The organism is Carboxylicivirga marina, from assembly GCF_016612505.1.
GTDB lineage: Bacteria > Bacteroidota > Bacteroidia > Bacteroidales > Marinilabiliaceae > Carboxylicivirga > Carboxylicivirga marina.
In genome coordinates this window covers 55,764-113,434 of record NZ_JAENRR010000008.1, presented here as the reverse complement: position 1 = coordinate 113,434, position 57,671 = coordinate 55,764, and the positions used below count along the sequence as shown (strand labels likewise).

44 protein-coding genes (2 of these 44 cut by a window edge) are annotated in these 57,671 nt (G+C 39.1%); 21 read left to right on the top strand and 23 right to left on the bottom strand.

What is annotated here, in order from left to right:
* On the top strand, positions 1-546 hold the end of the coding sequence (hydG, locus tag JIV24_RS05410) for a [FeFe] hydrogenase H-cluster radical SAM maturase HydG (protein WP_200464003.1). 888 nt of this gene lie to the left of the window's left edge; the window shows 546 of its 1,434 coding nt (coding positions 889-1,434); its start codon lies beyond the left edge, outside the window; its stop codon occupies positions 544-546.
* A 91-nt stretch (positions 547-637) separates the two neighbouring features.
* Here hydG and JIV24_RS05405 read toward each other — a convergent pair whose 3' ends face one another.
* Complete coding sequence (locus tag JIV24_RS05405; RefSeq protein WP_200464002.1) at positions 638-2,416, bottom strand: OmpL47-type beta-barrel domain-containing protein; 1,779 nt, start codon at positions 2,414-2,416, stop codon at positions 638-640.
* A gap of 423 nt (positions 2,417-2,839) precedes the next feature.
* Here JIV24_RS05405 and JIV24_RS05400 point away from each other — a divergent pair, with 423 nt between their 5' ends.
* On the top strand, positions 2,840-4,369 hold the full coding sequence (locus tag JIV24_RS05400; RefSeq protein WP_200464001.1) for an acyl-CoA dehydrogenase family protein: 1,530 nt from the start codon (positions 2,840-2,842) through the stop codon (positions 4,367-4,369).
* 47 nt (positions 4,370-4,416) lie between these two features.
* On the opposite strand, the gene JIV24_RS05395 is transcribed toward JIV24_RS05400, so the two are convergent.
* Both JIV24_RS05395 and JIV24_RS05390 read right to left on the bottom strand, forming a co-directional pair.
* Complete coding sequence (locus JIV24_RS05395; RefSeq protein ID WP_200464000.1) at positions 4,417-5,010, bottom strand: hypothetical protein; 594 nt, start codon at positions 5,008-5,010, stop codon at positions 4,417-4,419.
* Positions 5,011-5,117: 107 nt separating this feature from the next.
* Positions 5,118-5,948, bottom strand: coding sequence for a CvfB family protein (locus JIV24_RS05390; RefSeq protein ID WP_200463999.1), 831 nt, complete (start codon positions 5,946-5,948; stop codon positions 5,118-5,120).
* A gap of 561 nt (positions 5,949-6,509) precedes the next feature.
* Between JIV24_RS05390 and JIV24_RS05385 the strand changes: the two genes are divergently transcribed.
* The 5 genes from JIV24_RS05385 to JIV24_RS05365 all read left to right on the top strand — a co-directional run bounded on the left by JIV24_RS05385 (position 6,510) and on the right by JIV24_RS05365 (position 12,844).
* Complete coding sequence (locus JIV24_RS05385) at positions 6,510-7,847, top strand: TolC family protein (RefSeq protein WP_200463998.1); 1,338 nt, start codon at positions 6,510-6,512, stop codon at positions 7,845-7,847.
* Positions 7,848-7,884: 37 nt separating this feature from the next.
* Complete coding sequence (locus JIV24_RS05380) at positions 7,885-8,961, top strand: efflux RND transporter periplasmic adaptor subunit (protein WP_200463997.1); 1,077 nt, start codon at positions 7,885-7,887, stop codon at positions 8,959-8,961.
* Positions 8,962-8,988: 27 nt separating this feature from the next.
* Positions 8,989-12,252, top strand: a complete 3,264-nt coding sequence (locus JIV24_RS05375; RefSeq protein ID WP_200463996.1) for an efflux RND transporter permease subunit — start codon at positions 8,989-8,991, stop codon at positions 12,250-12,252.
* 81 nt (positions 12,253-12,333) lie between these two features.
* Complete coding sequence (locus tag JIV24_RS05370; protein ID WP_200463995.1) at positions 12,334-12,639, top strand: hypothetical protein; 306 nt, start codon at positions 12,334-12,336, stop codon at positions 12,637-12,639.
* 19 nt (positions 12,640-12,658) lie between these two features.
* Positions 12,659-12,844: a YgaP family membrane protein gene (locus JIV24_RS05365; protein ID WP_200463994.1), complete on the top strand. Its 186-nt coding sequence runs from the start codon at positions 12,659-12,661 to the stop codon at positions 12,842-12,844.
* Between the two features lie 109 nt (positions 12,845-12,953).
* Here the strand turns inward: JIV24_RS05365 and JIV24_RS05360 are convergent, their stop codons facing one another.
* Positions 12,954-14,738, bottom strand: coding sequence for a methyl-accepting chemotaxis protein (locus JIV24_RS05360; protein ID WP_200463993.1), 1,785 nt, complete (start codon positions 14,736-14,738; stop codon positions 12,954-12,956).
* Between the two features lie 583 nt (positions 14,739-15,321).
* Here JIV24_RS05360 and JIV24_RS05355 point away from each other — a divergent pair.
* The 9 genes from JIV24_RS05355 to JIV24_RS05315 all read left to right on the top strand — a co-directional run bounded on the left by JIV24_RS05355 (position 15,322) and on the right by JIV24_RS05315 (position 28,430).
* Entirely contained in the window at positions 15,322-16,056 is a 735-nt protein-coding gene (locus JIV24_RS05355) for an NUDIX hydrolase (RefSeq protein ID WP_200463992.1), read from the top strand.
* A gap of 9 nt (positions 16,057-16,065) precedes the next feature.
* Positions 16,066-17,667, top strand: a complete 1,602-nt coding sequence (locus tag JIV24_RS05350; RefSeq protein ID WP_200463991.1) for an MFS transporter — start codon at positions 16,066-16,068, stop codon at positions 17,665-17,667.
* A gap of 24 nt (positions 17,668-17,691) precedes the next feature.
* A complete protein-coding gene (locus tag JIV24_RS05345) occupies positions 17,692-20,127 on the top strand; it encodes a GH36-type glycosyl hydrolase domain-containing protein (RefSeq protein WP_200463990.1) in 2,436 nt (811 codons plus the stop codon).
* A gap of 111 nt (positions 20,128-20,238) precedes the next feature.
* Complete coding sequence (locus JIV24_RS05340) at positions 20,239-20,805, top strand: RNA polymerase sigma factor (RefSeq protein ID WP_200463989.1); 567 nt, start codon at positions 20,239-20,241, stop codon at positions 20,803-20,805.
* 163 nt (positions 20,806-20,968) lie between these two features.
* Positions 20,969-21,982, top strand: coding sequence for a FecR family protein (locus JIV24_RS05335; protein ID WP_200463988.1), 1,014 nt, complete (start codon positions 20,969-20,971; stop codon positions 21,980-21,982).
* 86 nt (positions 21,983-22,068) lie between these two features.
* Positions 22,069-25,395 (top strand): TonB-dependent receptor, encoded by a 3,327-nt coding sequence (locus JIV24_RS05330; RefSeq protein WP_200463987.1) that lies wholly within the window; start codon positions 22,069-22,071, stop codon positions 25,393-25,395.
* 17 nt (positions 25,396-25,412) lie between these two features.
* Entirely contained in the window at positions 25,413-26,966 is a 1,554-nt protein-coding gene (locus JIV24_RS05325; RefSeq protein WP_200463986.1) for a RagB/SusD family nutrient uptake outer membrane protein, read from the top strand.
* Positions 26,967-27,069: 103 nt separating this feature from the next.
* The gene (locus tag JIV24_RS05320; RefSeq protein WP_200463985.1) at positions 27,070-27,456 is read left to right on the top strand and encodes a glycoside hydrolase family 3 N-terminal domain-containing protein; all 387 of its coding nucleotides are present in this window, start codon (positions 27,070-27,072) and stop codon (positions 27,454-27,456) included.
* 95 nt (positions 27,457-27,551) lie between these two features.
* Positions 27,552-28,430, top strand: coding sequence for a PD40 domain-containing protein (locus JIV24_RS05315; RefSeq protein ID WP_200463984.1), 879 nt, complete (start codon positions 27,552-27,554; stop codon positions 28,428-28,430).
* A 104-nt stretch (positions 28,431-28,534) separates the two neighbouring features.
* On the opposite strand, the gene JIV24_RS05310 is transcribed toward JIV24_RS05315, so the two are convergent.
* Both JIV24_RS05310 and JIV24_RS05305 read right to left on the bottom strand, forming a co-directional pair.
* On the bottom strand, positions 28,535-29,899 hold the full coding sequence (locus tag JIV24_RS05310; RefSeq protein WP_200463983.1) for a Na+/H+ antiporter NhaC family protein: 1,365 nt from the start codon (positions 29,897-29,899) through the stop codon (positions 28,535-28,537).
* Positions 29,900-31,338: 1,439 nt separating this feature from the next.
* The gene (locus tag JIV24_RS05305) at positions 31,339-32,622 is read right to left on the bottom strand and encodes an L-cysteine desulfidase family protein (RefSeq protein WP_200463982.1); all 1,284 of its coding nucleotides are present in this window, start codon (positions 32,620-32,622) and stop codon (positions 31,339-31,341) included.
* A gap of 315 nt (positions 32,623-32,937) precedes the next feature.
* On the opposite strand from JIV24_RS05305, the gene JIV24_RS05300 reads away from it, so the two are divergent.
* Complete coding sequence (locus JIV24_RS05300; RefSeq protein WP_200463981.1) at positions 32,938-33,723, top strand: ABC transporter ATP-binding protein; 786 nt, start codon at positions 32,938-32,940, stop codon at positions 33,721-33,723.
* Between the two features lie 3 nt (positions 33,724-33,726).
* Positions 33,727-35,355 (top strand): hypothetical protein, encoded by a 1,629-nt coding sequence (locus JIV24_RS05295; RefSeq protein ID WP_200463980.1) that lies wholly within the window; start codon positions 33,727-33,729, stop codon positions 35,353-35,355.
* A 142-nt stretch (positions 35,356-35,497) separates the two neighbouring features.
* On the opposite strand, the gene JIV24_RS05290 is transcribed toward JIV24_RS05295, so the two are convergent.
* The 4 genes from JIV24_RS05290 to JIV24_RS05275 form a co-directional block, all read right to left on the bottom strand.
* Positions 35,498-36,325 (bottom strand): nitroreductase family protein, encoded by an 828-nt coding sequence (locus tag JIV24_RS05290; protein WP_200463979.1) that lies wholly within the window; start codon positions 36,323-36,325, stop codon positions 35,498-35,500.
* 58 nt (positions 36,326-36,383) lie between these two features.
* Positions 36,384-37,415, bottom strand: coding sequence for an L-dopachrome tautomerase-related protein (locus tag JIV24_RS05285; RefSeq protein WP_200463978.1), 1,032 nt, complete (start codon positions 37,413-37,415; stop codon positions 36,384-36,386).
* A gap of 7 nt (positions 37,416-37,422) precedes the next feature.
* Positions 37,423-38,373, bottom strand: a complete 951-nt coding sequence (locus JIV24_RS05280; RefSeq protein WP_200463977.1) for an aldo/keto reductase — start codon at positions 38,371-38,373, stop codon at positions 37,423-37,425.
* A gap of 194 nt (positions 38,374-38,567) precedes the next feature.
* Positions 38,568-39,332: a hypothetical protein gene (locus tag JIV24_RS05275; RefSeq protein ID WP_200463976.1), complete on the bottom strand. Its 765-nt coding sequence runs from the start codon at positions 39,330-39,332 to the stop codon at positions 38,568-38,570.
* A gap of 414 nt (positions 39,333-39,746) precedes the next feature.
* Between JIV24_RS05275 and JIV24_RS05270 the strand changes: the two genes are divergently transcribed.
* Positions 39,747-40,322 (top strand): DUF4136 domain-containing protein, encoded by a 576-nt coding sequence (locus tag JIV24_RS05270; protein WP_200463975.1) that lies wholly within the window; start codon positions 39,747-39,749, stop codon positions 40,320-40,322.
* A 77-nt stretch (positions 40,323-40,399) separates the two neighbouring features.
* On the opposite strand, the gene JIV24_RS05265 is transcribed toward JIV24_RS05270, so the two are convergent.
* The 13 genes from JIV24_RS05265 to JIV24_RS05205 all read right to left on the bottom strand — a co-directional run bounded on the left by JIV24_RS05265 (position 40,400) and on the right by JIV24_RS05205 (position 56,111).
* Positions 40,400-40,669 (bottom strand): hypothetical protein, encoded by a 270-nt coding sequence (locus JIV24_RS05265; protein WP_200463974.1) that lies wholly within the window; start codon positions 40,667-40,669, stop codon positions 40,400-40,402.
* A 198-nt stretch (positions 40,670-40,867) separates the two neighbouring features.
* Positions 40,868-41,209 (bottom strand): hypothetical protein, encoded by a 342-nt coding sequence (locus JIV24_RS05260; RefSeq protein WP_200463973.1) that lies wholly within the window; start codon positions 41,207-41,209, stop codon positions 40,868-40,870.
* Positions 41,210-41,234: 25 nt separating this feature from the next.
* Positions 41,235-42,557 (bottom strand): ABC transporter permease, encoded by a 1,323-nt coding sequence (locus JIV24_RS05255; protein ID WP_200463972.1) that lies wholly within the window; start codon positions 42,555-42,557, stop codon positions 41,235-41,237.
* A complete protein-coding gene (locus JIV24_RS05250) occupies positions 42,554-43,285 on the bottom strand; it encodes an ABC transporter ATP-binding protein (RefSeq protein WP_200463971.1) in 732 nt (243 codons plus the stop codon). Before JIV24_RS05250 ends, JIV24_RS05255 begins: the two co-directional genes overlap by 4 nt.
* 37 nt (positions 43,286-43,322) lie before the next feature.
* On the bottom strand, positions 43,323-43,988 hold the full coding sequence (locus JIV24_RS05245; RefSeq protein WP_200463970.1) for a DUF3299 domain-containing protein: 666 nt from the start codon (positions 43,986-43,988) through the stop codon (positions 43,323-43,325).
* 81 nt (positions 43,989-44,069) lie between these two features.
* On the bottom strand, positions 44,070-45,068 hold the full coding sequence (locus tag JIV24_RS05240) for a metallophosphoesterase family protein (RefSeq protein ID WP_200463969.1): 999 nt from the start codon (positions 45,066-45,068) through the stop codon (positions 44,070-44,072).
* A 140-nt stretch (positions 45,069-45,208) separates the two neighbouring features.
* Positions 45,209-46,327 carry an acyltransferase family protein gene (locus JIV24_RS05235; protein ID WP_200463968.1) on the bottom strand — a complete coding sequence of 373 codons (1,119 nt, stop codon included), beginning with the start codon at positions 46,325-46,327 and terminating at the stop codon, positions 45,209-45,211.
* Between the two features lie 26 nt (positions 46,328-46,353).
* On the bottom strand, positions 46,354-47,646 hold the full coding sequence (locus tag JIV24_RS05230) for an AmpG family muropeptide MFS transporter (RefSeq protein WP_200463967.1): 1,293 nt from the start codon (positions 47,644-47,646) through the stop codon (positions 46,354-46,356).
* Between the two features lie 92 nt (positions 47,647-47,738).
* Positions 47,739-49,079, bottom strand: a complete 1,341-nt coding sequence (locus JIV24_RS05225) for a SpoIID/LytB domain-containing protein (protein ID WP_200463966.1) — start codon at positions 49,077-49,079, stop codon at positions 47,739-47,741.
* A 384-nt stretch (positions 49,080-49,463) separates the two neighbouring features.
* Complete coding sequence (locus tag JIV24_RS05220; protein ID WP_200463965.1) at positions 49,464-50,378, bottom strand: GNAT family N-acetyltransferase; 915 nt, start codon at positions 50,376-50,378, stop codon at positions 49,464-49,466.
* A 200-nt stretch (positions 50,379-50,578) separates the two neighbouring features.
* Positions 50,579-51,526, bottom strand: a complete 948-nt coding sequence (locus JIV24_RS05215) for a DUF4922 domain-containing protein (RefSeq protein WP_200463964.1) — start codon at positions 51,524-51,526, stop codon at positions 50,579-50,581.
* Between the two features lie 114 nt (positions 51,527-51,640).
* Positions 51,641-53,095, bottom strand: coding sequence for a glycosyltransferase family 2 protein (locus JIV24_RS05210; protein WP_200463963.1), 1,455 nt, complete (start codon positions 53,093-53,095; stop codon positions 51,641-51,643).
* A gap of 103 nt (positions 53,096-53,198) precedes the next feature.
* Positions 53,199-56,111, bottom strand: coding sequence for a golvesin C-terminal-like domain-containing protein (locus tag JIV24_RS05205; protein ID WP_200463962.1), 2,913 nt, complete (start codon positions 56,109-56,111; stop codon positions 53,199-53,201).
* Positions 56,112-56,442: 331 nt separating this feature from the next.
* Here JIV24_RS05205 and JIV24_RS05200 point away from each other — a divergent pair, with 331 nt between their 5' ends.
* Entirely contained in the window at positions 56,443-57,285 is an 843-nt protein-coding gene (locus tag JIV24_RS05200) for an ATPase (protein ID WP_200463961.1), read from the top strand.
* 1 nt (position 57,286) lies between these two features.
* Positions 57,287-57,671 carry the 5' end (the start) of an N-acetylmuramic acid 6-phosphate etherase gene (gene murQ, locus JIV24_RS05195; RefSeq protein ID WP_200463960.1) on the top strand. It continues 443 nt past the right edge of the window, so 385 of the gene's 828 nt are visible here — the first part of the coding sequence; it begins with the start codon at positions 57,287-57,289; its stop codon lies off the right edge, out of view.

The following is a 57,671-nucleotide window of genomic DNA, read 5'->3' as shown; positions in this document are numbered from 1 at the left end:
GAAGTAAGTGATGCTGATTTCACTAAGTTGGTGGCTATTCTTCGTTTGGCTGTGCCATATACAGGCTTGATACTAACTGCACGTGAACCTGGATATATTCGTGACGAAATATTACAATACGGAGTTTCTCAAATAGATGGTGGAACCAATATCGAAATGAAAGGTTATACCAGCCACAAAGAACAGCAGGATTTAGATCATGAGCAGTTTGAAATCTGTGATGATCGTTCGCTTAACGAGGTGATGGAAGAGTTGGTTGAAGATGGTTATATTCCTTCGTTTTGTACCGCCTGCTATCGATTAAATCGTACGGGTGAGCACTTTATGGAATTTTCGGTGCCTGGTTTTATTAAGCGGTTTTGTCAGCCCAATGCCATATTAACATTGGCTGAATACCTTGAGGATTATGCCCCTGCATCTACCAAGGAAAAAGGCTATCAACTTATTGAGGATAGTTTAAAAGACTATGAAGACGAGCGTTTTAAAGGTAAGTTAATTGAGCGCTTAGGGAAGATAAAAGATGGTGAGCGAGATTTGTATTTTTAAATTAAATTGAACCCGATTATTGGTTCAGTAACTAATATAAAAAATGGCGAAGTGTAATTACTTCGCCATTTTTCATGTCTTTTAGCTTAGGTTAATTCCTCGAAATCTTGAATTGTAATGTTTCAGCTTTACCATTCCCTAATTTGTCAGTGGCTTCGACCTTTACACTATAAATACGTTCTTCTTTAAATAGTTCCATGTTTGATGGAGAACCGTTGCCATTATAGTTTTTCATTGTGCCGCCGTCAACACTGTAATAAATATCTTTAGTGCCACAATGTTTGTCAGTTGCACCAATGTAGAGTTTAACAAATGGAGGATAAACATTTATATTCTTACCATCCACTGATTCCTGACGAGTTGGTTTTATGCTGAAATTGATAAAAACATCAGGCCCTTCATTATCGACATACAGTTGACTGGTTTTTGCTGTTTCTTTGTTATTGACATTATCCACCGATGAAAATTTGATTTCATAAAAACCTTCTTCAGGTATTTTAAAACTAGAGGTTTCTTGTTCCTGCTTGCCATTTATCTTGGAAACAATCTTTTGTACACCCGAAGCATTGTCCTCAGAAAATAGATTAATGTTGGTTGACTTGTTAATAAACAAAGTATCACGATTAAAGAATTGAGGGCCACTATAATCGATTCCTGACAAAGGAGCTTCAGTGTCCATAAAAACTGTTAGTTTGCCTGGTTTTGACTTATTTTCGACCATATCATATGATTCAAAGTAGATGGCCTGCAGGTCTTTTTCAGTATCAAATGCAAATGGTCCTTGGTATTGCTTATCAATTTCCACTCGATTGAGGCCATACATGGTTCTGTCAATAACCAGTTGATTGTCTTTGGCATCAAGTATACATTTACTTCGCTCAGATACATATAAGTATTTGCCTTGATATTGGTCACCTTCAATGCTGGCAATAGCTTCTGGTGGATCATAGTCAATTACAAAAGAAAAAGCGGTCATGTCACCACCAGCAATGTCCTGTGTATGACTGCTTCCGTCAGAACGGTTACCAACTTTGTCGCTGGCCCAAAATTTAAAATCATGGTTTCCGTTTTCAATCATACTCAGGTTAATTGCTTGAGTGTATGTTTTAACTGGCTCATTGTTTAGTTGATATTTAATATGGCTAACGCCCGATGATTTGTCTACAGCCATTAATTCAATTTTTGAACGGGCCGATACCGTTTTTCCAGACACATCGCCGACTAATTTCCAATTAACAGCAGGTGGTGTTTTGTCGATTGTAAACTGCTTTTCTTTTAATGCTTCAATATTACCAACATTATCAACGCTGTAATACTTAAGCGAGTAGTGATTTTCTTCAGTAAGCTTTATGATATCGCTGTATTGCTTAAATGCAGTGCCATTGACACTATAATATATAGCTTCAAGGCCTGACGTTTTATCATTAGCACTTAATTCAATCTGAAGTCCGTCACCATAATATAGACTGTCATTCCGAAGGTACTTTTTAGCCTTATTAAAAGTAGCTTTTGTTGTTGGTGCAATACCATCGGCATAAACTTCAAATACCACATCGGCGACCGGATATACCAACTTCTTTGTTTCAGGATCGACTTGGGAAGGGGTACGAATGGTGTTTAAACCTTCTGAGTCGAAATAGAAAGGATTAGCATATTTGGGTGAGCTTTCACTTTCTAAGCGTTGTGAATCACCTTCTGCGCCAGGACTAGTTGAAAGCATTAAGTACATGGGTTGATGCTTATTGGCAAATAGTCTGCCAGCTTCATTTCGATACATTTTTTTGGGATGACTAGCTTGTTCTTGTGCTTGTATTATTCCTGCAAAAAGCAATAATGCCAATAAAGTGTTCAAGATTTTTTTCAATGACATGCGACTATTCAATTTGTAGATTTTTTAATGTGCGTAATTGAAATGAAATACGACGGTAGTACTCTAGGGTTACTAGTTTGATGAAGAAGTAATCAACAATTAGTGTTAGTTTTGACCAGTGACCAAAATCTATAGGTGAATGCATGTAGATGTTGAGTTTCTAATTCGAAATATTCGACCAAATGATTTATTAAATCGGTTTTTTATAACTAATGGTAGTATTTTCTAAACGTTTTTTGCTAAAATTTCATATAAAAAGATAAAAACATCTCAAAATCTACATAATTTCAAAACTATTGAATACATTCGTGCATTAATTTTAAGTTAATTAGGATAGTTGCGAATTTGTGTACCTCGGTTGAATGTGTGTGTGGCTCATTATTAATCTTTCTAAGCAATTCAGACTTCCATAAAACAATATGAATGTTTAAAACGGAAATGATAAAAGAGGAGAGTGGTGATTTGAAGAATCAATTCTCAAACGTGCTCGATGGTTTAAAGAATAAAATGCGAAGCGTATATCACGAAAGAAGTGATATTAATGAATTAGGAATTAAACGAGGGATGCCTCCATTTGTGATGCGTGAAATCATGTCGGTGAATCCATTTTCAGCTATTATTCCAAAAGAGTATGGAGGCTTAGGTGGCGATGTTAAAGAAAGCATTGCATTGATGTCTGCAGCCTCATACGAATCGTTGGCACTATCGTTAACTTTTGGTATCAATATGGCTTTATTTCTGCAGCCAGTAATTAAAGCCGGGCAGCCCGAGGCTAAAGTTGCTGTTCTAAAGCGTTTTATCGAACAGCAAAATATGGGTGGTCTGATGATTACCGAACCTGATTTTGGTAGTGATGCCTTAAGTATGCGGACTTCGTTTGTTGAAAATGACAAGTTCGCACATTTAAAAGGAACGAAACATTGGGCAGGTTTAACAGGATGGGCCGATTTTTGGTTGTTAACCGCCCGTAAAGATACAGGTGAAGGGCGTCTGGCACGAGATTTAGATTTCTTTATTTGTGATGTGACTCAGCCAAATCAGGGAATTGTCGTTGAAGAGTTCTTTGAAAACCTAGGTTTATACCAAATTCCATACGGGCGTAATAGAATAGATGTTCAGATACCGGGCGTGCAGAAATTGGTACCTGAAAAATCGGGTGTTAAGCTAATGCTTGATCTATTGCACCGTAGCCGCATGTCATTTCCAGGAATGGCCATGGGCTTTATTCAAAGGATGATGGATGAAGCCATTGAGCATTGTCAGAAGCGCTTTGTTAGTGGCAAAAGTTTATTGAGCTACGATCAGGTGCAGCAACGCATAAGCCAGTTACAATCATATTTTACCACCGTGTCGGCCTATTGTGTAAATAGTAGCAAAAAAGCAGGATTAATCAACGATTTATCAATGGCGGGAATTGAAGCGAATGCTGTAAAAAGCTTATCTACGGATATGATGCAGTCTGCTTCGCAAACGTTATTGCAACTGGTGGGAGCTAAGGGTTACAAGTTAAATCATATTGCAGGTCGCTCTACCGTCGATAGCCGTCCGTTTCAAATTTTTGAAGGATCAAACGACATGTTGTATTCTCAAATATCGGAAAGTGTTATTAAACTAATGCGTAAGGCAAAACAAGGTAACCTATTGGACTTTATCAAATCCTTTGAGCTAACAGCAAATGCGGCCAGTTTAGTAAAAGACTTGTTTAATTTTGAGCTTGACTTTAATGTACCGCAACGCAAATTAGTTGAGTTGGGGCAAATATTAAGTCGCGTTATTTCATTGGAGCATGTCCTGGTATTAAGTGATAAAGGTTTTTCTGAGAAGCTAATTGATGGAACTGTATCACATCTTCGTCAGGAAATGCAGACGCTACTTTCGTCGTTTAATGTTAATAACGAAACAAAAGTGATTGAAGATTACCAGTCAAATTCTGACTGGTTAATGTATACTTAATAATTATAATTGGTTGAATGGAATGGGGCATTTGATTATCAAATGCCCTATTTATTTTTCTGCCAAAGCGTTTTTTGAAAGATGATGCCGTAATATTTTTCAGATGAATCATTCATAAAGCAATATTCAAAACCTAGTTGCATACCACCATAAACCTTGATATTGTAATAGGCATCTATCCAATGTGAGTTGTTACTATAGCCTAGGTTGTTAAAGTTGCTGGTAGTGCCAAGAGCAAAATCGAAACGGCCTCCATAGGTGTAATACAAGCCGGTTACAAGGGCCCCATTCTTCCATGTTTCCACATCGTGGTTGTAGGTAAAATAGGGTTGAAACGAATGCTGTTTAATCCGTAAATCGTATCCATAGCCTAGGCCAATGCCAAAATATTGACTTTCAAATCGTTCATGAGCAAGCCTAAGGTTAAAGCTGTGCTTAGCCTCGTCAAATGCGGTTAACCAAAAACTTGCTTCTAAATCAGTATAGCCAACTGTATTGAATAACTGAACACTAAAGGCATGAATGTTCGATGGAACCTGTTGGTAGTTTTTGGAAAAATTATTTAAGTCCTGCTGATAATCTTTACCCGATACAAAAGCGAAGGTTAGTAGGCCTAAAGCTGTTAAAATCCCTTTTTTCATTTCAAAAATCACATTACAATATTAACACCACTTCCCGTGATGCATTTATAATTCATTAAATTGATTTGTGTGATTTGGATTTTAGAATCAGCTCTAAACTGATTAATTTATTTCAATAATTTGATGTTGTCTTTATTTATTTCAATTATTCGTTGTTTATAAAGTGTTCCAATGGCTTTTTTAAAGTTCTTTTTACTGGTGCCAAATACTTTATAAATTAACTCCGCAGGACTTTTATCCGAAACATCCATTTGTCCACCCTTTGACTTTAGCATTTCGAGTATTTCACCAGCCAGGCCATCAATTTTTTCGTAACCAGGTTTTTCCAGAGAGATGTCTAGTTTGTCATCTTCTCTGAGTTTTTTGATATAGCCCTTGAATGTGTCACCAATCTTAATAGGTTTAAACAACTCATTATGATATAACATTCCTGAGTGTAAGCTATCTACTGCTACTTTATAACCAAGGTCGGTTTTGGCAATAACCATTAAATCAACTTCCTGACCTTCTTCGTATTCTGGCATTAGATTGTCCAACACCGAGTTTAGTTTTGAGGTAGCAACAATACGTCTGCTTTCATCATCTAAATAGATGTATACAACGTATTTTTCACCTTCCTTCATGCGTTCAGCTTGCTCGCGATAAGGTACTAACAAATCTTTCATCAAGCCCCAATCAAGAAATGCCCCTGTTTTATTGACCGACACGGTTTCCAGATAGGCAAATTCGCCAACAATTGCATATGGTTCTTCAGTGGTTGCAATAACACGATCTTCTGAATCAAGGTAAATAAATACCTCAATTTCATCATCAGGCTTTAATCCAGGTGGAACATAACGAATCGGGAGTAAAATCTCTCCAAAATCTTCTCCGCCATCCAGGTAAAGTCCAAATTCTACTTCTTTAACAACCTTTAAAGTATTGTACTTGCCAATCATAAATGAATAAATAAGAATGCAAAGATAGCTAAATAACTATTAACCCGAGTTCGATTAAAATTACAGAGCTCAAATTTTCTTAAATGATTGATTTACAATATAAATTTTTGAGGCATCCCGAAACACTCGGGATGGTGATAAAATTTAGAGTAGTAAATCGCTTGTTTAAGGAAAAGCTATGAATTTCACTTATAAATATTCATTTTCATCATCATATCTGCTCACCATAGCTCGCTATGCATTCACAAATATTCCTTGAAACTAAATATTTATAAGCGGTTTGAGCCAGAAATTTTATATCGAACTCGGGTTGTTAGAAGCTGATATAAATACTTAAGGTGGAAATTTGTTTTTTAATTTAAGAGCTTTAAATGCTTAAATATTGTCAATTCTCTTTAAAGAGAATAAGATGAAAAAGTATGTATAGTAATTGTCAGTATTTCAAGAGTAAAGATATTGAATGAAATATACAGACATCTAGAAATTTGCATATGTAGAAAATTAGATATATGTTTGCATGCAGATATGTAGATATGTGTATTGAAAAAACAAACAAAAAATATGAACAGTTATTTACTTAAAAAAGGATTGATAGTCTGCATGGCACTCGCAGGCTTTGTATCTCACGCTCAGGAAAAGGAGAGTGATGGGCTGTTTTCTCTTAGTGAGGCTTTGGAGTTAGCTTCGGAGAACAATAGGGAAGTGCTAAAAGCTTTGGCAGAAATAGAAGAGGCTAAAGCTGGAAATCAACAAGCTATGGCTGGTTTCTTACCTTCTGTTGAAGTGTCGACTGGATATAGTGTATCAAATGATCCATTGTACGCATTTGGTTTTAAACTACAACAGCAAGGTGTAACAATGGCCGATTTTGATCCGGCAGTCATCAATTCACCCGGACAAACCAATCATTTTGCAACACAGGTAATGGTGGAGCAACCACTTATTAATGTTGATGCCTGGATGGGGAAAGGTGCTGCCAATAATCGTGTTAAGGCAACTGAAAAGAAAACAGAGTACACCAAAGAGTATGTCGGTTTTATGGTAAAGCAAACTTATTATGGTTTGCAATTGGCGCAAAATCGTGTTGATGTAATGAAAAAAGCCCAGCAGGCGACCGATTCATATTTAAAAATGGCTGAAGATAATCTGGCACAAGGATATATGAAAGACGCCGATGTAATGGCCATAAAAGTGCGCCAGTACGAGCAAATGGCCATGGTGCAAGAGGCCGAAAACCAGGTGAGAAATGTAACGGAGATGCTTAATTTTTTGATGGGGCGCGAAATAAAACTGCCCGTAACGGTTAGTGATTCAATTACACAGGTCTCTTTTTCATTTAATAATGCCACTACTATCCTTAATCGCTCTGATGTGATGGCCATGCAATATGGCTTAGAGGCACATAAGAAAATGTCGAAGAGCGATTTAATGAAATTTGCACCTCGTGTGAATGCTTTTGGAGCTTATAACTTATACGATGCCGATTTTGGTGGATTTGGAGCTGATAGTTACATGGTGGGTATTAAGTTGCAATGGCGTATTTTCAATGGCGGTCGAAATATAGGTAAATACAATCAATCAAAGGCTAAATATAACATGGCCATGGTTTCGTATCAGGATTATGTAGAGAAAGAAAATATGGAATTATCGAAAGCAACTCGCGCCATTGCAGTTGCTGAAAGTCAATTGGTAACCTATAATCTGGCAGCCGAAGAAGCGCTTGAGTCTTTACGTATCAGAACCAATCGATACGATCAGGGCTTAGAGCGAACATCGGACTTGCTAATGTCTGAAACAAAAGCCGAAGAAAGTATTCTTAAGAAACTTAATGCTATTTATAACTACAATATAGCAGTTTTCAAATACCAGATGCTGGCTTCTGAATCAAGCCAGAATTAATTCAAATCATTCGAGAAAAAACAAAAAATAGATAGAAATGAAAGCTTTAAATTTATCAATAGTCGTATTGCTAGTAGCCAGCCTTTTGCAGGCATGTGGCAGCGATTCAACAAAAGATGAAAAGAAATCAGTTGCCATAGCTGCCAATGCTGAAGTGGTGAAGCTAACAAGTGTTCCAAAGAAATTTCATTATACAGGTACGGTATCATCAGTTAATCAATCGACTTTAAGTACGCGCATTATGGGGCAAATCTCAAAAGTGCTAGTGCATGAGGGAGATGCGGTTAATAAAGGTCAGTTATTAGTATCGATCCGAAGTAATGATATTCAGGCCAAGCAAAAGCAAGTGGAAGCCAATATTATTCAGGCAAAAGCATCTTATAAGCATGCGCAGGATGATTATAAGCGTATGCAGAGCTTGAAAAGTAGTAACAGTGCTACGCAAAAAGAATTGGATGATATTACGGTGCACTATGAAATGACCAAGGCGCAACTTGAAGCAGCTCAAAAGGCCAAAGAAGAAGTGGACGAGATGTTATCTTATGCCAATATACGTGCTCCATATAGCGGTGTGATTACACAACGTTTTGTTGATGGAGGAGATATGGCAAATCCAGGTATGCCTTTGTTGGCAATTGAAGCGCCGGGCTTGTTTGAAGTGAATGCTAAGATTCCTGAATCAGATATTTATAAATTAGAAAAAGGGGATGAAGTGGAAGTATTAATTGATGCCTGTCCAGAGCCGATTAAGGGAAGTATTGCACGAATTAGTCCTTCTAGCCGTTTTTCAGGTTCTCAATTTGATGCACGAATTAATTTAAACCCGAGCAGTAAGCAAAAAGCAGTTATTCGAAGTGGTGTATTTGCACATGTTAATCACTTTAAAGGTGAAGAGAATAAATTGCTGGTGGCCTCTGATATGGTCATTAACCGTGGTCAGTTAAAAGGTATCTGGACAGTTAGTCAGTCGAATCAGGCCTTGTTACGTTGGGTTCGATTAGGTAAGACATACGGTGATAAAGTCGAAGTTCTATCCGGGTTGAATGAAGGTAATCAGGTTGTTACGTCATCTAAAGGGCGCTTGTTTGATGGTGCTCAGTTGAATTTAAATTAATGTTCCCATTTTTTAAATCTTAATGTTATGAAAACAGGATTTGCCGGGACATTAGCCCGGATGTTTATAAAATCAAAGCTGACACCGCTTTTAATGGTCGCCTTTATGATCATTGGTGTGTACAGTTCATACTTAACACCTCGCGAAGAGGAACCTCAGATTGATGTACCGATAGCCGATATTTTTATTGCGTACCCAGGTGCTAGCCCTAAAGAAATTGAATCAAAAATAGTTACACCTATTGAGAAGGTCATCTCTAATGTAAAAGGTGTTGAATATGTTTATTCGCAATCGTTGAATGAGCAAGCCATGCTTATTGTTCAGTTTTATGTTGGTGAGGATATTGAACGAAGCCTCGTGAAGTTGTACAATGAGCTAATGAAAAACATGGATCAGATGCCGACTGGTGTGACACTACCTTTGGTTAAAACCAGGTCGATTGATGATGTACCTGTTATGGGACTTACGCTTTGGAGCGAGAACTATGACGATTACCAGTTGAAACGTGTGGCTCAGGAACTAACTTCTGAAATAGAGAAGATTACTGATGTGTCAGAAACGAAGGTGATTGGCGGACGTAATCGCGAGATTCAGGTAGTGTTGCAACGCGATAAAATGGCAGCATTTAAAGTTGATCCATTATTAATCACACAACAATTACAGGCAGCTAATCAACAAGTATCGGCTGGTAGTTTTAATCATGGAAATAACGAATATGCCGTAAGAACCGGCAAGTTTTTCGTCAATGCCGATGAGGTTGCAAACCTTGTGATTGGTGTTCATCAGCAGTCGCCTGTGTATTTGCATCAAGTGGCTAGTGTTGAAGACGGGCCTGAGTTACCTAATTCGTATGTTGCTTTTGGCTATGGAACTGCAAATGATAATCAAGAGACGTTTCAGAGTGAATACCCGGCAGTAACAATTTCGGTTGCCAAGCGTCGTGGAGCCGATGCTATGCGATTAGCTGAACAAATTACAGAGAAAATAGATGTTTTGCGTGAAGAATTATTACCTGCCGATATTCAGGTGGAAGTGACTCGAAATTACGGAGAAACAGCATCTGATAAAGTTGGCGAATTGTTAATGCACTTGCTAGGTGCAATAATCGCTGTAACATTTGTAGTCATGTTGGCCATGGGCTGGCGAGGTGGTTTGGTGGTGTTTATTTCGGTACCTATCACCTTTGCATTAACCATGTTTAGCTATTATTTCCTCGATTACACGCTTAACCGTATTACCTTATTTGCTTTGGTGTTTGTAACGGGTATTGTAGTTGATGATTCGATTATTATTGCTGAAAACATGCACCGACATTTTAAGATGAAGCAGTTACCATTTTGGCAGGCGGCTTTACGTTCGATTGATGAGGTGGGTAACCCTACCATTTTAGCAACATTTACGGTGATTGCAGCTGTTATTCCAATGATTTTTGTATCAGGTATGATGGGACCTTACATGAGTCCGATGCCTATTGGTGCATCTATAGCCATGATATTTTCTTTACTGGTAGCGCTTATGATTACGCCGTGGTTAGCTTATCGCTTATTAAAGCATGACGATGGTAAAGATGATGATAAGGATTATTCATTGGAGAAAACACTTATCTATCGTTTATATGATAAAACCATGCGACCTATGATTGAGAGCCCGATAAAACGTTGGGTATTTATTGGTGGCGTAACAGTGTTGTTGTTCGGTTCGGCCAGTTTGTTCTTATTCAAAGTGGTAACGGTTAAAATTTTGCCTTTCGATAATAAAAATGAGTTTCAGGTGGTGATTGATATGCCCGAAGGAACCACTCTTGAGGAAACAGCTAATGTAACCAAAGAGCTTGCAGCTTATATAAAAAGTCATGAGTTAGTGACGGATTATCAAACCTACGTTGGTACATCAGCACCGATAAACTTTAATGGCTTGGTGCGTCATTACGATTTGCGTCGAGGCTCAAATGTGGCCGATATTCAGGTAAATCTGGTTTCCAAGAAAGAGCGTGATTTGCAATCGCATGATATTGCAAAAGAGTTGCGCCCAGGCCTACAATCCATTGGTGAGAAGCTTAATGCCAATGTAAAGGTGGTTGAAGTACCACCAGGACCTCCAGTGATGTCGACATTGGTAGCTGAGATTTATGGCCCTGATTACGAAGCACAGAAAGCAGTTGCAAGCCAGGTAAAAGATTTATTTGCTGATACCGAAAGTGTGGTAGATGTGGATTGGATGATGGAAGATGATCAGGTAGAATATCACTTTGATGTTGATAAGGAAAAAGCGATGCTGGCAGGTGTGGCACCTCAGCAAATCATTCAGGCTGTGAATATGGCCTTACGTGGAGCTCAGGTTTCTCAGTTATATGCCGAAAATGATCATCAGCAGGTGGGTATTAAACTACGTTTGGATGAGAGTAAGCGCACAAGTATTAAGGACCTTAAAAAGATAAGTCTGAAATCGCAGCGTGGTGAAATGATCATCGTTGGCGATTTGGTAAACATCCGTGAAGAAGTGAAAGAGAAGAGCATCTTTCGTAAAAATCAAAAACAAGTGGTTTATGTCACAGCCGATGTTGCTGGTGATTTAGAAAGTCCGGTATATGCCATTCTTGATATGAGTGAGCGCATGGATGAGATTCAATTGCCAGAAGGTTATAGCATTGAAGAGTTTTACAATGGTCAGCCATTTGTTGAGAATAATTTTGGACTTAAATGGGATGGAGAATGGCAAATAACCTATGAAGTATTTCGTGATTTAGGAACGGCCTTTGCAGTTGTGTTGGTTATCATCTACCTGTTAATTGTTGGTTGGTTTCAAAACCTGAAAGTGCCATTTGTAATGATGGTTGCTATTCCTTTATCATTGGTTGGGATTGTTTTAGGACACTGGATGCTGAACGCATTCTTTACTGCAACATCAATGATTGGTATGATTGCTCTGGCCGGTATAATGGTCCGGAACTCTATACTTCTGATAGATTTTGTGAATATACGACTCAATGAAGGCGTGCCATTGCGTGAGGCAGTTATCGAAGCAGGTGCTGTGCGTACAACACCCATTCTGCTGACTGCAGGTACAGTCGTGATTGGTGCGGTAGTTATCTTGTTTGATCCAATATTCCAGGGCTTAGCCATCTCATTAATGGGGGGTACTATTGCTTCAACAGTGCTAACATTACTAATTGTACCATTGATTTTTTACATGACTGAACGTAAAAAATACGAGTCGCCTGACGAAGAAAGAAAGCAGAATTATTCAACCAACCATGTTGAAGAGTTGGAAGAGTCTGAATTAAATAATTAAAGTGCAAAGTGCGCTGTGCTTAGTGTTAATTTTCAATTTGAGCACTATGCACTGGTCACTATGCATCTAGCACTAGATAATATGAAACTATTAATAGCCATTACAGTGGCCGAATACAGAGAACGTTTGCAGGAGTTTTTTAGCGAGCAGCATGTAAGCTACTATAACGAGATTGAAGCAAAAGGAATGCAAAAGTTGGAGAAACAACATCGATTAGGTAACTGGTTCGGAAAGGGAGATTTTGGTATGGACAACATTATTTTTATTTCCTTTGTAGGCAATGAACAAGCCGATAGTTTACTAGATAAACTACTTCAGTGCAAAGCTGAAATGCCGCAATGTAATATCAATGCCTATATTATTAATGTGGAACAAGGAGTTGGATAATCATTTAAAATAAATAATCATGCAAGAAAGAATTGTTAGAGCAATTGCCGGAACACTAGTACTTATCAGTGTTTTATTGGCCATTTATGTTAATGTTAACTGGTTGTTTTTAGCCGGTTTTGTCGCCGTTAATTTAATTCAATCATCTATTACTAAATGGTGTTTGATGAATGATATTTTAACCAAACTTGGAGTTCCAAAATAGTTTGAGTTTGCACTACGGTGTGAATGTTTCTATATTTTTTGTTTGTGAATGATAAAGGCTCTAATCCACACGAGGATTAGAGCCTTTTGAATAAAAAATTATACTGTGCTTAGTTTTTAAGTTTAAAGTAATTGATTAACTCCCTTAGTTGCGTGGCTTGTGAGTTGAGCTCTTCGGCATTACCAGCAATTTCTTCACTACTCGAAGCATTTAGCTGTGTTGTTTGGTTCATTTGCTGAATAGCCGCGTTTATTTGCTGCACGGCATCGCGCTGTTCCCGGGTGGCCGATGATATTTCTTTCATCAGATTATTTGAGGTGTCAATGGTTGGCAGCATTTTGCTAAGTAGTTCGCTTGAGTTTTCTGATAGAGTATTGCTTTCTTTAGCTACACGAACTATTTCAGATGCAGTATCCTGGCTCCTTTCGGCCAGTTTTCTTACTTCGCCGGCAACAACAGCAAAGCCACGACCATGCTCGCCGGCACGAGCCGCTTCTACTGAAGCATTAAGTGCCAAAATGTTGGTTTGCATCGCAATTTCCTCAATCATGGCAATTTTTTCACTAATCAGTTTGTTGGCCTCGAAGGCTTTTTCTGATTCGTTGGCTGTTATTTTAATCCCTTCCAAAGCTTTATTTGAATGTTTTTCGCTGGTGCCGGCATTCACATTACTTTGCTCAATATTGGCCACCAACTCTTCCATGGTTGTTGAAACTTCTTCGAGCGAGGCTGCTTGTTCGCTGGCTCCTTGAGTCAGTTCCTGCGAACTTTGATTTAATTGCTCACTGGCATGGTTCAGCTGTTCAGCCCCATTAGCAATTTCACTTACTACCTCACGAAGCTTAACATTCATTTGTTTGAGGGCATTCATTAAGCGACTGATTTCATCTTTGCCACTTGTTTCAAACGAATGGTGTAATTCTCCATCGGCCAAAGCTTCGGCTAAGCGCAGACCTCTGTTAACTGGGTTAATAATACTTTGATTAATGATTCGTGTAATAACGACCCCAATCACCATCGCAAAAATGAGTAACGTAGTACTCCAAAATGACGCAGATTGAATAATTCTACTTTCTTCAGTGCTTACAAGTTTAACCATAGAGCTGCTTAAACCAGCCGCTTTAGCTCCCGAATTCTGCATGGAACGCAATTGTTTGCCTTGCTCTATATTATCTGTCAAAAATGCTTCAAATGCATTTTGATAATCGCTATAACCACCTTCTATTTTATCAAGTGTTTTTATCACTTCGCCCGAATAGGTATTTCTTGCTTTGTCGATAATAGTATATAGCTTATCTAGTCTCGAATTTACTTTGTTAATAGCTTTTTGATTGACATTACCTTTTTCATCCATTTGCTGAGCAACAAATTCCCACGCGGCAATTCTTACCTGGCTATGTGCATATGAAATGTCTTTTGATAATTTATTGTAATCATTAAGATGCTTGTCAAATGTTATAAGAGCACCAACTTTATCGCCTGCCTTTGACCAGTCGCGTTTGGTCTTTTGTTTATTTACTTCCGCTAAAGCATATGCTTTTAACCCATCATGGTAGTTAGTGATGGCTTGTTTTAATGAATCATTTTTTTCGGCATTAATTGTTTGAACACTATCGGCTGTATTAATTTCATACAAAGCATTTGTTAATTGAGTCGTTGCCACATCAACCTTTGTGGGATCATTAAAGTTCATGTAGTATAGAACCGATATTCTGGCGTTTAGCAGGTATTCCTGACTTTGTTTTAGGTGGTTGGCTACCGTAACAATTTTTTGCGTGTGATTAATCCCATTTCTACCAATAAAGCCAACGATTGCAACGCATGCAACCATAATGGTAAAGCCTGTTATGAGTCTAAGTCTGATTGATATGTTCCTGATTATATTTATGTTCATTCTCTTTTGATTTGTGTGATTGTTTAAATTAAGCAATGGATACGACATGCAAAAATAATCCTATGCTGCGAGTGTTAAAATTACTGGTTAAATAGGATAAGTGCAGAATATCAATGAGATAATAGTTTTTGGTGTGCGAATGGTTCATAATTGTCCACCAATGATGCTATTTATTTGACGAAATAATTCTGTAATTAATTACCTAATTTACCTTTGCGCTTGATTTGATTCGAGAAGTTGGAATCATTGTTCTTATGGTAATACCGATTTAATATCGAAATGAGCCTTTGGTTCGCTCACTCCCAAAGACTTTTTCGTTTATTATCGGCATTAACGATTGCAATTTTCAAAATTTCACTTAAGGCTCACTTTGAAATGCAATTGGTATAATAATCATTTTTTAAAGTGAGTTTGGTGTCGTTTTTTTTGAATTCGTAACGCTTACGAATAGTAATATTCAAGGGTTTATTGGAATAGGTTGTGCAAGGGATTCTACAAGTAGCACTCTAATTTTTTTTGCTTTAAATAAAAAAACAAATACATTTGTCTCAGAAGTAAAAGTGTAAAAAAAACACTAAGTATAATGAGGCAAATATCTCCATATATTTCTGTTGATTGTGTACTATTCGGTTATAATGGTGCAGAGTTAGAAGTGTTAATTGTTGATAGAACACTAACTGATGAGGAATCAGGTGAACAAGTAATCAATGATCGTACTTTAACTGGTAATCATGTATACGAAGATGAAACAATTGAAGATGCTGCATATCGTGTTCTAAATGACCTTACCGGTTTGGATAATGTCTTTCTTGAACAATTTAAAACTTTTGCGCATCCTGATCGATTAAAAAAGCCCAATGATCAGTTGTGGTTAAAAAACAGCAAGCGTAATCCGGATGCACGTATTGTAACAATTGGTTTTTACTCATTAGTAGCTACCGATAAAGTAAAGCTTATTTGGAAAGGGCGAAACGTACGCTGGGTGCCGATTTCTGAAGTTGGCGAATTGGCCTTTGATCATAATCTAATTTTATCAGAGGCACTTCGAACTTTACGTTTGCGTATTAAGTATGAACCGATCGCATTTGAGTTGCTGCATGATAAATTCACCTTAACACAATTACAAAACGTTTATGAAGCCATTTGGGACGTAGAGCTTGATAAGCGCAATTTCCGAAAGAAAGTGGCGCGTATGAAATACCTGATTCCTTTGGATGAAAAGCAAACAGGTGTGGCTCACAAGCCGGCACGTTTATATGTTTTTAGTCGCGAGGTTTATTCAAAAACGAAAAAAGAACTATTTGATTTCACTATATAAATCAGCATCATGATAAATCAAGAGAAAATATCTATTAAAGAAAAAATCGGTTATGCACTGGGCGACGGAGCTGCAAATATTGCATGGCGGGGAGTTGCTACGTTTTTGTTAATTTTTTATACCGATGTATTTGGTATTGCGCCTGCAGTAGCTGGTGTATTACTATTGGTGGCTCGTTCGAGCGATGGTATCAGTGATGTGGTGATGGGCGTTATTGGCGATCGAACTAAGTCGAAGTATGGCAATTTCCGCCCCTGGATATTATGGACGGCTATTCCTTTAGCAGCTATATTGGCAGCATTGTTTACGACTCCTAATTTGGGTACAACAGGTAAAATTATATATGCTTATGTGACGTATATATTGTTTACCTTAATTTATACGGCTAACAACATTCCTTACGGTGCCCTGATGGCTGTAATGACAGGCGATGACAAAGAGCGTACAAGTTTAGGTTCCTATCGTATGGTAGGAGCTTTTGCCGGAGGTATGCTTGTTCAGGGAGCTTTATTGTATTTAGTGATGTTCTTCGGGAATGTTGAACCACAAATTAAAATATCTCAGCAAGGGGAAGATAAATATGTGGTGACCGTTTCGTCATCGAATGATGTGCCCAATGCCAACATAAAGACAGAGAATGGCATTGCTACCTTTGTTTGGCAGGAGACAATAGAAGGCGACCAGCCAACTAAGGGCAAGAGTTTTGCTATGAAAGCCAACCAAAGCTATTCATTTATTGTTGAGGGAGAGGCAGGATTAGTTGAAGAACAAATTTCGGTTATCGACCAAAAGAAGGGTTATAGTTATTCGATTTATCTCCTATCTGTTTTTCTGGCCGGTTTTATGATACTTACATTCCTGAGTACAAAAGAACGCATTAAAGCATCAGAAGAACAAAAAAATAATCTGTGGAAAGATCTTAAGGATTTGGTTAAAAACAAGCCTTGGTTGGTTCTGTTAATCGTTGGCTTATTATTTAATATTTACAATGCTACCAAGCAGGGTATTACCGTTATTTATTTCAAACACTATTTGCATGACGAATTACTGGCTGCTTCATACTTGGTTGGCTTAATGGTCATCTCCATTCTGGGAGCCATGGCGACCACGCCGTTGGCGCGTATATGGGGAAAACGTAATTTGTTTATTTATGCGCTTATATTCTCAGGGGCGGTCAATGCTTTACTGGTTTTATGTGGGCCGCAAAATACAATCGCTATCTTCTCATTAGGTATAATATCAGAATTTGCCGCAGCCATATTCCCAACCTTGTTTTTTGCCATGTTAGGTGATGCAGCTGATTACTCAGAGTGGAAAAATGGCAGGCGAGCTACGGGACTTGTTTATTCAGCAGGTTCATTTGCAACTAAATTTGGTGGTGGTATAGCTGGTGCAATTATAGGTTTTGTGTTAGCTGTGTTTAATTATAACGGTCAAGATGCAGTGGCCATACAAGGTGCTGTCCCGGGTATTATTATGCTGATGAGCTGGATACCTGCAATCGTTGCTGTTGTGGCTGCGGGTGTTATGTTTGTGTATCCACTTACACAAGCAAAAATGACCGAGATAACAAACGAATTAAATGATAAACGAATTAAAGAACTACAATAAGATTTAAGGTAAAAATATTGAGTTATGAAATACGGACATTTTGATGATGAGAGAAGAGAGTATGTTATCACCAACCCACAAACGCCGTGGCCCTGGATTAACTACTTAGGAAATGAAGACTTTTTTGGATTGGTATCTAATTCTGCCGGTGGATATGCTTTTTATAAGGATGCAAAGTTTCGTCGCTTAAATCGCTACCGATACAATAATGTGCCGATGGATAATGGCGGTCGATATTTTTATATCAAAGATGAAGATACCATTTGGTCGCCGGGGTGGAAACCATGTAAAACTGAGCTGGATAAATACGAATGCCGTCATGGTATGAGCTACACCCAAATTGCCGGAGCCAAAAATGGTATTGAAGCTGAAACACTGTTTTTTATTCCTTTAAAAACATGGGCCGAAATTCATAAGGTGAGGCTAAGCAACACTACTTCTGAAGTAAAGAAGATTAAGCTTTTCTCTTTCATGGAATGGTGTTTGTGGAATGCTGAAGACGACCAAAATAACCTACAGCGTAACCTGTCAACGGGTGAGGTAGAGGTAAAAGGTTCAACCATTTATCACAAAACGGAATACAAAGAACGACGCAATCATTATGCATTTTACAATGTAAATGCACCAATTGATGGTTACGATACCGATCGTGAATCATTCCTTGGTTTATACAACGAATTTTCGGCTCCGCAAGCCGTTCTGGATGGAAAACCAACAAATTCTGAGGCGCATGGTTGGTCGCCAATTGCATCGCATTATATTGAGGTGGAATTACAACCAGGCGAATCGAAGGATTATATTTTCACTTTAGGTTACATTGAAAATCCGGAAGAAGAAAAGTGGGAGTCAAAGAATGTGATTAACAAAAAGCCGGCTGAAGCAATTATGGAGCGCTTCAATACGGTTGAAAAAGTAGAGGCGGCTTTGGCCGATTTACGCTCGTATTGGGATAATCTACTTGGGAAATTTATGCTCGATAGTAATGATGACAAGCTTAACCGCATGGTTAATATTTGGAATCAGTATCAGTGTATGGTGACCTTTAATATGTCGCGTTCGGCCTCTTTCTTTGAAGTAGGTATTGGCCGTGGAATGGGCTTCCGTGATTCAAATCAGGATTTAATTGGTTTTGTGCATCAGGTTCCAGAACGTGCCCGTGAGAGAATCATCGATATCGCATCAACACAGTTCCCAGATGGGGGTTGTTATCACCAGTATCAGCCATTAACCAAGCGAGGAAATGATGCCATTGGTGGCGGCTTTAATGATGACCCAATGTGGTTGATTTTAGGAGTTGTGAGCTACATTAAAGAATCGGGCGATTTCTCCATTTTGGATGAGATGGTGCCGTTTGATAATGACATGAGCCTTGCTAAATCACTTTACGATCACTTAACGATTTCCTTCAATCATGTGGTGAATAATCTGGGGCCAAATGGCCTGCCTTTGATTGGTCGTGCCGATTGGAATGATTGTTTGAACCTGAACTGTTTCTCTACCAATCCTAATGAATCATTTCAGACAACCGAAAACAATACGGAAGGCTCTAAGGCGGAGTCAGTAATGATTGCCGGCTTGTTCGTGGTGTATGGTCAGGAGTATGTGAAGTTGAGTCGTCGCATTGGAAATGATGCAGAAGCTGATAGAGCACAGGCCGAAGTAGATAAAATGGTTGCAGCAGTTAAGGCCAGAGGCTGGGACGGTGAATGGTTCCTTCGTGCCTACGATTTCTATGGTAACAAAGTGGGAAGTGATGAAAATGAAGAGGGTAAGATCTTTATCGAATCTCAGGGCTGGTGTACCATGGCGGGCATTGGTAAAGAAGAAGGGATGTGCGAAAAATCGCTTAACTCGGTAAAAGAACGCCTCGATAGTGATTACGGTATTGTATTGAATAACCCGGCATTTACCAAGTATGTGATTGAGTACGGTGAGATATCAACATACCCTGCCGGTTACAAAGAGAATGCAGGTATTTTCTGTCATAATAATCCATGGATTATGATTGGTGAAACGGAAATAGGTCGTGGCGAAGAGGCTTGGGAGTATTACAAAAAGATCTGTCCGGCTTATTTAGAGGATATCAGTGAATTGCACAAAACAGAACCATATGTATATGCGCAGATGATTGCTGGTAAAGATGCCTATAAACCGGGGGAAGCCAAAAACTCGTGGTTAACAGGTACGGCATCATGGAATTTCTATGCTGTTACGCAATATATTTTGGGTATACAGCCCGATTATGATGGCTTAAAAATTGAGCCGTGTATACCGGCTGACTGGAAGGGTTTTACGGTTAAACGCCAGTTCCGTGGAGCCGAATATACGATCAAAGTAATTAATGAGGCAGGTGTTAATAAGGGTATCGCAAGCCTGACAGTTGATGGAAAAGAAATAGATGGAAATGTTGTGCCAATTTTCGAGAGTGGTACATATGAAATTGTTGTTACAATGGGTTAATATTAAAAGAGTCAGGTGTTTCAGAATTAAGTGCATCTGACTCTTTTTGATAACATAATTTGCGTTTTAAGAAGATAAGTTTTTACCTTTATTCAACTTTATCCATTATTAATGAAAAATCAAAAGCAACTTATTCGGAAGCTTTCTAAAGGCGATATTAAAGCCTTTGATCGTTTGTTTGAGTATTATAGTTCAAAGCTCTACGCTTTTGTCCTAAAGTATTTAAAATCAGAAGTGGAGGCTGAAGGTATGGTGCAAGAGGTTTTCATTAAAATTTGGAACAAACGGGCAAGTCTTGATGCCGAAAAATCTTTTCAATCTTACCTTTTTACCATTACGTTTAATCAGATTAAGAGGCATTTTGAGAAGCGGCAGGTTATTTCGGGCATGGTGGATGTACTGGCGCCTGAGATAGCTGATAACTCTACCGAGAAAAGCATTCTTTACCGCTCTATCCTTCACCAGGTAATCGATTTATTGAATGAGTTACCCGAGAAGAAACGTAAGATTTTTGAAATGAGTCGTTTTGAAGGTTTGCCATCCAAAGAGATTGCACAAAAAATTGGCTTAGCACCTAAAACTATCGATAATCAAATTTCAGAAGTCATTCACTACTTAAAAGATAGGGTTGATATTAGTGAAATAGCCATTGCTCTTTTCTTTTTTCTTGTTATTTAACTAACACTAAATCAGTCATAAAAATAATATTTATAAAAAAATCTCCTTTTTCGAAGGGAGATTTTTCTTTTTTCAGGATATAACTAATAGAGGCTTTTTAAACCTTCAAAATCCTGAGAATATAACATAAGACTCGCGTTGAAATCGCAGAAAGAATAAAAGTATGACCAAAGTGAACAGAGAGATATTAAAACGCTATTTGAATGGCAAGTATAATGCTAACGATGAGCGTTATGTAACCGAGCGTTTTAATGACGAGGAGAGTTTAGGAGGATTAAAAAAGTATGCACAAGAGGATTGGGAGCAAACGAATGCATCAGGTCAGCATGACTTCAACCATATACTTGAAAGTATCCATTCAAAAATAAGGCCGGCAGAAAATTCAGTAAAGGTTTTAAATATCTACAGGTTTTATTCTCGCATTGCGGCTGTCTTGCTTTTACCACTGGCAATATGGTTCATTTATAATAATTTGCATCAAGATCAGCAGAGCCTTAATTTGGCTCAAACGTCCATTCAGGCGATGCATGGGTCAAAGGTTGAGTTTAGATTACCGGATGGTACCAAAGGCTGGTTAAATGGCGGATCACACCTAACATATAGCACGCTTTTTAACGAGCGCCATGTGAAGTTGAATGGCGAAGCCTATTTTGATGTCGTTCACAATGAGGATAAACCCTTTGAGGTGATAGGCGATGAATCAAAAGTTGTGGTGTTGGGAACCCGGTTTAGCGCCAAGATGTCACCTGATAAAAAGATTACCGAAGTTGTACTTGAAAGTGGTAAAGTGAAATTTATACCGCATAACGATACAGCCACTATTTTAAAACCAGGTGAAAGATTGATATATCAGAAGCAGGCTCAAGTGGTGCAACTCGAAAAAGTGCAAACAGAAGAGCATACAGCTTGGGTAAAAGGTATGCTAATCATGAGAGGCGATAACCTTCAGGACGTAGCTGATAAATTAAGTGATTGGTATAATGTTGATGTTGTTCTTGAGGGAGCTTACCCAAAAGATTATCAGTTTAGAGCCACATTTAAAGATGAAAGTATTGAAGAAGTATTGCGTTTGATGAAATTAACCGCTCCAATTAGATATCAGATTAAACAACCAAAAACATTGGAAGACGGCACATATAGTAAGATGCAGGTAACACTTAAAATGAATGAAGAATGATAAATAGTTAATAAAAAAGGAGAGTATGAAGCACCACCTTCGTTTACTCTCCTCAAATAATTTGTTTCACTAAACATTTCAAATTTATGAAAAAAAATCCACTTGAGGTATGGGATACCTATGCCTTGCAAAAAATTTACAGACGTATGAGAATGTTAGCAATTCTTTTACTCGTTGGCGTAACGCAAATATGGGCTACAAGCACGTATTCGCAGGAAGCAACACTTTCGATGAAACGCAGTAATGTCTCAATAGAACAAATTATTGAAGATATTGAGAAGCAGACTGGTTACACTTTCCTTTATAATCAACAGGTTATTGATAATTTAGATGTTTTATCATTAGATGTTGAAGGGGAAGAATTACTTGAGGTACTTGATCAATTATTTGCTTCTACTTCTATTAGTTACCGCGTTATTGATACCCAAATTGTTTTAACCAAGTCGCCTGAAGCCATTTCATTGATTCAGCAGGAACATACACTAAGTGGTGTGGTAACCGATGTGAATGGTGATCCTATTCCAGGTGTAACAATCGTTGAACAAGAGAATCCAAGTAATGGTACCATTACTGCTATTGACGGAACTTATACAATCACACTTTCATCACCCGATGCTACAGTAAATTATTCATTCGTAGGTTTTGAGCCACAAACAATTCAGGTAGCTGGCAAAGCATCTGTTGATATTACCATGGTGGAAGAAGCCATTGATATGGATGAGGTGGTTGTGGTTGGATATGGCGTTCAGCGCAAAAGTGTTGTAACAGCTGCCATTTCATCGGTTAAAGCCGAGGAGTTAGAGAAAGTATCAAATGGTCGCGTTGAGCATGCGATACAAGGTCGCACTGCTGGTGTGGCTGTATTGCCAACTTCTGGTGCTCCTGGTGCGAGTGTGAAAATCCGTATCCGTGGTACTGGTTCAAATGGTAACAGTAATCCGCTTTACATTGTTGATGGTATGAAAACCGGTAGTATTGATGATTTGGATCCGAATGATATTGCCTCAATGGAAATATTGAAGGATGCGGCATCGGCGGCTATTTATGGTACAGAAGGTGCCAATGGTGTGGTATTAATTACCACCAAAAGCGGAACCAAAGGAAAAGCCAAAATTGAGTATAACTTCCAGTATGGTATCCAAAATCTGGCAACCAATGCTGAGATGATGAATGCATCTCAATATAAGCAGTTCATGGAAGAAGCCGGAGAAACAATTACACCTCCAGCTGGCGAAAACTATGATACTGATTGGTTAGATGAAATTTCAGAAGCGGCACCAATGCAACGTCACAGCTTAAGTTTTTCAGGTGGAACTGAGAAATCAACATACCTGTTGTCGGGATCGTATCTCAAACAAGATGGAGCGATTGGCGGTGAGCATGCACGTTTTGAGCGTTACACCTTCCGTATCAATACCAAAAATGAAGTAGCTGATTGGTTAGAAGTTGGTAATAACCTTAACTTCTCGCATTCAAGCAGAAACATTTTACCTGAAGATGATGAGTACCGCTCGATAGTGAACAGTGCTTTATTGATGGATCCTTATACGCCGGTTATTGAGTCGGATATGAGTCGTATTGATGCCATTATTGCTGACGGAAACACGCCACTGCAAAATGCCAATGGCGACTATTACGGTTTGAATCGTTTTGTAACAGGTGAAACAGCCAACCCGGTTGCTTTTATGGAGAATACCCATAATAAGGAAATTCGTGACAAGCTATTAGCTTCATTCTACGGTACTTTAAAACCTCTTGAAGGTCTGAATATCACTTCGCGCCTTGGTTTAGAATTAACCTATGTTACCCGCAAAGAATGGTCGCCTAAGTACTATTTTTCGTCTGAACGCTCTAACAACCTTAATATAGCACAGGATTGGGTCGATAAGTATTACAAAGCTTTGTGGGAGAACTTTGCGTCGTATAATAAGAAGTTTGATAATCACGATTTCACTTTGTTAGGAGGTATGTCATACGAAGAGTATACGCATCCTAATTACTACATGAAATCTGAAATGCCAAAAGAAGGCGAGCAATATGCTTATCACGATTATTATGCCGACCGTGATAATAACATGGTAGGTGGTAATCTGGAGGAAAATACAAAAGTATCTTACTTCGGACGACTGAGCTATAATTATGCTAGTAAATACATGCTTGAGGCTTCTCTTCGCCGTGATGGTGCCAGTGTTTTACCAGAAGATAACCGTTGGGCTTCTTTTGCTGCGGTATCAGCTGGTTGGTTAATTTCGCAAGAAGACTTCTGGAGTGTTGAAGCAATTGATTACTTGAAATTGCGAGGTAGCTGGGGACAGAATGGTAGTATTTTTAATGTAAATCCATTTGCCGATATGGCTTTCTGGACATCACAGAATATTAACTATCCGAATGAAGATGAGGTATTGTCAGGTGGTTCAAGAAGTCCACGTCCGACTAACCCGAATCTGGGATGGGAAACGTCAGAGCAAACTAACTTTGGTGTTGATATGCGTGCTTTTAACAGCAAGCTAAACTTCTCTGTTGATTACTATGTGAAAGAGACAGAAGGTTTGATTAAAGGTAATAGAATGGCTGGTTCAGCAGGTTTTGGTGAAGATGTATCAGCTAACCTGGGAACCGTGAAAAATTCAGGTTTAGAATTTGAATTAGGCTGGCGAAATACGACTTCTTTCGGTCTGAAATATGGTGTGAACTTTAACATTAGTACGCTGAAGAATGAAGTAACTGAAGTGTTGGATGATACACCTCAGCCAGGTGCCAATGTGCGTGGTTTTAACATGACCTGGTTTGAAGAAGGCTACCCAATCTATTATTTCAAAGGCTACAAAACGGCAGGTATTGATCCGGCAACAGGTGAACCGATAGTGGTTGATGTGAATGATGATGGTGAAATTACGGCTTCTGACCAAACAAATATTGGTGACCCACATCCTGATTTGTTATACGGTGCTACTTTCAATATGGAGTACAAAAACTTCGACTTTAACTTATTTATGCAAGGAATGTCGGGTAACGACGTGTTCATGGCCTGGTTCCGTACCGACCGCAAGCTAAGTAATAAACCTTCCTTCTTCTATACCGACCGTTGGACTGGCCCTGGTGATAACGCAAGCATGCCGGCACCTGATAATACAAGTGATTACGTTTATCGTAGCGATTTGGTTGTTCAGGATGCATCATATATGCGTATCAAACAGATTCAGCTTGGTTATACCTTGCCAAAATCTTTAACCGAAAAGATAAAATTACAGCGCGTTCGTGCTTTTGTTTCATTAGATGACTATTTCACATTTACCAAATATGAAGGTATGGATCCTGAGGCTGGTTCTAACGAAGATAACCGCCAGGGAATTGATAAAGGATTATATCCTACTACCAAAAAAGTAATGTTTGGTCTTAATGTTAATTTCTAATCCAAAATCTAAGAACAATGAAAAAAATAAAATATAGCATATTTACTTTACTTCTGATTCTTGCTTTTGGAGCATGCTCAGATAGTGTTTTGGACAAAACTCCAATTGGACAATTCAATAGTGCTGACTATTTAACAACAGAAGAAGAGGCCGAAGCAGCCATTATTGGAGTTTACGATTATTTACAAATCGGTTATAATAACTATGGCGATTGGTCAAGTATCTTCTTTGTGAAAGGTTTACAAGGTGATGATTTAAATACCGGTGGTGGTTCATCGGCTGACCAGCCCAAGTTGCAACAGCTCAATAGTTTTACCTATGAGTACGACAACCCGGCCCTAAAAGATGTGTGGCATTCGTTTTATAAAATAGTGAATGCTTCTAATGCAATCTTAAATACCATTTCACCTGAGTTGGATAATGCAGAACAGATATCGGCCGAGGCTAAATTTTTCAGAGCTTATGCCTACTTTGAATTGGTAACCATGTGGGGCGATGTGCCATTTTATACTGTCAATACCACCGAAATTAGTGTGGATAACCCACGGGCTGATAAAACGACTATTTATAATCAGATTCATAAGGATTTAGCAGAAGCGATAGCCGTTTTACCTGTTAAAGATGATTTAGCCGAAGGTTTAAAATTCAGAATTTCGAAAGGTGCTGCACAGGCTTTAAAAGGTAAAGTGTATTTGTATCAGGAAGATTATGCCAGTGCTCACCCATTATTGCAGGCTGTAATTGATGACGATAGTTATTCATTAACAGAAGATTATAGTACCATTTGGTTAAAAGGCGAGCGCGCCGGTTCAGAGTCCATCTTTGAAGTGTTGTATTCAAGTAAAAATGCACACGACTGGGGTGGCCCATGGGACGGTACTGCCGAGTCTAACTTTATCGTTCAGCTGTGCGGGCCTCGTGGTGATAATTCATTTAACGATCTGGATGTCATTGGTTACACCAATGGATGGGGCTTTAATGTGCCAACAGGTAAGTTTGGTGATTTATTACAAGCCGAAGCAGGGGCAGAGCGTTACACCACATCCACTATTTCAGAGGCTGAATTTGTGGCCGCAGGTGGTGAAGTGAATCGTTCAGGAAATAATAACTGGGATGCATTCGAAGGATATATCCGATTAAAGTATTCAACTATTCCTTCGGAAACATCAGAAGGCGGAGTGAAAGAAGTTAACTGGAATACACCGTTTAAATTAATCCGATTATCGGATGTAATGCTAATGGCTGCCGAAGCCTACAATCGTGATGGTATGGATGCACAGGCTGTTCCTTTAATCAGAGATGTACGTGAGCGTGCTGGTTTTACCGACCATTCGGCCTGGGAAACATTAACAGGTGATCCTTTATTTGATATCATTAAAAAAGAGCGTGCTTTGGAACTGGCCTTTGAAGGTCATCGCTTCTGGGATTTAGTTCGCTGGGGCGACGCCACTACTGAATTAGGTACAAGAGGATTTACGGCTGGGAAAAATGAGATATTCCCTATTCCTCAGGAAGAGATTGACCTGAATGCAGGCATCTCCATTGAAGACCAAAATCCGGGTTATAACTAAAATGTTGCTTAGTGTAGCAATTACTATAGAATGTATATTTAAAGGCTACCAATCGGTAGCCTTTAATTTTTGTATTGATTATTAATGCACACAAACCTAAAAAATGACAAGACTCTATTTGATAATGCTTTTTGCAGCCGTAATTTTGGCTTCGTGTTCAAGTAACGAAAAGCCAATGAGTAAAGAAGAACAGTTTGTTGAAGACCTGTTAGAGAAAATGACACTTGCCGAAAAGGTAGGACAGTTAAATCAATATACCAGTCGTTGGGAAATGACCGGACCGGCACCCAAAGACAATGCTGGTGCACAAGATTTATCAGAGCAGCTTAAAAGTGGAATGGTTGGTTCGATGCTTAATGTGATTGGTGCTGAAGCAACCCGTAATGCTCAAAAAACAGTTGTTGAAAACACACGCCTGGGTATTCCACTAATTTTTGGTTACGATGTGATGAGCATGGCTTATCCTTTGCACCAAATTCACGGGAATTAGCCTTCGGCATATTTAATAAAGCTGACTTTAGTGGTACCATCTATTATTCGAAAAAGCATAGCAACAAGTGGACGGAGCCTACTGTTTTTGAGCCATTGGAAGATGAAAGTGTCTATCTTCCTTACTTTTCACCTGATGGGAAATCATTGCTCTATGCACAAAGCAGGCCTGATACAAGCAATGGCTTTACGGATATTTGGCGCTTGAATAAAATGAATGGCTCTTGGGGGCAAGCTGAAAAAATAGATAATCCGATAAGTACTTTAAGCCGGGAGTCAACTGCTTGTCTGAGCCTGGATGGAACAATTTATTTTTCATCCAACAGAAACGGGAATGGCTTAGCCGACTTATATTGCTCATCGCTTGAAAATGGTGAATATAGAATTGTGGAGCGCTTAGATTCAATTTGTTCGATGCGCGATGAGGAAAGCATCTTTATAGCCCCCGATGAGCAATACATTATATTTAGCCGATATGCCAGCAATGCCAATGGACCGGATTTGTTTATTAGTTATCAGGATTATAGCGGTAACTGGACTCAGCCTGTGTTATTAAATTCTGCTATCAATACAGCAGATTGGGAAAGGCGACCATTTGTGTCTTTCGATAATCGATTTTTGTTTTTTACGAAGCAGATTTTTGATGATAATGGTTATGCAGAGTCGGATATATACTGGGTGAGTACGCAAAAGGTATTTAAACCATTTATTTTTAAGCCCATTCCTTCAAGCACAATAAAGCTTGGTGAGGTATTTCATTTATCGCTTCCGGCTGATTTATTCAGAGATATTGATAATGAGAATCTGGAAATTAGCCTGAAAAGCGAAAAGCCTGATTGGGCCAGGTTTGATAAAGCGAAAATGACCTTAAGTATGAACCCAGGTGAGGCAGGTGAATTTACCTTGGTTTTTGCTGCCATCGATAAGCATTTGAATGAGACAGAATGTGAAGTCAAGATTGTTGTGGAGGAATAATTAGGGCCATACTGTCAAGGGGTATGCATTATTGATAGAGTTCAGGTATGCAAAAAATGATTTAAGGTTTATTGGTTAAAATTGCCGGGAATGAAGTCGTATCATTACATCAGGTTGAAGCCAAATAACAGATAGAGGATTAAACTGACACAAGCAATAATCACGGCATAAGGTAATTGCGTCTTGACATGTTCATAGTGGTCACATCCACTGGCTATAGAGGCTATAACTGTAGTATCAGATATTGGAGAAGCATGATCGCCAAAGATACCACCACCCAATACGGCGGCTAAAACAAATGGTACAGGAAGGCCTGAATCAAGTGCCACAGGTATGGCTATGGGAATTAAGATGGCATAGGTGCCCCACGATGAGCCTGTAGCAAAAGCCATTATTCCGGCTATCAAAAAGAGAATAGGTGCAATAAGGACTGTGGCCACCTGCAGGTTCATGACTTCACTGACAAAGACTCCTGTGCCCAGGGCTTTGATGCCATCGCCAAAGGCAAATGATAAAACTAAGATGGCAACGGCCGGAAACATCTCTTTGATGCCTTTAAAGCTGTTTTTGGTGATTTGCTGTATGGAAAGTGCCCGATGATAACGGATTAATCCGGCACATAGGATGATACTGATTATAACTCCGCAAAAGACAGCGAAAGCACCATCTCCCTGTCGTAAATCACCATCACCAGTGTACCAAAGTATGGTTAAGGTTGTGAGCAAGATTGTGAGTAATGGCAGCCACATTATAATGGGCGGGGAAATCTTAGTCGTTGGTGAGTCTTTAATTTTCAGGGTGTTTGAAGGTTTGGTTTTATTCATGTAGCCAAAAGTACGACAGCTAAAAGCCGTGTAGTAGGCTATTATTAAAGCCATGATGGCATAAAAATTAAAGACGATGGTGCTGACTACAATACTAACCTTATTGTCCAGGGCAAATCCATCCAGTAAACCAAGGATGTATGCTCCCCAGCCGTTGATTAATATCAGAATACTAACCGGTGCACAGGTCGAATCAATTAAATAGGCCAGCTGCGCTCTACTGAGTTTGTATTTGTCAAAGAGTTGTTGACTGGCCATGCCTGCTGTAAACATGCTCAGGTTAGTATCTGTAAAAATGATTGTTCCAATGATTGTCGGTAATAAGGCGGCCCTTCTTTTATTGGTAACTAGTTTAATTCGACTTAGTAGCAGAATAAATCCATTGACAGCACCCGATTGATTCAGCAGCTTCACCAAGGCACCTATTAACAAGCTAAAAACAATAATGTATGTTTGATTGGCCGACTTGAAGATATTCAGCAGCGATAGTGAGCTGGCGCCAAGTCCTTCAATAATATGCCAGTCACTAACCATTATCCAGCATAAGATAACACCCGATAATAAAGCGATTATGGCATTTTTACGCCATAATGCAATTAGAATTGCAACAAGAGGAGGCAGCAGACTTATACTGTTTTCTGGCATTGCAACAAGTTAGCAAATAGCTCTTTAATATGCCACTGCCTTCTTGTGTCAGTTTCAAGAGGTGGCTTTAATGCTTCATTCTAACGAACGTGATTTTCAGTGCGGCCAGAGAACATTTCTTGTCAAACATGGACTTTTTCCATTTTTATGCTCAAACACTTCCTGCCTTAATCGAAACGTAGTTTCGAATGATTGAAAGCCAGTGATAAGAGGGGGATGTTGCGTAATGGCGACTTTGACGAAGGAAAAGGTAAGCCTGAAGCAATAAATCCATCTCTGATCCGGAGCAATCACCTCTTTCAATCAAATTTTGCATCCTTTTTAAAAAGGATGTGCCTGCCCGGCACCGAGGGCTTGGGATAGCAAAGTTGCATGTTGTTTTTTAACAATAAAACGAATGGAGGGTAGTTTATACTTGAGAACAAAAGGAAGTGGCACAACGCAGGTGTGGAGATGGGGATTTTAATAGGTACTCGTTCAATTGCGTTTTATACGAATTCAACACAACCATGTAAGTCTATGTTGTTTAGTTCAATAATTACTAGATTTGTTATGTGGGGTCATTTATTTACGACTTGCAATTTGGCATCTTTTTATAATTGGTTTCGTATTATCGAAAGCATTAGTAAAACCGTGAAGTTGAGAGCTTGCTCGAAAATCACACGGTTGCACTTAAGCTTGAGATGAATAAGAGGACAATTATAAAAGTAGCCTTGAACTTTTTTCCTTAGTTTTTTAGTTCAAGCTAAAAAAGTAAGTTGGGTTTGGGCGAAAAGCCCATTCAGTAATATTTAGGACAAGGTTGGTACTCGTTATGATTTGTATATTCAAATATAAACTAGTTCTGATTTAAGATATCCTTTAACCATCATAACCACCTCCCCACTTCGTGGTACTTTCCGTTAAACGGAACAAGCTATCTTTTTTTCAAGGAGGAGAGTGACGCAATCCCGTCCCCTTCTGAATTTTAGAGCCTGTCTCGATTACTAGTGGGAAAGGGGTAGGGAAATCGCTTTAAACTTTATTCTAGTAAAAGCTGTGAATCAAACGACCTCAGCAACGCAGATTGGGTACCCAGTTTCATAAGTGAAGGAAAGAAAAATTTGGTACCAAGATGCAAATCTTTAAATTTTTCCCGAAATGATGAATTACTGGGTAATCGAGTGCTGTAGTCGCGGCCTTTTTTGTTTCATTTTTGGGGCTGTAGCCAAAAATGAAAAGCCCTTGTGGCTTGAGCAAAGTAAAAGTTATTGGTAAAAGCGAATTCCCTGCGGGAAGGGGTGCCGACAGGCGGGGTGGTATATTTGATTTTATATGCGATTGCCTAGATATCTTCCATTTTAAAAGGTTTCTGTTCATAAATGGCATGGACAAAAAACACCCTGCAATAAATAAGTTACTGCAAGGTGTCTCTATTTTCGTTGATTGGATATGTTCTTTTATTCACCCAGCATCATGCGGATGATTTCTTTGTCGGTTTCGCGCATGCCAACGCTGCCCAGGCGACCAATATTCTTAATCGTATTTTCTACACCTTTCACCACAATGCCATCTCCACCATAAAACTGCTGACCATTTTTATACATGTGGTAGCCCAATATACCTGCTTCAACAGCTGAAGCAATTTTACCTGCGCATGATGGTTTGGCGCCATCGCACACAATGCCCGATACAATAGCCAGGGCATTAACAATGGTGTGAGCTACCTCTTTGTAACGACCACCATGAAGGTAAGTGATGCCGGCTCCGGCACCCACGCCAGCCGACACAGCACCACAAAAGGCTGATAAGCGGCCAATACCCGTTTTTTGGTGGATAGTTATCAGGTTTGACACCAATAATGCACGAAGCATCGTGTCTTCATCTACTTTTAATTCTTTGGCATATTCAATAACAGGTACTGAGGTGGCTAAGCCCTGATTACCACTACCCGATACAATCATAACCGGCAATTCACAACCGCTCATACGAGCATCAGAACCTGCTGCTGCAAAAGCTTTCGCACGTACTTTAACATCGTTTTCGCCCCAGGTTTTTAGTAGCACCGAGCCAACATTAGCTCCCCATTTGCCTTGAATACCTTCCTGAGCAATGGCTGAGTTATATTCTATTTGCTTTTTGAGTGCTACACGTACATCGCTTAAGTCTACCGAGTCGGCAAATTCAACAATAGCTTCCACACTCATTATGGTACGATCGGTTTTGTGCTTTGTATTTAAGTCATCACAATGATGATTGAATAAAGTTGTCTCACCATTTTTGGTGATACGTACAATGTTAGTGTGGTAATGTGATATTTGTACCGAAGCACAATCATCGCCATTAAAGACATGAACAATAAGGTCAAAAATAACATTGGTATTAGCAGGCTTAACCTTCACTTCTTTTGTGTTCAAGAAATCGGCCATCCCTGTACGTTCCTCATCATTTACGATGGAGATAACTTCCAGTACCTTATCAGCATCGCCAGCAACGATTCCCGCAACAGCCGCTGCTTCAATACCTTTCAGGTTTCCGGTATTAGGTACAACAACGCTCTTCACATTTTTAATGATGTTATCGCTGGCCTCAACTAGTACGCGTTCAGGAAGCTGTCCTAACACCTTTCGGGCCATAGCACCAGCATAAGCAATGGCGATAGGCTCGGTACAACCCATGGCTGGCATTAGCTCTTCATGCAAAATATCAACGTAAGCCGTATACCTTTTATCAGATTTGTTCATGATGACCTTTACTTTAAATCAGAATATCCCTTTAATAATTGGCGCGAAATTAACAAGATACATGATTTTAGAACATGATAAATGACACACCTGTACAATCTTATAAAAACGGATGTCAACAGCCTCCCTAAAATACCGAGGAGCTTATTATTAATATATAGTGAGTGTCATCTTTTGTTATTTAATGTATTCTATAGTAGATTTCTAAAACTCTATGACAAGTACCATTAATAGCTGTTATTTTTTATTTTTGTTCCTCGAATGAAGAGGTGAAAGAGGATTTTTATTTGCATAACTTAACTTAATACCTAACGAATGAACGAAACTAGTATTAGTATACGTGGCTTAAAAAAGGCCTTTGGAAAAGGAGCAGCTAAGAAAGAGGTACTAAAGGGCATCGATTTAAGCATCAATAGCGGGCAGATTATCGGCTATATTGGGCCCAATGGGGCTGGTAAAAGTACGACTGTAAAAATCTTGTGTGGCATACTAACATCATTTGAGGGTGAAATTGAAGTGATGGGACTGCCACTACGTGGTAATGACATTGCTATAAAGCGTAAGATTGGCTATGTGCCGGAGAATGGTGCTTTGTATGAGGCGCTAACGCCAAATGAATATCTGAATTTGGTTGGTACTTTGTTTGATATGTCATCAGAGCAAATCAGCGAGCGTAGTAATTCGCTCTTGCAGTACTTTGGCATGGAGAAACACAGTCATCAGCGCATGGATACTTTCTCAAAAGGCATGAAGCAAAAAATATTAATCATTGCAGGCCTTATTAACAATCCGGATATTTTATTTCTGGATGAACCTTTATCGGGACTGGATGCCAATTCGGTGATTTTAGTGAAAGATATGCTAACTCGATTGGCACACCAGGGCAAAACCATTTTTTATAGTTCGCACCTAATGGATGTGGTGGAGAAGATATCTGATCGTATCATTTTAATTGATGATGGACAGGTGGTTGCCGATGGTACATTTGAAGAGCTGCAGCAAGATAGTAAAGCCTCATTGGAGCAGGTGTTTTCAAAGTTGACAGGAGCCGAAAACAGGGTGGGAGAATCCAGTGTTATTGATGATGTTTTTAAAAATTAAGTAATGATTACAGTTAAGCAAGTTATTGTTGCTCCACTTAATCTGTTTTTAAAAACATTAGGTGTTGATGTATTGCACTTTTGGGCCTTGTTAAGTGCCAAGTTAAAAATCGATTTTCGTCGTCCGCCCAATAGTTTTCAATCGGCTGGTAAGAAGCAAACACTCATAAAACAATTATTCATATATGCGTTTTTGGGGGCAATGGTGGTGTTTAGCTTGTATCGTATTAGTGATATGATGCTTCAGTTCTCAGTGTTTTTCACCTTTCTGATAGTGTTTGAAGGCACGATTTTGCTAACCGAATTTACAGGAGTATTATTTGATGAGAATGAAAACCAGATACTGCTGCCCAGGCCTGTTTCATCGAGAACTTTGTTACTGGTTCGGCTAGTACATATCTTGGTTTATATGAGCTATATTGCCATCACGCTCAGTTTGCCGTTTGCCATTTACCTGGCCATTAATCATGGACTTCTGTCCGTAGCCTTTATTATTGGCGTATTGTTGTGTGCGTGGTTTACCTTAATATTGGCCGTTGGTTTTTATATGTCCTTATCTAAGTTTGTCAGTGCCGAACGATTTAAAGATGTGCTGAATTATTTTCAGATAGCTCTGGCGGTTGTTATTATGGCCAGTTACCAGTTGGTACCGCATTTTATGGAAGGTGCCAATGTGGAATCATTGATGTTTAAGCAAGCATGGTGGGCCTATTTATTACCATCCGCGTGGTTTGCGGGATTAACCAAGGTGATTGGAGGGCTGGCGGTCTCATCAGATTGGGTTTATGCTGCTACGGCTTTATGTGTTAGTTTATTAGGGAGTGTTTTGTTAATACGTAAATTATCGTCAGGTTTTACTTCTATTATTTCAGAATCAGGAACTGGCATACAACGAGAAGTTAAGCCCGTTGAAATTAAATCAGCTAAAGGATGGAAGAATAAGCTATTGTCAATCTTATGCATCTCGGAAGTTGAGCAAACAGGCTGGCGATTAACCATGAGTCATATTCGGGGTGATCGAAAACTTAAGCAACAAGTATATCCTATGTTTGCATACAGTTTAATTATGGTTGTGGCTTTTCTAAAACCTGAAATAAATGATTTTTCGGCTTACATACAGGAGTTAGCTACATCTTCAAAATACTTGTTATTCGTACTTACTGGTTTTTTTGGAACCTTAGGTGTAGGTGTTATACCGTTTACTGATACGCCTAAAGCTTCGTGGATTTATGAAATGGCCGCAACCAATAAAAAGTATCACATACAATCGGGTGCCGTAAAAGCCATGTTGTTCACATTCTTTTTGCCCTTGCAGTTGCTTTACTTGATACCTATTATCTGGATTTGGGGTTTTGCCGTTTTACCTTACGTGTTTTTAGGATCAGGATTAAGCGTAGTATTGGCCATATTGCTTGTGCGTATTCAAAATAATCCTTTGCCTTTTTCGCAGGGTCGCGAAATGGTGAATAAGGGTGAATATACCTTACGAATGTTTTTAGGTATGCTAATGGTTGGAGTCATTATCGGTTTGGTTTACCTGGTATCACTAGCTCACATGGGTGTAGGCATTGGTTTATGCGTAGTAATGCCTTTATTCATTTCATTAAGTTACCGAACCATCCGCAATAGATAGAGATAAACTATCCCATAAAAAATATGTAAAGGTCGCAATTTGAACATTAGTGTATATGAACAAATTGCGACCTTTTTATATTGTCTTATTCTGCGACCATTGTGAGAATCAATCTGTTCTCAGACATTCTCTTTCCAATCGTCTATAAGTTAATTTTGTTAAGGTTTAAACCTTCACTTTGTACCGATCGGGTAAACTTTACAGCCGGAATACCATAAACCATCATGTAACCAATGGCATGCTCTTCAGGAATGCCGACAGCATTGTGTAGTTCAGGAGCAATTTCTTCAAATACTGATTTTAAAAATCCATTCCACAGTGTACCAATACCCATTGAGTTAGCCAATAATTCAAAATAGCTTAATGAAATAACACAATCGGCAGGGCCATTGCTATTGCTTTTTGGTGCAGATGCAATGATTAAATGTGGGGCATCCCTAAAAATAACATCGATACCTTTTTCTTCCCAAACCTTTTGAAAAGAACCGTACATGGCTAAAGCACCTTCAAGCTTATCGGCTTGTTTTGCTTTTTTAATGGTATCGTACACCAATGTTCTCACTTTGGCAAGTGCTTCTTTGCTGTCGGTAACAGATAATAATACCTGGTTTTTATTATGACCAGTAGGCGCATATGCAGCAGTTTCAATCAACTGATTAATGACTGCAGAATCGATAGCCTCCTTTTTGAATCGGCGCACCGAACGACGTGTTTTTATTAAACGCTCTAAAGCCTCTGTTGATGGTGTTTCGTCTTCAACTAATAAGCTGTCATCAGGGTTCTTACCGAAAATAGACAAAGCAGCGGTTGGACAAATAGCCAGACAGTGCTGACATTTAATGCAGTTTTTCTCTTTTCCCTCCTTAATTTCAGGAATGCCGTTTTTACCATTGATAATTAAGGTTGGACATTCTTTTGAGCACATGCCACATTGGGTGCACCTGGCTTCATCAATCTTAAAATTTAACATGATTCTATGTTCATTTTGTTTGGGCTGCGAAAGTAAGCATAATCAATCAGTCAATCGATTAAAATTGGATTTTTAGAACCTCATATTTCCCTCTTTCTTTCTCTGGCAAGTGAATCTGAGAGGTGGTAAAATACAAGTTGCCATCTCTATCCAGAGCAAAAGAGTCGGCCCAACGTATGCGAGGCGACTCCATAAGCTTTTCCACCTCACCGTCTTTATTGAGTCGATTGACAGAATTCGTTTCTAATCCTCCTAAATACAAATTGCCAGCTTTGTCAAACAACATGCCGTCTGTGGCTGGTATTTTTTTAACTTTTTCAACTTCTTTTGCTAATGATTCAGGTGACATGCTTTCGTTAAGTAAGCTATTGGTTGGGATGCGATACAAGGTATGTCCCGAAAGAGCGATGTAGTACAAGTACTGTCGGTCTGGTGATAAAGCAATGCCATCGGAATGTACACTGTTTTCCCAGCGAATACCATCACAAACTAAATGATCTACTTCATTTTGTGTAGATGGATGTTCATCCAATAAGCGTTGTGAGTGCCCGGTATTCAAATCAAGTACAATAATGGCGCCATCACCAGAGTCGGTCATGTAAGCCATATTTTTATCACTATCAATGCGTACATCATTAAAGTATGAATTGCTTTTATAAACACCTTCGGGAAGATTGTAGACTTTTACCACATCGTTACTTTCCAGGTTAAAGTGGTAGAGCTGTGGCCCAATGGCATTGACTCCTTTAAACTGAGGATTGTTCGTATCCAATACCCAAAGACGATCAATGTCATCAATAAAAACGGATTGTACAGCATTGAATGTTTGGGAGTTGGTGCGCTGATTCCACTCCATGTTAGGATAGGCACGCGGCACGCCATTAACAATTTCGGCAACACTAACAGGTACATGACCCGACCAAAATGGATAATTAACAAACACTCTGCCTGATTGACTTACTGCAACACCGGTCCATTGTTTATCAGATGCTGCCACAGCACTCAATGTTGGTTCAGATGTACCCTTTTTGTTTGACTGGCATGAGCTAAGCATTAGCCCGATGCAGATGGTGATTAGTAAATATTTCATAGTACAATTATTCATCCCAAAGATTTTCTACGGTGTAAGGGCCATCGGGTACTTCCCAAAACTTACCATCCACATAACGACGGTTTTTATTAATGCTTTTTATAATTGACATATCTGATTCGTTTAACTCAACATTAACAGCATTAAGGTTTTGACGTAATCTTGTGGCGTTAACTGATTTAGGAATGACAGATATACCTCTGTTGATATCCCAGGCCAGGATGGTTTGAGCCACTGAAGCACCCATTTTTTGAGCCATGTTTGTAATTGTTTGATCTTCCAGTAAAACGGGTTCATCAGCTGCTTTTAATCCTTCAGGCCTGTCTGATGAACCTAGAGGTGAGTAGGCAGTTACATGAATATTGTTAGAATGGCAATAATCAACCAAATCATCTTGTTGGAAATACGGGTGTAATTCTACCTGGTTAATGGCTGGTTTGATACTCGATTGTGCCACTAAATCTTTAAGTTTCTTCACGCTGAAGTTGCTTACACCAATGCACTTTGTTAAACCTTCTTGTACTGCTTTTTCCATTCCTTTCCAGGTGTTGGCAATTGGTTGCTCATCAAGTGAAAGGAAATGTTGTGCCTTATTGGCCCCTACAAATAGTTTCTTTTGGGCCACGGGCCAGTGAATCAAATAGAGATCGAGATAGTCAAGCTGCAGATCTGTTAGTGTTTTTCGCAGTGCAGGTATCACATTGGTCTCACCATGCATGTTATTCCAGAGTTTGGAAGTTATCCAGAGTTCGTCGCGACGTACAAGCTCTTCATTTATACATTCTTTGATGGCATTTCCAACTTCTTTCTCATTGCCATAAATAGCAGCGCAATCGATGTGTCGATACCCTATTGTGATAGCTTCTTTTACTGCTGTATAAACTTCGCCTGGAGCCGATTTCCAGGTGCCAAGCCCTAAAATGGGCATGGAGTATCCGTTAAGATTAAGTGCTTGCATATTTACATCCTGTTTATTAGTCTTCGAATATCAAATTACGAAAATAATAAGGAAAGCAGCAATATTTGTTAATAAGCTTAGCTCGAAGTGTATTTTTGAATTAAGAGCGTATATAAACAGTATGGTTCAATGAGAAATGACGAAAGAATTTTTCACCACAGAGCACTTCGATTGCTCAGGGAATGACCACAATTCTACTCAAACAATATACTTTCCACCCAGAAGTAGGTAGCAGCACCACTATCTCCTGAGCGATCACGGTCAATTCGTCGTATATAACCGTCGTGCTTTATTTCCATGCTAAAACGCCTCCTGTCAGATAGGTACACCGGCTGGTATTCTTCAACTATTAAATCGTCAATTTTCATCTCTTCAATGGTATAATGAATGTCCAGAGTACGAAAGACTAAAAATACGGCATGTTGCAACAATTCCATGTTTACTATTATATCACTGTTAGCAGGTACATCGTTGTAACGTGTCTTTTCAAATCCATAATAGGCTTCATAGGAAGCGTTATTGCGACGATAGTTAGGATGTTCTACTTCAATGCTAAAAAATCCTGCTGATTGAAATATGATTTCCTGATCATTCAAATCGACATCTTCAAATTCTAAATCATCATAATAGCCACCTGCAGGCCTGTTCTCATCAATTATCCAGGCCCGATCAATTTTGACGGTGTAGCCGGTTGTTACATAGTTGTGTTCTAGTTTTGCGGGATCGTATTCTTGTTCAAGCCAGTCTTCTAAGCTAAATGTACCCAGGCCTTCTGTGTTAGCCTGTATGTCATTAGAAAAGCTAAGTTTAAATTCACGTATTTCTCCATCAGGCTCCTCCGGGTAGATGCCGTTTTCAGGATATATTGTATTTTCCTGGCATGAGCTTAGCAATAGTATAATGATTACAACTGCATTGTATATAAGAAAGCCCTTAAACCAATTATCTGAATTTTTCATCTCACATAATTTTTAGTGTCATACGCAATAAAAAATAGCTGGCACATTTTGAGTTTGTTGCTAGTGCAAATAAAAGACCAGACAGTAGATTATTGTCGCCTGGTAAAAGGATGAATTAGATAATTGGCGTTAATTAGCACATAGGCAGTTGTTTGTGAGCTTGAGATTGCACCGGTGTATAAGGTGAAAATGCACCCTTTCATATTGCTTAATAGCAAATTTTAGGAAGAATTTTTATTCAGTATTTATACGATTACTTTGAGGGTACAGTACTCATTGAGTGTTGTTGTGTCTTAACCTGCCTTCCTCTTTTTGTCCATTTATATGTGCGTTAAGGTAAACATTATCAAAGGTGTATTGTTACTCTATAACAAATATGATTAACCAGAAATAATTTTAAAAAACTTTAGACCGATGAAAAAATTACTAACACTAATTGTAATTGGGATTATTGCATTTTCATGCAGTTCAATTAAGTACACAAGCGATCAGATGAGCGGAGTCAACTTTGTGCAATACAACAGTTATAAAGTCGTGCACTTTGTTAATGAAGATGATTTGGCCAACCAAAAGTTTATTGTTAATCAAATGAATAAGCAGCGTGTTGAGGCAGCCATTGATCAACAGGCCAAAATGCGAGGCTTGGTTGGTGATGAAGATCCTGATATGTTGATATTATGGGCAGTTGGCATTGATATCCAAAAGAGTTATGAGACGCATACCACCTATACAGGAGGTCCTTATATGGGATACCGTGGACGTTATGGTGGTTATGGTATGGGCATGGCTAGCAGTTATAGTTCAACCGATGAGTATCAAACTGAAATAGGTAAATTGCGTATTGCTGTAATTGATCCGAAAACCAAGGATATGTTATGGATTGGAACTGCTGAGGGAGAACGCGAAGGAAATGTAAAAGATCCGGATGGTAGGATAAATGAAATTGTAGGTAAAATATTTGAGCAATACCCAATTCCGGTCAACGAATAAAAGCTTACTATTTAGTATATGTAAAAGGCAGATTAGATGATGTTCTAATCTGCCTTTTTTGATAGTATTGCTTACTGCTATGACAAAACAAATGAAACACCTATAAACGGACCGTAGGCGCTCACTTTAGTATGTAATTCATCTTCGCCACTTCCATCGGTACGATTGTATTTTAACGAACGATAGCCAGCTGTGATTAATAATAATTTAGAGACCTTAAATGAATTACCATAGGTGAAATTATACGAAAGATCAGATGAGTTGCCTATGCCAAATCCACCGATATCACCACCAACTGACAGAAGAACTGACTTACTGATTATAATACGTGCTTTAGCCCCAATCATTAAATCCCACCAATCTTGTTTCTCTTCAAAAGAACCTTCCAGAGGAAAAATTTCAGAATTGAGCGAATAGGCAACATCAATATTGTTATACCAATATTTGGCGCCCAGGTTGCCTTCAATACTCCAGCCGGCAATAATTGCTTCATCATTATAATCAACTGTATTATAGATGAGGTAACCTAACTTAGGATCAACAATCTACTGGTGTACATTGGCATCCACCGTTAGTAAGTCTCCTCCCATGCCGGTCGCTAAATGAGCATACGTCCAGTCGAGCGATAAAATTAGTCGTTTATACTTTGCTGAAGATACCATCTGAAAACCAAAGTTGGTTAATGATGATAAGTCATTAAATGATTGGCGTAAAGATTCGCCCCCAACATCGGTGGCATTGGCAGCCAGCCACGCGTATGGAGATAGGACGAATTGCCAGTCTTTACCATCATCGACTTTCTTAAAGTCAGCTTCACTGTTTTGTGAAAAAAGCATATGCGAAAACAGCATAAGAACAGTGATAAGTAATGGTTGGCGTGCTTTCATAGCGAACAGTGTTGAAAATAATAGTTTAAACTTTTATGGTTAAACCATCGGCCAATGAATGTTTATAAGATAAATAGGCAGGCCAAAAGCCAATGAGCAAACCACCGAGTAATATGATGGATACAAATGATAGTTCCATCATGTTAAAATCAAAGATGTTGATAAGGATGCCAAGTTGTGAGCTGATTATTGGTTTGGCAACAAGCAACAATAGGTGAAGTATAATAATACCGACAATAATACCGATGGTAGTTACACTAAACGATTCAATAATAATTAATTGAAATATATCGCGGGGTTTAGCACCCACAGAGCGTAATATCGCCATCTCTCGTCGTCTTTCGTTCAGGCTTGTCATAATAGTGGTTAACATGCCCACAAAGGCCACAATGAGCACTAAAAAGGAAATGATAATGAGTGTTTTTTGAATGGGTTTGACAACATTCCAAAGTTCAAGTAAAGTGACGACAGGCATAATTGCACTTAAGGGTTCATCTTCATAGGTATTCAAATGGCGTTGCATTAGCAAAACCTCATTGCGCTTGTGCAAGCCCAGCATAAAGCCGGTGAGTGTACTTGGAGTGCCGCCTGCTTCAGCTGAATGACCATGGTTGCAATGTGCGTGGTGGTGATGGTCATGCTCATTTTGATGCGCGGCCAATGCTTCAGCAAAAGGATCATAAGCAAGGGAGTCTTCCTCGTTATAAAATTCGGCATGAATGGCACCCATTGAATTAATGGAAACATGAACAGTTTGATCCACAGGTGTGCCAGTTGGTTTTAAAACAGCTTCAATGGTAAAAGGATCATGATCATGCTTAACAAAGCTTTCATCACCCATGCCATGTGTGACGATTAGTTCATCGCCAACTGAATAGCCAAGGTTTTTGGCCACATCAGCACCAATAACTGCGCCCATACCATGCACGCACAGGTGACCTGCTGCAGCTTCCAAATTCTGCTTGCGTCCATATTTAAAATGTTCAAAATATTCATCAGTGGTACCTAATACCGGAAAACTTTTGTGAGAATCGCCCAATGACAATGGGATGCTCCAGGCTACTTTAGGATTCTTACTAATGGCTTCATAACTTTCGTAACTCACATTCTGGTTGGCATAGCCTATGTGGAATACCGTAGAAAGCAAAAGAGATACACTTCCGGTTCGGGCACCAACAATAAGATCTGTACCAGAAATAGTGCTGGCGAAACTTTCGTGTACCTGATTACGAATGCGCTCAACCCCCAGCAACAATATTACACTTAGTGAAATGGATATAATGCTGAGTGTTATGGTAAATTTTCGGTATTTCAGGCTTTTGATAGCTAAGTGGTTGATTCGTTTCATAGCTGACCTCCTTCCATTAAAGTAGTAGCCTTGTTTGCTTGTAAAGAAGTGAGTTGGATGGAGTGCTCAAACAGTGGTATAAATCGCTCATCGTGACTCACAAACACGATGGTAGTGTTTTTTGATTTCACTTCATCAAAAAGCAATTTAATAAATGATTCCTGTGCATTAGCATCTAATGATGAGGTCGGTTCATCGGCAATAATAATTTCAGGTGAGCCAATAAAAGCCCTGGCCGCAGCCACACGCTGCTGTTGTCCCACACTCAGTTGTGTTACCGGCTTTTGGAGTAATGCTTCGTCTTCCAGTCCTAAGTGTGACAATAAACGCATGGCTTCTTTCTTAATACTGTTACTTGAAGCACCTGCTCGTTTGTAACGCTCTGATGAAAAATCACAAGGCAGGGTTACGTTATCAAGTATAGATAGGTAGGGTACCAGATTGAATTGCTGAAAAACATAACCAATATGAGCTGCTCTAAAATGATCGCGCTGCGACGAGCTGAGCTGCCTTAAGCTTTGTCCGAGAATCGTAATGTCGCCTTGTTGAGGCTCAATAATTCCGCCTAACAAGTTAAGTAAAGTGCTTTTACCACTGCCACTGTCTCCTTGTATGTACAAGTGTTCTTGTTGGTTGATAATTAACTCAGGAATATTGAGTAGAGTTTCTTTTTGATCGGGCCATTGAAACTGAAGGTCACTTATCTGAATGCATGCTTCTTTTTTCAAATCGTGAGGTTGTTTAGTAAAGTTTGTATTAATTATTTTAGTTATAGATGTAGATTTTATCTGCTGTCAGGCTATAGCCACTGCTGATATCATCGGTGCCATCTACTAAAAACAGTTGTTTGACTGATGATTGAACTGACATGACACCTTCCACCCACACAGCTTCAAAATTCATATCTGAAGTGTGCCCTTTCATGAATTTTATAAAAACAATCTGATTGATGGGAGGTGGCGGTGTGTGAATGCAAGCTCCCACCCATGGAACCAATAAAAACTCAGTTGCTTTATTGTCAACCATTTCAAGCGGTAATAAAAAACCAGGCATTTTAACCTTAATGCCATCCAGTTCATTCACCGTAGATAATGCCCTTTGTTTTTTCTGTTCAGCAATTTTATCAACTGTCTGAAAGATAGCTTCGGCATCAACACCTTGTTTAGCCAGACTTTTCTCTATGCTGTCAACTTCAGCTATCAACGATTTTGAAATAATAGCCGGATTATCACGTATCAGCGTTTTTGCTTTAGCAATTTGACTGAGTGTTTTTAAATGAGCCGGTTCTATTTCTTTGAAAGGGTTGGGGTACTCAATTGGTTTTGGTATCAAATCTGCCCAGGCAAGTTCTTTAGGGTTTTGAGCAAGGCCAATTAAATGGACAAATAATCCAAGAAATATTAATCCGCTTATATTAATGGTTTTTGACATGCAGGTATATTGTGCATTATAAAGTAATTGCTAATAGGTAAAATTAGTAATGTTCTTTAGTGCGGCAAAGTATGTTTGGTTTTATTCGAAGGCAAGTGTATCACCATTCAATGGTATTTGCCCTGTTTTATCCATAATTCCTGATAATTTAAGATTCGCCATACTCACGCCTTGTTTATCAACCGTTACCCACATCATATGATCATATGAAGGACCTGTTTCGGGAAACTGATGCCCGCCTGTGGTTGCCAAATTAATGTAATCGCGGCCATGGCGCTGCATGTATTTGTATACATGTGTGTGCCCGTTGAATACTGTGTAGGGACGCTTGTTTAGCGCTTTTTCAATGCGTGAGAATTGCATCTCTTCTGGTTTTTCCCAGGCAGGTTTATGAATGAGAACAAAGGTCCACAGAACATCCTGGTGGGTGTCGATAACATTTAAAAAATACTCAGCCTGTTCTCGACTAATTGTGCCAGATGTTCGCTCAGGAATATTAGCATAGTCTGATTTTCCAAACGCTTCCCATCCTCCTTCTTTCAGTTGTTCAATAGCTTTCGAACGCATTAGTTCTATTTCAGCCATTCTGTCAATCGAATGGTCCTCTGTGTCCAATATCAGAAACAACACATCTTTATAGCGGAAATGGTAATAGCGCGGCCCGAGGCGTTCTTTCCATATGTACCTTGATAACTGACCTGTTAAATCATGGTTGCCTCCCATATAGAAGAAGGGGGCTCTGGCTTTAGATGCACGTTTGTCAAATGAGTCCCATTGCCTGTGCCATTCGCTTGTGTCTGAATCAGCCCCTTCGATCAGATCACCTACATTGATAATTAATTCAGGTCGCAAGAGGTTTAACTGTTCGATGGCCACCTTAAATACACCAGCACGTTCGCCACCGGTTAAATCTGAAAAAACAGCAAATGAGAATTTGTCATTCTGATTATCAAATTGTGTATGACTCCAAGGCTTATTATCTCCACTAATGCCATGTTGAAAGGTGTTATTGTTACTGGCAGGCTGTTGGCAAGCAGCAAGAAGTAGCAATAGTAACAAAGAATGAATGATACGAAACATTACTTGTTGTTTTAGGATAAAGTGGTTGCTATTAAACAACTAGGAGTGTTGAAAGTTTAGTACACAATACCAAATGCTTATTAAGATGCACCTTTAATTCAGTTCAATGGTAGAGTCTCTTTAATAAAACATACAGACAATTATACTTTTATAAATACCTTTTTTTTATACAGTATCCAGCCAATCAACCAAAAGAATACGATGTGAGTAAGGGCAAATAACAAGGAGCCATTCATATGACCTGCGACCAGCACAAACACCTTTTGATATAAGGCAGTATAGCCATTAATTACAGCAGGAGCATCACCGTTAATACTGCTGATTTTAATTAATCGCACCAATATTTTAACCCACAAAATAGAGAAGGCGAAAATTAATAATGGGTTCATTCCAAATACCACAAAAAATGAAGTCCAACTCTTATAGCCTTTAATGTCGACCAACCACACCAGTAGGCTAAGCAGCAGTATGGCTAATCCGGCTGTGTACACAACATATGATCCTGTCCATAATGGTTTGTTTATTGGAAGAACCATATTCCATATTAAGCCCAATAACACTAAGCCTCCTCCAAAGAACAACAATTTAAGAGGCAATTTATTTTTCTCAGTATTTTTAATAAGCAAGCCAATCAAATACCCTAACAAAGCGGTTGCTATTGCCGAAACAGAACTAAATAATCCTTCAGGGTCAAATGGAATGCCGAAACCTTTGTACAGATGATTCTCACCCAGAATGGCTCTGTCAAATGGTATCGTGGCATTGTGCTCCAACGAATACGGTTGTTCGCCTCCCAGTAAATGTAAAGCCAACCAATGGCATAGAACCAATAGTATCGATGAAATTATAATCCCCTTCTTGTTGAATGATAAAACGATTAATGAGCTAAATATATAAACGACTGCAATTCTCTGAAGTACACCCATAATACGTAACTCAGAGAAATTGGTTTGCCATTGGGGAAATGAATTCAAAAACAAGCCAATGGCAAAAATCAGGAATCCTCGTTTCCCAATTTTCAGCAAGGATGTTTTGTTTAAACCATCACCATATTTAGAAAAAGAAAAGAACATGGAAACACCCATCACAAACAAGAAGAAGGGAAATACCAAATCGGTAGGCGTACATCCGTGCCAGGCTGCATGCCTTAATGGCGGATAAATATAAGACCAGCTACCGGGCGTGTTTACCAGAATCATGCCTGCAATGGTTATACCTCTTAGTACATCGAGTGCTAAGTATCGTTTAGATTTAGACATTGACTTTTGTTTAGCTGTTGATACTTTTAACTTTTTTCCTTTTTGATGCCGAACGTTGGGTCGACCTTGATGAGTTTGACCATTATAAAACTAGGGATAGTACAAATGATGACCCACACGAAGAAATGCTGGTAACCGATCAATTCCTGAATCCAACCTGAAATCATACCTGGTAACATCATACCTAAGGCCATTAATCCGGTGCAAAAAGCAAAGTGTGCTGTTTTGTGCTCACCTTCTGATACATATATCTGATACAGCATGTAAGCGGTAAAACCAAAACCATAACCAAATTGCTCAATAGCTACCGAGATGCTGACCAATACAAAAGATTCGGGTAAGGCGTAGGAGAGGTAAACATACACCAGGTTGGGTAGATTAATGGCAATAACCATTGGCCATAACCAGTATTTTAATCCGTTGCGAGAAGCTAATAAGCCACCCAGAATACCGCCAATGGTAAGGAAAATAACACCAATGGTACCATAGACAATACCAACCTGACTGGTAGTTAGTCCCAAACCGCCAACTTCGGGTTTATCCAACAAGAATGGTGATGCCATTTTTACCAGCTGTGATTCGCCCAGGCGATAGAATAGTAGCATTCCCATAATTACCCAGATGTCCTTTTTTGAGAAAAAAGTTGTGAAGGTATGGACAAATTCACTTATGACCTCACTGATGCTTTTCACTTCTTTAGTCTGATCTTCAACAGGGTGTGGTAATGCAAACTTATGGTATAATGCAAACAGTAGAAACATGCCGGTGATTATATAGAAGGTTAGCGACCAGGCTAAAGGAATGCTCGGCTCTTCATTACCAAATAAAGTCATTTCCTCAAGTTGGCCAGCCAAAAAGACTAGTAATCCCTGGCCAGCAATCATGGCCAATCGATAAAACGTGCTTCTAATACCAATGAAATAGGCCTGCTTGCTTTCATCCATACCAAACATGTAGAAACCATCGGCAGCAATGTCGTGCGTGGCTGAACTAAATGCCAGTAACCAGAAGAATGCCAGGGTTGACTGAAAGAAGAAGGTTGTTGGAATAGTAAAAGCAACACCTGCCAGTCCGGCACCAATGAGTAATTGCATTGTTACAATCCACCAACGTTTGCTTTTTAAGGTATCCACAATCGGGCTCCAAAAGGGCTTAATTACCCAAGGTAGATATAGCCACGAAGTGTATAAAGCAATATCAGTATTGGATATTTCTAATTTCTTATACATGATAACAGCCAGAGTCATAACTACCACATAAGGTATTCCTTCGGCAAAATATAATGAGGGCACCCACGCCCATGGAGATTTTTGTTTCATTTTAGTGCTTTAGTGACAATATTTGCAAGTCAGAATATCCGATGCATTTTTTAAATGTTTAGGAGGTAATAGCTAACTATTCATGACTAGCTTTAATACTTCTTTTTCAATTCGGTCCCTCGAAAATAATGCATTAAGATAGCATTATAATTGTAACCTTTGGCACCCATAACGGCAGCGCCTATCTGGCAAAGACCAACGCCATGACCCCATCCGGCACCTTTAAGTGTAAAGTTTACTTCGCCATTTACTTCCGCCTTTTCAATAATAAAGGCTGAGCTATACAAGTGCGATTCCGATAGCGCTTTTCTAATCTCTAATTCTTTACCAATAGTTAAGCTCTTTTTATCGCCAATAATCTTCAGCTCAATTAAGCGACCCGAATCGCCTCTTTTAACGGGTATTAAATCTTGTATGATTCCAAAGTCGAAGCCCGTACGTTTTTTTAGTAATTCACTTATGTCTTTTTGTGTGTAGCTGACGCTCCAGCGATAGAAATCATTGGTTTCCTGGTCGTAGTCGTTCAATACCTGGATCAGCACTTCCTTGTTATTGGTATTACAAAAGGCATCCGGACTACCAAGTATCCATTTTTCAGCATTGCTCTCGTTCGTCAGATCCAATTCAAAACCATCAGGATTATTGTCGTTATCGACAAATGCCTGTAAATAAGGATGGTTAACAGGTTCCCAGACATTTTCAAACTTCTCGACCATGCCGCCGCAGCATTTAGAAAAGCGGGCATCACAAATAGCCTCACCATTCATTAATACTTCGCCCCATGTGTTTTTCACAGCTTCAACAACCTCGGATGTGTTGGCTTTTGTAATGCCTTGATAACGCTGGCAATGATCATCGGCACATACATCAAAATTGATATGGTCTTCACGATCGTACCACTTAATGAATTTTTCGTCTGATTGATAAACCGATTGGTAAGTGTCAGTGGCTTGTTGTAAGGAATTGTTTTTTTCAATTTGTGCTAACAACCAGCTGCGCGATATAACTGCATGCGCCTTTAATAACTCTAGCGATGAGGTGGCGCTCATTTCTGATGAAATAACACTCATCAGGTAATCTTCAACAGAGAGAACATTAATGGCAGTAATCTTTTCGTTTTCAGTAATTAGTTTTAGCCCTCCTTTAAAGGATTGATCTTCATCGCGCTCCCAATGAAAATTAATGCCAATGGTAACATCATGAATGGTAAAAAAGGCATCATCTGCTTTTGGCTCGAACAGCAAACCATTACGAATCAGTATTTCTTCTCCATTGTTACACTGCACAAGTTCCAATACATTACCAGCTATGGATACTTTGTATTTTCCGCTTGTTAATGTTACACCAGAGCTGTGTTTATAAGTGCCATTTAAGGTAAATGCTATGGTTTCTTTAAATTGTATGCCAACTTGTATGAAGGGTGTGTTTTTCATGGTATTTTATAATAGTGCTCGATGCGGGGCATCGTGCATGATTTACGTTTTTTAGACTTTGTATAACTGGTTTCCATAAAGTTAAACCGTTTCATTGGTTTGATACATATTCTGCTAAGTGAGCATCATTCAATACTAACAATGAAACATACGCTGCTGAATCCAAAGCAATGACCGCTTACACTTAAGCAATCCGATCTTCAGATAAAGCAAAGCCAGCCTGAAGTTAGACATTCGTTTCTTGAACTGAAAAAATGACATATATTGCTCAAACAATGAAGCTTATCATCGAAGCAATTAATTCTTTGACTAAAACAATCTCTTTTTGTTTTAAGACATTGGCATCTGTTCGGATAGATATGACTGCTTCCGTTGAAGCAATTTTCAATGCTTACTGCACAGCTTCTTCTCATATCGCCAAAATACTCTATCGACAAGGGCATTGGCAATCTGCGAGTAAAAATCAATGGGGCCAACCCAGGGGATAATCGAATGCGATAGGCCCATTTCTTTCATATCTTGCAAGCATCGTTTAAGCAAGATGGCTCCCAGACCTTTGCCACGCAAATCGGGATGAGTGCCCATGGGCCCAAACCAACCGGTTCCTTTGTTATTGGCATTGTGTGCCGAGAAGGCTTTTACCTGACCATTTAACAAAGCAATATGAATCGATGGCAGCTCATCTTGAAAAGCCATTTTTACCTCATTGTTCCACAATAGCCATTCATCTTTTATAAATTCAAGAACAGCTTGTTCTTCATCAGGTTTGGCACGTCGCACCACAATATTATTGGCTTGCAGTGCCAGTTCTTTTTTGCTCATATCCCAGTTTTGGTTTAAATCAACCAGAAGGTTAGATGTATCGCCAAATCGCTTGAATCCCTTTCGCATAGCCCAACACAAAGCGGCTGTATAACGTGGGTCGATGCCCGGCATAAAATAGTTCAAAGGCACATCGTAAATGCGAACGACATCTGCTTTCTGCTCTATAAAAATAGCTTCCAACTTTTCATACATGGCCGATGCAATGCCATTTCGACGATAGGCTTCATCAACAGCCATTAGTTTAATATAGGCATAGCGCGTTTCGCTAATATCGCGTATCACACCTTGCATAAAGCCAATTATTTTGTCACCATCTTTACAAATAAAGGTGGCTTCGGGCATCCAATGAGGGTCGCCTTCCAGCTTTTCCCGCAAAACAGTTTCGCTTATGCTATCGTGTTGCCAATTGGCATTTATGAAAGCAGATAACCGGCTTAAGTCTTTTGGGGAATACAGGGTAATTGGGTAGTTCATAATTTAGACCGCTTTGCTTTTTAGATTATAGAATGTTGCTGACACTTGTTTTAGCATATAATAAGAGCTTATCTCCTTATAATTATAATTTTCAGTATAAAATTCCCCCTCTCCCTTCGGGTATCTCCCCAAGGGGAGAATTCAATACAAGGCATAATACCTTTACCTTTGAGGAGGTGCCTTTAGGCGATGGCGGCAATTTAATTCTTCTTATTAAACAACTTCTTTAAAATCTTTAAGCACTCCTTTTCGCTCAAACAAACCTGCCTCAGAATATCGACGATATCAGCAGCATTTATTTTCTCAAAATCATCTGGGCGAGGCGTGATAAATACGCCACCCATATCTACCGATGCCGGACTAATCAGGATTTGCTTATCACCTTCGGCAAAATAACAGTCCGGACGATGCAGAACACGCGGAAACACATGTACTACATATTCATCGTTCTCATAATAAGCCAAAACATTAAGCATTGGCTCAAGCTCTTCTGACTGATTCGTCCACAATACCTGATGCAATTTTTCAAACAGGCTTGTTATCTCCTCAGCATTAACACTTGCAAATGTGATAAGTCCTCGATGATAGCCTTTCCAGTTGTAGATTTTTACATCATTCTGCACTTCAATCAACTGCGTAAAAGATGCTTTTCTAAAATCTTCCTCGACAGGCATAAGCCCTTTTATACCAGCCTGAAAATGGAAATGATCAGGTGCCGATGCTCCACACTTGGGTCCGTTGTAGAACAATGTAAACTGATTAAGTTCCTTTGCCATTTTCAGCATAGCTGGAAAGTAGGGCTCAATCAGCTGCAGCGTATGCTGCTTATGCGGAATGGTAAGATGCTCAGTAAAAATCGGGAAGGGATTGATTAAGATAGTGTAATCATCTAAGTCAACTCCTTCCTGTTCAGTCGGGCGATTCTTTTCGCACAAAAAACATGGACGCTCCTTGATAGATGTTGCGTCTACCTTAGCAGCTGATGAACGGATACGCTCAGGGTTAAACTGCACTTTTATTTCAGCAGCGCCATCGAGCATTATGCTTTTGTTTTTAACCTTTTTCAGACCGGCATAATTGGCGGCCGCCATGCTCCAATTTTGAACCTGACTTTGTATTAGTTTTTTGGTTTTGTGAGAAATGTTCATTTTTTATTCTAGCTTCTGAAAAAAGGCCGCGAGCTGTTGGCTAATTGCAGCTTGATTATTTTTCAAGTTCGATGATAGTACGGTGCATGGTGCTGTCTGCACTCTATATTCTGACTACTTTCTACTGATTAACTGCTGACGTGCCTTAAGTTCCATGGTACGGATCTTATCCTTATAGAAATTATGGGCATTCATCTTGTTAATATCGAGCGAAGCATCTGAGTTGTCGTCCCATCGACGACACAGGTATAAAGGATCATAAATACGCCCAATCTGGAAATTACGACTGATGTTAAGGCCCAATGCATAGTCTTCGCCGTAGCTGGTGTTTGGTACTTTTACATCGCGCAGCACAGGTGTGTAAAAAGCGCGTGGTGCACCCAGTCCGTTAATACGTAAGGCATTGTTCCGGCCATTCTCTGGCGTCCATTCTTTATGATCAATCAATCCAGGAGGAATCTCCTCTAGTTTAAAATTAACCATTTGATAACTACCGACAACCATGGCGCAATTCTGCTCATGAAAGGCTTTTACTACTCGCTCAATAACGGTTTCATCGATGTATAAATCATCACTATCTAATTGAATCGCAAATTTACCACATCGCTCATCAGTCACACCCGTATTCCAACAACCGCCAATGCCTAAATCGTCTCTCTCAGGAATAATATGAATCAATCGCTCATCATCATACGAGCGAATGATTTCAGGCGTCCTATCTGATGAGTGGTTATCTACAATAATCAGATTAAAAGGAAAGTCTGTTTTTTGTTTTAATACCGATTCAATAGCATCACCAACCGTTTTTTCGCGGTTACGAACAGGTATAATAACTGAAGCTTCCACCGGAAAATCAGACTCGGCAAACTCAATCTTAGTAAATTCGGGCTTAAGATAAGCGCCAATCGTTTTTAAATGAGCTGTGCAAGCCACTTCCATCTCAACCTGGCGATCACGGTTGCGAGGGTCCACATAGTCAAACATTTTCTCACCCGAAAGACGGGTATCTATTTCCACTTCAGTGTACAAAAGCTCAGGCAAATGCAGTAATTCATGTTTTTGCGATACGCGTAATCGTAAATCGTACAAAGCTGCATACTTATAATCAACATCCATGGCTTCAACTGCATCTTTTAATGCCTCAGTTTTATACATCAGTAATGAGCCAAAATTAAAATCGTCGCGCAAGCTGCCTGTCTGGTATTCAATGACCGGATGAGCTGATAATTTACTGGATTTCCTTTCGTAATAATCGGCATATATCATACCTGCACTAACATCGTTACAACAACGCGCCATACGTTCCAAAGCATTCATGCCAATGTTTAATGCCATTGCTTTTGTGTAGACTACAACAAACTCACCATCTAACTCTCCTAAAAGTGTTTTCCAGGTTTGTGTGGCATCCAAGCCCCCTTCAGCTATAATTACTTTAGCCCCTTCAATAGCTACTGCTTCTTTAGCAACCACAATAATGTTTGTGGCTTTCTCATTCTGAAACGCCTGAATAGTTGGTTTCATTTCTTCCTTATTTGAGTAAGGTAGAATACATGTTAATTTATCGCCCATTGTATTTTGATTTTGTCTTTATCTTTTTGTTTTCCGCTGATTACAAGAATAATCGAGATTCTTTCGGTAAGAATTTAGCGAAAATCTTTGGGATATTTACGCTTTAATCTTTATAGAAAAATTTCAAAATTTGATTCATCATTCCATCTCGTTCTTTTTCGCTTTTTATTGTTTCAAATGGAAAGCCCAGTATTATCGTCTTGTATTCGCCATTGTATAAAATGCCGGCACTCACATTGTTTTCTTTATATCGATATGCTGTAGCTGCATTAATTCCAATTGGCTCAATGCCATCAGGCGCTTCAACTGTATAGTAATCCTGGCTGTGTACAGTATTAAATTCCAGTGATCCCTTTAATATTGGAGCTATGTTATCAGTAGTGTAAACACTTCCGTTTTTTACCGCATGGTTGGTGCGCCATTTAAAGCGCAAAACATCTTCAGCAAAATCTTTGGCTATGGTGTCGCTTGTCATTTTAATATCGGATCCAACATAAGCTCCGCTCATAAATATATTTTGTTGATTGGCTGTTAATTGCTTCAACTTATTCATGAAAGCAGGTGTGTAGATTTTATACATAGGTTTTTCGCCTTTGTATGATGTTGTTGTTTTCTCTTCGCCTAATATAATATCTATTGCTTTATAAGCAGATGCATCAAAATCGTATGATTCAAAAGCCTCATCGCTCACTGATATAAACGAATATCCGGCTTTTAAAATAGATTGCCCGTGAATAATGACATTATCAAAGGAATTGCCTTTGATAATTTTTCCTTCATCATTGGCATAACTGGCACCCCAGCCCGGACTGTCATCATCTAACCATGGCGATTGACGATTAAAATCATATTGATGACCAGTATAGCCATATTCGTACTTATATGGTACTCCCTGGTCGTCCCACCAGGCTATACCGGCAAAATTTCCTTCATCGACAAAGCTTGGCGCACTAATTCGGTCAAATGCATTAACGACCAATGCCTTCTCTGATTTTTTTCCCGCGATGCCAATTGACAAGATCTCGCTGGCAAAGCTTTCGCCACCTTCATTAATGGCTGTTACTTTAAAACTAAGTATTTGGCCTTTCTTGATTTTGGGCAACTTGTATGTTGTCTCTTCTGTAATCACACCATTGTCGAAACCACTATTGTCTACACGAGTGTATACTTTATATTTGCTAGGAACCGCGGTGGATTCTATAGAGTCTCTCACTGGCTTCCAACTTAGTTGATAGCCTTTGTTTATTTCTTTTAATGCCAAATGATTAACCGGTAAGGGTTGCACTACATAATTACGCCCTTCCTGAAATGCCTGAAACTTCAGAATGCCTTTGTAGATTGAACGACTGACATCGAATCGAAAACGAGGATCGAGGCCAAATCTCATATCTGCCAAATTTTGGTGCGATAATAATTCGAGTAACATCGTTGGAACATTGGGGCGCCATGCTTCGGAGTATTGTTTATCCCACATGCCTCGACGTGTCCAGTCATCTTTGTATAGTGCACGTATGTCTTCCACAATTTGAGTTTGAATCATGTCGGTTAAATCGCGACTTGCTAATTTCGATTGTCCATTCGGAAAATAGCTACTGTCGCGCTCGGCACTATATATACCAAGAGTTCCAATTGCCGAGTCGTTAGGTGTTACTCCTGCGTCGGTGTGAAAAGCAAAAGCCAGGTCAACAGGAATTTTAAGGCCAGTGGCATTACGATCCTTTGTTGGTCCATTGGGAGCGCCCATAAGGTAATCGATCCATTCGCCGCGACTTTGGTAATCGTCGTTGTAATCGTTTTTCTCGTCATTGAGGCTATAAACTAAGGTGTCAGGCATTCCTACATATTGTAGCCAATAGCGCGAAGCTTCCATGTAACGAGGTCGTCCTGATGTTTTCCAGGTGAATTGCTCAGGATTAACCTTTTTAGCAGGTTCTTTTTTCTGTCCGTTATTGTTGAGCGACCATTCGTTGGGCATAACTTCATTGGTAGGCCTGCGAGCTACATTGCCTATTCCTCCGCCAATTTTAATGGCATCGAGAGATATTTGTCCTTGACCAAGTACTTCAATGGTGGCACTTGTACCCTTATTAAACGCAAAGGTACCTAGGTAAGTCCAGGTATTTCCGCCTATTTGTTGATTAACAGAGAAGGTACTTGCACCTCCACTATGCTTGACTTTATATTCTACAGCAGAACTATTATTATCATTCTGATTATAGGAAATGTAAACGGCATAATCGCCATTTTCTGGAATGTAGGGGGTGTAAACTGCAACTTTTCCTCTAGCATTTTTTACCAATTGTGAGGTGCCAATTTTGAAAGGATTATATCCTGCAAATAGTGTATCCAGATGCGCAAAACCTGTTTGTGATTCAATATCTAACCTTTTTTGCAAAACGAATTTTGATTTAGGACTGGACCAATTATCATCAATTATAATTTCATTTGAATTAAAACACCTTTCGCGGGGAATGTATGTAATGGCACCAGCATTTTCGAGCATTGGGGCAATGTATGGCAGCACATATAGCATGGGGGAAATATCTTCTACTGAACCAAATAGCCGGGCGCGTTGCCATTCCCACCTGTCTAATTTTGATTCGTAATACCAGCCATGGCTGTGCCACAAGGCAATATGATTATTACTTAATCCTTTTGTATAATTTACTTGTTGAAGCCTTTTAATATGTGGTATGATTTTTTCTGGGGCGATGCGTATTCTTTCACTTGCCAATGAGTCAGTTTGATGTATTGCTGGAATAAGTGTGTAAATATTGTACTTGTTTGTATAAACCAATGTTTGGTAACCCAAGTGCTTTTTGCCTTGGAGTTCTTTCAGGCTGGCAACAAAAGTATCAGCTAGCTCTGTTCGCCATGGCAAATATGATAAGGTTTTATTAAAGTAGTATGATAACATTTTTGAATCATCTTCAATGGCAATGGAATCAAGACGGATTAAACCAAGATGTCCCCATTCTTCTATTGGATTATTCCAGTTGGATTCAAATTGAATCATGATGGAATCAGCTTGAAGCGAGGAGTTTTGGCATACAAGTGAAGACAAGTTGCAGATGCTTGCGAGGAACAAAGCAAGGATTCGAATTTTGAGATGCTTGATAATAATCACTGTAATGTATTTAAATTGATGATCCAAAAATAAAAAGTTTTTCACAAGTTTCAAACATATGTCATACATCTTATATCTTGTTTTGATTTATGGCTATATTATTTATACATTTGCTCTGTAGTCAGTATGTTTGGTTGTTTTATAAGTATTGAAATATATCGATTTAATATTGGTTACAGATGGTTTAATTGATTTATAACACATATCATACAAGTAAAATATGGTGCTTATTGCAGATAGTGGCTCAACAAAAACACAATGGTGCCTGGTTTCTGAAGGAATCATAATAGAACAGTGTATTACTAAAGGTATTAATCCTTTTTATCAGAATTCTACTGATATTCTAAAAAATTTAAAGGAGGAATATACATTAAATAATACGAAGCCTCAAGAAATTAATTTTTATGGTGCTGGTTGTGCCAATGACGAGAAAAACAATATTGTCAGAAAGGCATTGTCCGAGTTTTTCCAGGTGGAGGCTATAACTATTAACAGTGATTTGGTAGGAGCGGCTCGCTCATTGTGTCAGCATCAAAAAGGAATAGCATGTATTTTGGGTACGGGTTCCAATTCTTGTTTGTATGATGGGCGTGATGTCATTCATAATGTGTCGCCACTTGGGTATGTAATAGGCGACGAGGGTAGTGGTGCTGTATTAGGTAAAAAGCTGATGGGCGATTTGTTGAAGAATCAGTTGCCTGAACATGTGATTGATTTGTTTTTTAAAAATTACAATACTAATCGAGCTGAGATACTGGATAATATTTATAAGAAAACGTTTCCGAACAGATACCTGGCTCAATTCACCAAATTTTTGTCGGAGAATATCCATGTAAAAGAATTGGAAGATATTGTGCTTGATGCTTTTGAGGAGTTTGTAAAGCGTAACCTGCTTCAATATGCAGATATCGACAAGCTTAAGGTTCACTTTACCGGTAGTGTTGCGTTTTATTTTAGAGCACAACTGGAAAAAGCTTTATATAAATATAACCTTAATATTGGCGAAATATGCCAGGCTCCAATGCCAGGCTTAATTCAGTATCATACTGATAGAACAAACTAATATGACTTCAAAGAAAAATAAAAGTATTAGCGTAACAGAATCCTCATCACATTTTGATAATCTTGAAAAGATGACGGTGGAAGAACTGATTACTAATATCAATCAGGAAGATGCGAATGTGCACCGGGCAGTTCAAAAAGCTCTGCCACAAATTAAGGAACTTGCTGAACGTATTATTAAGCGAATGGAGCAGGGGGGGCGTGTATTTTATTTAGGTGCTGGTACAAGTGGGCGATTGGGCGTATTGGATGCCTCTGAATTGCCACCCACTTTTGGTGTGCCTGATAATATGGTTATAGGGTTAATTGCAGGAGGTGATAGAGCTTTGCGTCAAGCGGTTGAAGCAGCCGAAGACGATGCTAACAAAGCCTGGGGCGAATTGAAAG

Excerpts from the sequence above, each read along its gene's own strand:
- JIV24_RS05310 (WP_200463983.1), bottom strand. The coding sequence starts at position 29,899 with ATGCCAGAAAACAGTATAAGTCTGCTGCCTCCTCTTGTTGCAATTCTA.
- JIV24_RS05300 (WP_200463981.1), top strand. The coding sequence starts at position 32,938 with ATGAACGAAACTAGTATTAGTATACGTGGCTTAAAAAAGGCCTTTGGA.
- JIV24_RS05395 (WP_200464000.1), bottom strand. The coding sequence starts at position 5,010 with ATGAAAAAAGGGATTTTAACAGCTTTAGGCCTACTAACCTTCGCTTTT.
- JIV24_RS05375 (WP_200463996.1), top strand. The coding sequence starts at position 8,989 with ATGAAAACAGGATTTGCCGGGACATTAGCCCGGATGTTTATAAAATCA.
- JIV24_RS05345 (WP_200463990.1), top strand. The coding sequence starts at position 17,692 with ATGAAATACGGACATTTTGATGATGAGAGAAGAGAGTATGTTATCACC.
- JIV24_RS05240 (WP_200463969.1), bottom strand. The coding sequence starts at position 45,068 with ATGTTTCGTATCATTCATTCTTTGTTACTATTGCTACTTCTTGCTGCT.
- JIV24_RS05370 (WP_200463995.1), top strand. The coding sequence starts at position 12,334 with ATGAAACTATTAATAGCCATTACAGTGGCCGAATACAGAGAACGTTTG.
- JIV24_RS05290 (WP_200463979.1), bottom strand. The coding sequence starts at position 36,325 with ATGTTAAATTTTAAGATTGATGAAGCCAGGTGCACCCAATGTGGCATG.
- JIV24_RS05400 (WP_200464001.1), top strand. The coding sequence starts at position 2,840 with ATGTTTAAAACGGAAATGATAAAAGAGGAGAGTGGTGATTTGAAGAAT.
- JIV24_RS05245 (WP_200463970.1), bottom strand. The coding sequence starts at position 43,988 with ATGTCAAAAACCATTAATATAAGCGGATTAATATTTCTTGGATTATTT.
- JIV24_RS05280 (WP_200463977.1), bottom strand. The coding sequence starts at position 38,373 with ATGCAAGCACTTAATCTTAACGGATACTCCATGCCCATTTTAGGGCTT.
- JIV24_RS05215 (WP_200463964.1), bottom strand. The coding sequence starts at position 51,526 with ATGAACATTTCTCACAAAACCAAAAAACTAATACAAAGTCAGGTTCAA.
- JIV24_RS05230 (WP_200463967.1), bottom strand. The coding sequence starts at position 47,646 with ATGAAACAAAAATCTCCATGGGCGTGGGTGCCCTCATTATATTTTGCC.
- JIV24_RS05270 (WP_200463975.1), top strand. The coding sequence starts at position 39,747 with ATGAAAAAATTACTAACACTAATTGTAATTGGGATTATTGCATTTTCA.
- JIV24_RS05210 (WP_200463963.1), bottom strand. The coding sequence starts at position 53,095 with ATGGGCGATAAATTAACATGTATTCTACCTTACTCAAATAAGGAAGAA.
- JIV24_RS05340 (WP_200463989.1), top strand. The coding sequence starts at position 20,239 with ATGAAAAATCAAAAGCAACTTATTCGGAAGCTTTCTAAAGGCGATATT.
- JIV24_RS05205 (WP_200463962.1), bottom strand. The coding sequence starts at position 56,111 with ATGATTCAATTTGAATCCAACTGGAATAATCCAATAGAAGAATGGGGA.
- JIV24_RS05355 (WP_200463992.1), top strand. The coding sequence starts at position 15,322 with ATGAGGCAAATATCTCCATATATTTCTGTTGATTGTGTACTATTCGGT.
- JIV24_RS05360 (WP_200463993.1), bottom strand. The coding sequence starts at position 14,738 with ATGAACATAAATATAATCAGGAACATATCAATCAGACTTAGACTCATA.
- JIV24_RS05365 (WP_200463994.1), top strand. The coding sequence starts at position 12,659 with ATGCAAGAAAGAATTGTTAGAGCAATTGCCGGAACACTAGTACTTATC.
- JIV24_RS05275 (WP_200463976.1), bottom strand. The coding sequence starts at position 39,332 with ATGAAAAATTCAGATAATTGGTTTAAGGGCTTTCTTATATACAATGCA.
- JIV24_RS05200 (WP_200463961.1), top strand. The coding sequence starts at position 56,443 with ATGGTGCTTATTGCAGATAGTGGCTCAACAAAAACACAATGGTGCCTG.
- JIV24_RS05220 (WP_200463965.1), bottom strand. The coding sequence starts at position 50,378 with ATGAACTACCCAATTACCCTGTATTCCCCAAAAGACTTAAGCCGGTTA.
- JIV24_RS05305 (WP_200463982.1), bottom strand. The coding sequence starts at position 32,622 with ATGAACAAATCTGATAAAAGGTATACGGCTTACGTTGATATTTTGCAT.
- JIV24_RS05335 (WP_200463988.1), top strand. The coding sequence starts at position 20,969 with ATGACCAAAGTGAACAGAGAGATATTAAAACGCTATTTGAATGGCAAG.
- JIV24_RS05385 (WP_200463998.1), top strand. The coding sequence starts at position 6,510 with ATGAACAGTTATTTACTTAAAAAAGGATTGATAGTCTGCATGGCACTC.
- JIV24_RS05320 (WP_200463985.1), top strand. The coding sequence starts at position 27,070 with ATGACAAGACTCTATTTGATAATGCTTTTTGCAGCCGTAATTTTGGCT.
- JIV24_RS05295 (WP_200463980.1), top strand. The coding sequence starts at position 33,727 with ATGATTACAGTTAAGCAAGTTATTGTTGCTCCACTTAATCTGTTTTTA.
- JIV24_RS05285 (WP_200463978.1), bottom strand. The coding sequence starts at position 37,415 with ATGAAATATTTACTAATCACCATCTGCATCGGGCTAATGCTTAGCTCA.
- JIV24_RS05265 (WP_200463974.1), bottom strand. The coding sequence starts at position 40,669 with ATGATTGGGGCTAAAGCACGTATTATAATCAGTAAGTCAGTTCTTCTG.
- JIV24_RS05225 (WP_200463966.1), bottom strand. The coding sequence starts at position 49,079 with ATGAAAAACACACCCTTCATACAAGTTGGCATACAATTTAAAGAAACC.
- JIV24_RS05390 (WP_200463999.1), bottom strand. The coding sequence starts at position 5,948 with ATGATTGGCAAGTACAATACTTTAAAGGTTGTTAAAGAAGTAGAATTT.
- JIV24_RS05260 (WP_200463973.1), bottom strand. The coding sequence starts at position 41,209 with ATGAAAGCACGCCAACCATTACTTATCACTGTTCTTATGCTGTTTTCG.
- JIV24_RS05255 (WP_200463972.1), bottom strand. The coding sequence starts at position 42,557 with ATGAAACGAATCAACCACTTAGCTATCAAAAGCCTGAAATACCGAAAA.
- JIV24_RS05325 (WP_200463986.1), top strand. The coding sequence starts at position 25,413 with ATGAAAAAAATAAAATATAGCATATTTACTTTACTTCTGATTCTTGCT.
- JIV24_RS05330 (WP_200463987.1), top strand. The coding sequence starts at position 22,069 with ATGAAAAAAAATCCACTTGAGGTATGGGATACCTATGCCTTGCAAAAA.
- JIV24_RS05235 (WP_200463968.1), bottom strand. The coding sequence starts at position 46,327 with ATGTCTAAATCTAAACGATACTTAGCACTCGATGTACTAAGAGGTATA.
- JIV24_RS05380 (WP_200463997.1), top strand. The coding sequence starts at position 7,885 with ATGAAAGCTTTAAATTTATCAATAGTCGTATTGCTAGTAGCCAGCCTT.
- JIV24_RS05350 (WP_200463991.1), top strand. The coding sequence starts at position 16,066 with ATGATAAATCAAGAGAAAATATCTATTAAAGAAAAAATCGGTTATGCA.
- JIV24_RS05405 (WP_200464002.1), bottom strand. The coding sequence starts at position 2,416 with ATGTCATTGAAAAAAATCTTGAACACTTTATTGGCATTATTGCTTTTT.